51 protein-coding genes and 2 tRNA genes (1 of these 53 cut by a window edge) are annotated in these 57046 nt (G+C 63.3%); 23 read left to right on the plus strand and 30 right to left on the minus strand.

Features of this window, described 5'->3' with window-relative positions; translation table 11 throughout:
- The 3 genes from PCJ21_RS20535 to PCJ21_RS20545 all read right to left on the minus strand — a co-directional run.
- A partial coding sequence (locus PCJ21_RS20535) for a formate--tetrahydrofolate ligase (protein WP_269933304.1) occupies nucleotides 1-191 on the minus strand: 191 nt, incomplete at its 3' end.
- Between the two features lie 54 nt (nucleotides 192-245).
- On the minus strand, nucleotides 246-1139 hold the full coding sequence (locus PCJ21_RS20540; protein WP_269933305.1) for a bifunctional methylenetetrahydrofolate dehydrogenase/methenyltetrahydrofolate cyclohydrolase: 894 nt from the start codon (nucleotides 1137-1139) through the stop codon (nucleotides 246-248).
- Between the two features lie 273 nt (nucleotides 1140-1412).
- Complete coding sequence (locus tag PCJ21_RS20545; RefSeq protein WP_269933306.1) at nucleotides 1413-3122, minus strand: APC family permease; 1710 nt, start codon at nucleotides 3120-3122, stop codon at nucleotides 1413-1415.
- Nucleotides 3123-3612: 490 nt separating this feature from the next.
- Here PCJ21_RS20545 and PCJ21_RS20550 point away from each other — a divergent pair, with 490 nt between their 5' ends.
- Nucleotides 3613-4266 (plus strand): response regulator transcription factor, encoded by a 654-nt coding sequence (locus tag PCJ21_RS20550; protein ID WP_269933307.1) that lies wholly within the window; start codon nucleotides 3613-3615, stop codon nucleotides 4264-4266.
- 417 nt (nucleotides 4267-4683) lie between these two features.
- On the opposite strand, the gene PCJ21_RS20555 is transcribed toward PCJ21_RS20550, so the two are convergent.
- Nucleotides 4684-6045, minus strand: a complete 1362-nt coding sequence (locus PCJ21_RS20555; protein ID WP_269933308.1) for an NAD(P)-binding domain-containing protein — start codon at nucleotides 6043-6045, stop codon at nucleotides 4684-4686.
- Between the two features lie 161 nt (nucleotides 6046-6206).
- Here PCJ21_RS20555 and PCJ21_RS20560 point away from each other — a divergent pair, with 161 nt between their 5' ends.
- Nucleotides 6207-7520: an ABC transporter substrate-binding protein gene (locus PCJ21_RS20560; RefSeq protein ID WP_269933309.1), complete on the plus strand. Its 1314-nt coding sequence runs from the start codon at nucleotides 6207-6209 to the stop codon at nucleotides 7518-7520.
- Here the strand turns inward: PCJ21_RS20560 and PCJ21_RS20565 are convergent.
- Nucleotides 7503-8228, minus strand: a complete 726-nt coding sequence (locus PCJ21_RS20565) for a FadR/GntR family transcriptional regulator (protein WP_269933310.1) — start codon at nucleotides 8226-8228, stop codon at nucleotides 7503-7505. The genes PCJ21_RS20560 and PCJ21_RS20565 overlap by 18 nt on opposite strands.
- A 302-nt stretch (nucleotides 8229-8530) precedes the next feature.
- Here PCJ21_RS20565 and PCJ21_RS20570 point away from each other — a divergent pair, with 302 nt between their 5' ends.
- Both PCJ21_RS20570 and PCJ21_RS20575 read left to right on the plus strand, forming a co-directional pair.
- The gene (locus PCJ21_RS20570) at nucleotides 8531-10897 is read left to right on the plus strand and encodes a DUF1989 domain-containing protein (protein ID WP_269933311.1); all 2367 of its coding nucleotides are present in this window, start codon (nucleotides 8531-8533) and stop codon (nucleotides 10895-10897) included.
- A gap of 117 nt (nucleotides 10898-11014) precedes the next feature.
- A complete protein-coding gene (locus PCJ21_RS20575) occupies nucleotides 11015-11758 on the plus strand; it encodes a bestrophin-like domain (protein ID WP_269933312.1) in 744 nt (247 codons plus the stop codon).
- 70 nt (nucleotides 11759-11828) lie between these two features.
- On the opposite strand, the gene PCJ21_RS20580 is transcribed toward PCJ21_RS20575, so the two are convergent.
- From PCJ21_RS20580 to PCJ21_RS20635, 12 genes are all read right to left on the minus strand, one after another.
- Entirely contained in the window at nucleotides 11829-11978 is a 150-nt protein-coding gene (locus tag PCJ21_RS20580) for a hypothetical protein (protein ID WP_269933313.1), read from the minus strand.
- 163 nt (nucleotides 11979-12141) lie between these two features.
- Nucleotides 12142-13170 (minus strand): glycosyl transferase family 90, encoded by a 1029-nt coding sequence (locus PCJ21_RS20585; RefSeq protein WP_269933314.1) that lies wholly within the window; start codon nucleotides 13168-13170, stop codon nucleotides 12142-12144.
- A gap of 193 nt (nucleotides 13171-13363) precedes the next feature.
- A tRNA-Phe gene (locus PCJ21_RS20590) sits at nucleotides 13364-13439 on the minus strand.
- Nucleotides 13440-13604: 165 nt separating this feature from the next.
- Entirely contained in the window at nucleotides 13605-13817 is a 213-nt protein-coding gene (yacG, locus tag PCJ21_RS20595) for a DNA gyrase inhibitor YacG (protein ID WP_269933315.1), read from the minus strand.
- Nucleotides 13814-14443: a Maf-like protein gene (locus PCJ21_RS20600; RefSeq protein ID WP_269933316.1), complete on the minus strand. Its 630-nt coding sequence runs from the start codon at nucleotides 14441-14443 to the stop codon at nucleotides 13814-13816. Before PCJ21_RS20600 ends, yacG begins: the two co-directional genes overlap by 4 nt.
- Before the next feature lie 51 nt (nucleotides 14444-14494).
- Nucleotides 14495-14713 (minus strand): translation initiation factor IF-1, encoded by a 219-nt coding sequence (gene infA, locus PCJ21_RS20605; protein ID WP_006200926.1) that lies wholly within the window; start codon nucleotides 14711-14713, stop codon nucleotides 14495-14497.
- 114 nt (nucleotides 14714-14827) lie between these two features.
- The gene (locus PCJ21_RS20610; RefSeq protein WP_269933377.1) at nucleotides 14828-15232 is read right to left on the minus strand and encodes an arsenate-mycothiol transferase ArsC; all 405 of its coding nucleotides are present in this window, start codon (nucleotides 15230-15232) and stop codon (nucleotides 14828-14830) included.
- A gap of 42 nt (nucleotides 15233-15274) precedes the next feature.
- On the minus strand, nucleotides 15275-15760 hold the full coding sequence (locus tag PCJ21_RS20615; protein ID WP_269933317.1) for a UPF0262 family protein: 486 nt from the start codon (nucleotides 15758-15760) through the stop codon (nucleotides 15275-15277).
- A gap of 6 nt (nucleotides 15761-15766) precedes the next feature.
- On the minus strand, nucleotides 15767-17059 hold the full coding sequence (hisD, locus tag PCJ21_RS20620) for a histidinol dehydrogenase (RefSeq protein WP_269933318.1): 1293 nt from the start codon (nucleotides 17057-17059) through the stop codon (nucleotides 15767-15769).
- Nucleotides 17060-17072: 13 nt separating this feature from the next.
- Nucleotides 17073-17507, minus strand: coding sequence for a DUF2948 family protein (locus PCJ21_RS20625; protein ID WP_269933319.1), 435 nt, complete (start codon nucleotides 17505-17507; stop codon nucleotides 17073-17075).
- Between the two features lie 149 nt (nucleotides 17508-17656).
- Complete coding sequence (gene murA, locus PCJ21_RS20630; RefSeq protein ID WP_269933320.1) at nucleotides 17657-18946, minus strand: UDP-N-acetylglucosamine 1-carboxyvinyltransferase; 1290 nt, start codon at nucleotides 18944-18946, stop codon at nucleotides 17657-17659.
- Nucleotides 18947-19075: 129 nt separating this feature from the next.
- Complete coding sequence (locus tag PCJ21_RS20635; protein WP_269933321.1) at nucleotides 19076-19264, minus strand: hypothetical protein; 189 nt, start codon at nucleotides 19262-19264, stop codon at nucleotides 19076-19078.
- 158 nt (nucleotides 19265-19422) lie between these two features.
- On the opposite strand from PCJ21_RS20635, the gene PCJ21_RS20640 reads away from it, so the two are divergent.
- Nucleotides 19423-19497 (plus strand) — tRNA-Thr (locus PCJ21_RS20640).
- 643 nt (nucleotides 19498-20140) lie between these two features.
- On the opposite strand, the gene PCJ21_RS20645 is transcribed toward PCJ21_RS20640, so the two are convergent.
- From PCJ21_RS20645 to PCJ21_RS20655, 3 genes are all read right to left on the minus strand, one after another.
- Nucleotides 20141-23464, minus strand: coding sequence for an autotransporter family protein (locus PCJ21_RS20645; RefSeq protein WP_269933322.1), 3324 nt, complete (start codon nucleotides 23462-23464; stop codon nucleotides 20141-20143).
- A gap of 342 nt (nucleotides 23465-23806) precedes the next feature.
- Nucleotides 23807-25720, minus strand: coding sequence for an AI-2E family transporter (locus PCJ21_RS20650; protein ID WP_269933323.1), 1914 nt, complete (start codon nucleotides 25718-25720; stop codon nucleotides 23807-23809).
- Nucleotides 25721-25903: 183 nt separating this feature from the next.
- The gene (locus PCJ21_RS20655; RefSeq protein WP_269933324.1) at nucleotides 25904-27451 is read right to left on the minus strand and encodes a phospholipase D family protein; all 1548 of its coding nucleotides are present in this window, start codon (nucleotides 27449-27451) and stop codon (nucleotides 25904-25906) included.
- A 168-nt stretch (nucleotides 27452-27619) separates the two neighbouring features.
- Between PCJ21_RS20655 and PCJ21_RS20660 the strand changes: the two genes are divergently transcribed.
- Entirely contained in the window at nucleotides 27620-28459 is an 840-nt protein-coding gene (locus PCJ21_RS20660; RefSeq protein ID WP_269933325.1) for an endonuclease/exonuclease/phosphatase family protein, read from the plus strand.
- 127 nt (nucleotides 28460-28586) lie between these two features.
- Nucleotides 28587-30101, plus strand: a complete 1515-nt coding sequence (locus tag PCJ21_RS20665) for an acetyl-CoA hydrolase/transferase family protein (RefSeq protein WP_269933326.1) — start codon at nucleotides 28587-28589, stop codon at nucleotides 30099-30101.
- Here the strand turns inward: PCJ21_RS20665 and PCJ21_RS20670 are convergent, their stop codons facing one another.
- Entirely contained in the window at nucleotides 30102-30875 is a 774-nt protein-coding gene (locus PCJ21_RS20670; protein ID WP_269933327.1) for an IclR family transcriptional regulator domain-containing protein, read from the minus strand.
- Nucleotides 30876-31017: 142 nt separating this feature from the next.
- Between PCJ21_RS20670 and PCJ21_RS20675 the strand changes: the two genes are divergently transcribed.
- The 3 genes from PCJ21_RS20675 to pcaF are packed head-to-tail and all read left to right on the plus strand — an operon-like array spanning nucleotide 31018 to nucleotide 33879.
- Nucleotides 31018-31875: a CoA transferase subunit A gene (locus PCJ21_RS20675; protein ID WP_269933328.1), complete on the plus strand. Its 858-nt coding sequence runs from the start codon at nucleotides 31018-31020 to the stop codon at nucleotides 31873-31875.
- Nucleotides 31872-32681 (plus strand): CoA-transferase subunit beta, encoded by an 810-nt coding sequence (locus PCJ21_RS20680; RefSeq protein ID WP_269933329.1) that lies wholly within the window; start codon nucleotides 31872-31874, stop codon nucleotides 32679-32681. The genes PCJ21_RS20675 and PCJ21_RS20680 overlap by 4 nt, the downstream gene beginning before the upstream one ends.
- Nucleotides 32674-33879 (plus strand): 3-oxoadipyl-CoA thiolase, encoded by a 1206-nt coding sequence (pcaF, locus tag PCJ21_RS20685; RefSeq protein WP_269933330.1) that lies wholly within the window; start codon nucleotides 32674-32676, stop codon nucleotides 33877-33879. The genes PCJ21_RS20680 and pcaF overlap by 8 nt, the downstream gene beginning before the upstream one ends.
- 69 nt (nucleotides 33880-33948) lie before the next feature.
- Here the strand turns inward: pcaF and PCJ21_RS20690 are convergent, their stop codons facing one another.
- On the minus strand, nucleotides 33949-34803 hold the full coding sequence (locus PCJ21_RS20690; RefSeq protein ID WP_269933378.1) for a sulfite exporter TauE/SafE family protein: 855 nt from the start codon (nucleotides 34801-34803) through the stop codon (nucleotides 33949-33951).
- A gap of 268 nt (nucleotides 34804-35071) precedes the next feature.
- Here PCJ21_RS20690 and modA point away from each other — a divergent pair, with 268 nt between their 5' ends.
- The 4 genes from modA (at nucleotide 35072) to PCJ21_RS20710 (ending at nucleotide 38126) form a co-directional block, all read left to right on the plus strand.
- Entirely contained in the window at nucleotides 35072-35878 is an 807-nt protein-coding gene (gene modA, locus PCJ21_RS20695) for a molybdate ABC transporter substrate-binding protein (protein WP_269933331.1), read from the plus strand.
- 80 nt (nucleotides 35879-35958) lie between these two features.
- Nucleotides 35959-36660, plus strand: a complete 702-nt coding sequence (gene modB, locus PCJ21_RS20700) for a molybdate ABC transporter permease subunit (protein WP_269933332.1) — start codon at nucleotides 35959-35961, stop codon at nucleotides 36658-36660.
- Nucleotides 36657-37769, plus strand: coding sequence for a molybdenum ABC transporter ATP-binding protein (modC, locus tag PCJ21_RS20705; RefSeq protein WP_269933333.1), 1113 nt, complete (start codon nucleotides 36657-36659; stop codon nucleotides 37767-37769). The genes modB and modC overlap by 4 nt, the downstream gene beginning before the upstream one ends.
- A 15-nt stretch (nucleotides 37770-37784) precedes the next feature.
- Complete coding sequence (locus PCJ21_RS20710) at nucleotides 37785-38126, plus strand: winged helix-turn-helix domain-containing protein (protein WP_269933334.1); 342 nt, start codon at nucleotides 37785-37787, stop codon at nucleotides 38124-38126.
- Here PCJ21_RS20710 and proC read toward each other — a convergent pair whose 3' ends face one another.
- The 4 genes from proC to PCJ21_RS20730 all read right to left on the minus strand — a co-directional run bounded on the left by proC (nucleotide 38127) and on the right by PCJ21_RS20730 (nucleotide 42455).
- On the minus strand, nucleotides 38127-38942 hold the full coding sequence (gene proC, locus PCJ21_RS20715; RefSeq protein ID WP_269933335.1) for a pyrroline-5-carboxylate reductase: 816 nt from the start codon (nucleotides 38940-38942) through the stop codon (nucleotides 38127-38129). It lies immediately after the preceding gene.
- Nucleotides 38943-39003: 61 nt separating this feature from the next.
- Complete coding sequence (locus tag PCJ21_RS20720) at nucleotides 39004-40128, minus strand: metallophosphoesterase (protein WP_269933336.1); 1125 nt, start codon at nucleotides 40126-40128, stop codon at nucleotides 39004-39006.
- Between the two features lie 31 nt (nucleotides 40129-40159).
- Entirely contained in the window at nucleotides 40160-41494 is a 1335-nt protein-coding gene (locus tag PCJ21_RS20725; protein WP_269933337.1) for an O-antigen ligase family protein, read from the minus strand.
- The gene (locus PCJ21_RS20730) at nucleotides 41463-42455 is read right to left on the minus strand and encodes a glycosyltransferase family 2 protein (protein WP_269933379.1); all 993 of its coding nucleotides are present in this window, start codon (nucleotides 42453-42455) and stop codon (nucleotides 41463-41465) included. The genes PCJ21_RS20725 and PCJ21_RS20730 overlap by 32 nt, the downstream gene beginning before the upstream one ends.
- A 173-nt stretch (nucleotides 42456-42628) precedes the next feature.
- Between PCJ21_RS20730 and PCJ21_RS20735 the strand changes: the two genes are divergently transcribed.
- From PCJ21_RS20735 to PCJ21_RS20745, 3 genes are read left to right on the plus strand one after another with little or no spacing between them, the layout of a single operon-like run.
- Nucleotides 42629-43804 carry a glycosyltransferase gene (locus PCJ21_RS20735; protein ID WP_269933338.1) on the plus strand — a complete coding sequence of 392 codons (1176 nt, stop codon included), beginning with the start codon at nucleotides 42629-42631 and terminating at the stop codon, nucleotides 43802-43804.
- Between the two features lie 2 nt (nucleotides 43805-43806).
- Nucleotides 43807-44589, plus strand: a complete 783-nt coding sequence (locus tag PCJ21_RS20740; protein ID WP_269933380.1) for a WecB/TagA/CpsF family glycosyltransferase — start codon at nucleotides 43807-43809, stop codon at nucleotides 44587-44589.
- Nucleotides 44586-45476: a DUF6492 family protein gene (locus PCJ21_RS20745; protein WP_269933339.1), complete on the plus strand. Its 891-nt coding sequence runs from the start codon at nucleotides 44586-44588 to the stop codon at nucleotides 45474-45476. The genes PCJ21_RS20740 and PCJ21_RS20745 overlap by 4 nt, the downstream gene beginning before the upstream one ends.
- Here the strand turns inward: PCJ21_RS20745 and PCJ21_RS20750 are convergent.
- On the minus strand, nucleotides 45473-46768 hold the full coding sequence (locus PCJ21_RS20750) for a lipopolysaccharide biosynthesis protein (protein WP_269933340.1): 1296 nt from the start codon (nucleotides 46766-46768) through the stop codon (nucleotides 45473-45475). The two genes, PCJ21_RS20745 and PCJ21_RS20750, sit on opposite strands and share 4 nt — an antisense overlap.
- Before the next feature lie 165 nt (nucleotides 46769-46933).
- Between PCJ21_RS20750 and PCJ21_RS20755 the strand changes: the two genes are divergently transcribed.
- The 6 genes from PCJ21_RS20755 (at nucleotide 46934) to PCJ21_RS20780 (ending at nucleotide 55188) form a co-directional block, all read left to right on the plus strand.
- A complete protein-coding gene (locus PCJ21_RS20755; RefSeq protein WP_269933341.1) occupies nucleotides 46934-49153 on the plus strand; it encodes a GumC family protein in 2220 nt (739 codons plus the stop codon).
- Between the two features lie 124 nt (nucleotides 49154-49277).
- Nucleotides 49278-50174 carry a bifunctional methylenetetrahydrofolate dehydrogenase/methenyltetrahydrofolate cyclohydrolase FolD gene (gene folD, locus PCJ21_RS20760; protein WP_269933342.1) on the plus strand — a complete coding sequence of 299 codons (897 nt, stop codon included), beginning with the start codon at nucleotides 49278-49280 and terminating at the stop codon, nucleotides 50172-50174.
- 71 nt (nucleotides 50175-50245) lie between these two features.
- Nucleotides 50246-51208: a GlxA family transcriptional regulator gene (locus tag PCJ21_RS20765; protein ID WP_269933343.1), complete on the plus strand. Its 963-nt coding sequence runs from the start codon at nucleotides 50246-50248 to the stop codon at nucleotides 51206-51208.
- 75 nt (nucleotides 51209-51283) lie between these two features.
- Nucleotides 51284-52933, plus strand: a complete 1650-nt coding sequence (locus tag PCJ21_RS20770; RefSeq protein WP_269933344.1) for a vWA domain-containing protein — start codon at nucleotides 51284-51286, stop codon at nucleotides 52931-52933.
- Nucleotides 52934-53227: 294 nt separating this feature from the next.
- Nucleotides 53228-54757 (plus strand): ABC-F family ATP-binding cassette domain-containing protein, encoded by a 1530-nt coding sequence (locus PCJ21_RS20775; protein WP_269933345.1) that lies wholly within the window; start codon nucleotides 53228-53230, stop codon nucleotides 54755-54757.
- 80 nt (nucleotides 54758-54837) lie between these two features.
- The gene (locus tag PCJ21_RS20780; RefSeq protein ID WP_269933346.1) at nucleotides 54838-55188 is read left to right on the plus strand and encodes an MliC family protein; all 351 of its coding nucleotides are present in this window, start codon (nucleotides 54838-54840) and stop codon (nucleotides 55186-55188) included.
- 27 nt (nucleotides 55189-55215) lie between these two features.
- Here PCJ21_RS20780 and PCJ21_RS20785 read toward each other — a convergent pair whose 3' ends face one another.
- The 3 genes in view from PCJ21_RS20785 to edd are tightly spaced (at most 54 nt apart) and all read right to left on the minus strand, a layout consistent with a single transcriptional unit that may run on beyond the window.
- Nucleotides 55216-55623, minus strand: coding sequence for a type II toxin-antitoxin system VapC family toxin (locus tag PCJ21_RS20785; RefSeq protein WP_269933347.1), 408 nt, complete (start codon nucleotides 55621-55623; stop codon nucleotides 55216-55218).
- The gene (locus PCJ21_RS20790) at nucleotides 55620-55874 is read right to left on the minus strand and encodes an AbrB/MazE/SpoVT family DNA-binding domain-containing protein (protein ID WP_269933348.1); all 255 of its coding nucleotides are present in this window, start codon (nucleotides 55872-55874) and stop codon (nucleotides 55620-55622) included. The genes PCJ21_RS20785 and PCJ21_RS20790 overlap by 4 nt, the downstream gene beginning before the upstream one ends.
- A gap of 54 nt (nucleotides 55875-55928) precedes the next feature.
- A protein-coding gene (edd, locus tag PCJ21_RS20795) for a phosphogluconate dehydratase (RefSeq protein WP_269933349.1) crosses the window boundary here: on the minus strand, nucleotides 55929-57046 show its 3' portion. The gene runs 706 nt beyond the window's last position; only the last 1118 of its 1824 coding nucleotides appear in the window; its start codon lies beyond the right edge, outside the window; it ends in the stop codon at nucleotides 55929-55931.

Raw genomic sequence — 57046 nt, forward strand, 5'->3', positions numbered from 1 at the left:
GCGGTGACCAGGATCAGCTTGCCGTCCTTGTTCTTGCGCGCATTGGCGATGAACTCGGCCGAGACCTTCGCCTTGTCGTGGCCGTAGGGCAAAAGATGCTCGGTCGGAATGCCGATCTTGGCCCCGACCTCCTGGATCGGCTTCTTTTTCGCTCCACGCGCGATTTCGATGTCAGTCTTGAATTCGGCCATGACTCTCTTCCCTTGAGTTTGGTTCGATTTCCGCGAAGCCCGAAAGCTTCCAGATTAGAAGCGTGGCGCTGCCTGGCCGGCAGCGCGGCAGGCAGACACCACCGTATTGGCCATCAGAAGCGCGATCGTCATCGGACCGACGCCGCCAGGCACCGGGGTGATGGCGCCGGCCTGTTCGGCGGCACTTGCGTAGTCGACGTCGCCGACAAGCTTCGCCTTGCCGCCGGCCGTTCCGTCCAGGCGATTGATGCCGACGTCGATCACGGTGGCGCCGGGCTTGACCCAGTCGCCCTTGATCATTTCCGGGCGTCCGACCGCGGCGACCAGGATGTCGGCGCTGCGGCACAGGGCCGGCAGGTCCTTGGTGCGGCTGTGAGCGACAGTGACGGTGGCGTTGGCGTTAAGCAGGAGGTTGGCCATCGGCTTGCCGACGATGTTGGAGCGGCCGACGACGACAGCATTGAGGCCCGACAGGTCGCGGCCGAGCGAGCGTTCGATCAGCAGCATCGAGCCGGCCGGGGTGCACGGCACGAAGGCGGTGTCGAGTTCGCCGGTGCCGAGCTTGCCGACATTGGTGAAATGGAAGCCGTCGACATCCTTGTCGGCCGAGATCGTCTGGATGATCTTGCCGGCGTCGATATGGTCGGGCAGGGGCAACTGGACGAGGATGCCGTGAATCTTGGGGTCGGCGTTGAGCTTCTGTACCAGCGCGACCAGATCGGCTTCCGAGGTATCGGCCGACAGCGCGTGCTCGACCGAATGAAAGCCGCATTCCTTGGCCTTCTTGCCCTTGGAAGAGACATAAACCTGGCTTGCCGGGTCGTGGCCAACGATGACCACCGCTATGCCGGGAACGACACCGGTCTCGGCGATCAGCTTTTCGGCTGCTATCCGAACCTTTGTCACCACATCGGCGGCAACTGCCTTGCCATCGATTACCGTCGTCATGCTCTGCCATTCCTCCCAGGCGTGCGCGTGCGATCCTATGGCATAAGCCATCGGTTCCAGCCCCGGATGCACCATCCGGACAGCTTTTTGCGCTGAATTTTCCCGTCTGAATCTATAGCAGCAGATGGGAGCGAAAGTCAACCTTAATGCAAGAATCTTTCATGGAAAGAAATATTGGCCCAGCACTTCTTTCCGTGGGCGTACATCGCCTTGGGGCAGACAAGAAAAGGCCGGCTTGCGCCGGCCTTGACCCTGGGTTGTGGGTTCAGCGTGTCAGAGCACGAAGAACCAGTTGGCGAGCAGAACCACGGCGAGACCCGCAACCAGCGTGAGGTAGGGCAGGATTCCAGCCTTCTTCACCTTCAGGTCGCTTTGTGTCAGGCCAAGGTCCTCGAGCATGTGCTCGGGGAACTTGCCGCCGTCCTGGATGTAGTGGCGGAAGCAGAACACCGGGATGATCAGGGCCGCGGTGAACAGGCCGGCCCACAGGGCCATCGGGTTCCACACCTTGGCGCCGGCGCCCATGAAGATGGCGTTGACGTAGGCAAACAGGGCGCCGACCGTGATCAGCCAGGTCGGAGCGCGCCACGGCCGGTTGATGTGGCCGTTGTCCATGCGGTGGATCCAGCCGGAGTTCAGGTTGAGGAAGTTGAAGATGATGTAGCCGCAGTTCGACACGGCGAGGATGAAGAAGAAGCTCGTCGCATCCGTCGAGGCGATGGCCAGGACGAAGAGGTTGGCGATCAGGTCGGTCCACATGGCGCGGGTCGGGGCGCCATGCTCGTTGACGTGGCTGAGGTAGCGCGGCAGCCAGCCGTCGACCGAACCCTGGTAAAGCGTCCGCGACGAACCCGCCATTGCCGTCATGATCGCCAGCAGCAGTGCCAGGATCATCAGCATGACAAGCAGGCTCTTGACCAGCCCGCCACCGCCGACCATGCCGGCCAGCGCGTCGGCAACACCGGAACCGTCGACGATCGGGGTTGCCAGCATGCCGTTGAGGCCGAGCACGCCCTGGAAGGTGAAGGGCACGATCATGAACAGCAGCATGCAGAGCAGGCCGGAGTAGAAGATGGCCTTGAAGGTGTCGGTAGCCGGGTTCTTGAATTCGCGGGTGTAGCAGACCGCGGTTTCAAAGCCGTAGGTCGACCACGCCGCGATGAACATGCCACCCAGAACCAGCGTCCAGCCGGCGACGTTCCACGCGCCGGGTTCGGGCGCGTAGGCGGCAGCCAGCGGCACGAAGGGCGAATAATTGTCCCAGTTGATCTGGCCGGTAAGGATCGGCACCACGCCGACGATCAGCAGCGGCACGATGACCAGCAGGCCGACGACTTTCTGCACGCTTGCCGTGCCGAGAATGCCGCGATGCTGGATGGCGAAGGTAATCAGCATCAGCACCGCGCCGATCCAGAAGGTGGCGTTGAGCGAGAAGCCGACCGGGCCAAGCGAGTGGCTGTACAGCGTCCAGGTGCGGATGCCTGGCGTTGCCGCTGCGGTCACCGCAGCAACTGCATCGGCCGCACTGGTGCCGACATTGGCCGCCAGATACTGCAACACCTCAGGCGAGGTTTCGGTGAAGCCCGGGATCGGCGCAAGCGCATTGAGGATGTATGCGGCGGCAATCGAACAGCCGAGCGACAGCACCGGCGACCAGGCGAACCAGTTGCACCACACCGAAAGCGGCGCGACGAACTTGGAATAGCGCAGCCATGCGGTCGCGCCGTAGACCGAGGCACCGCCCGACTTGTTCGGGAACAGGCCGGCGATCTCGGCATAGGTGAAGGACTGGATGAACCCCATCAGCATGGAGAAGATCCAGATTGCGAAGGCGATGTTGCCGGCAGTGCCGGCAATGCCGCCGATGGAGAACAGGACAAGAGGCGGCACGCCGCTGGCGACCCAGAAGGCACCGCGCCAGTCGATTGTCCTGTGTAGTTGGCCGGCGGTATCCGCCGGACTGATGTCCGTAACAGCGCTCATTGGCTCAGTTCCCCATTGATTGAGAATGCCCGTCGCCCAGGCCCGGCATTTCCGGTTGTCATGGCACGGCGGCAGTTTCCGCTTAGGCTTCTTTTTTTCCTCAAGGTGAAGTTTGTCCGAATTCGAAGCGCCGTCAAGCTATTTTGTCGCAGCACTGGACCAATTTTCGCCACTGGTACCCTCGATTGGAAAATTGGGCACGCGAAGATGTCTCTCCGGACAGCGACGACCTACCCGAATGGGTGGGAAGGCAAGCCTTGTCGCCATTTGCCGGCTTGGTGGCTCATTTCGGCAGCAAAAATGCCGCATCCACTGGAATGAAAAAATCATTCATGATATGAATTGCTTTCAAGGGGTCGGTCTCGGTCAGGACCGGAGGAGGACCGACCCAGCGCAGGAGACGTCGGCAAGAGGTGCGTGCACGAACATAGGCGGGAGGAACATGAACGCCGAGTGGAAAGGTCAGCGCCGGGGCATCGGGATCGAGGTGATGCCAACGGCCACGGAAAACAGGTTCAAGGTCTTGATTGCCGAGCGCAACCCGTTGGTGGTCGCCGCACTTGGCGACATGATCTCGCGGGACAGCCGCTTCGAACTGGTTGAGCGCGTGCAGACCGGCAAGGCCTTTCTCGATGCCGCTGCCGCGCAGCAGCCGTCATTCGATCTCGCCGTACTGGGCTGGAAGCTGTCGGACATGGACAGTGGCGAGGTGCTGGGCGAAATGCAGCGGCGCTCGCTCCACGCGCGCGTCGTGATCTTCTCCAACGACCACGACATTTCCATCCTCAAGCAATGTGTGCGGCTCGGGGTCCAGGGCTTCTGCTATCAGTTCGACGACCCGGCGATCCTGTTCGACACGCTTGTTGCCGTCGCACATGGACGCATCTGCATTCCCTATGTCGATGTTTCAAAGATCAACGACACGCCGTTGTCGCGGCTGACCACGCGCGAGCGCGAGCTGCTGGCCGTGCTCGCCGATGGTTGGACCAACTTGCAGATCGCCGCGCGCACCGGCATTTCCGAGAACACGGTGAAGTACCACCTCAAGAATCTCTACGACAAACTCGACGTGCGCAACCGGGCGATGGCGGTGGCGCTCTATGCCAGCGAGAAGAGCCGCGGCCCGCATCTGAGTTCGCAGTAGGCGCGTTCCCCGCAAAGAGCCAGTCCGCCGAGGGGCGGGCGCCGGGTCGATGGACACGCTGGGCGGCCCCCTGCGGGCGTGAGACAGCTTGAAGCTGGCGACTCCCCACGTTCGGTCACCGCCTCGCCACCGCTCGTGGGGGGAGCAACCCCGGTTCGGCGAGGTCGGACAACACGGCTGGCATTTTCTTTCCCTCACGACGTGCGGGTGAGGTGGTTCGCGCAGCGATCCGGTGAGGGCATTGAACCCGCGACGTCCGGTCAGCCGATCTCACCTTGAGCTACTAACCCGGCAGCCCTCCCGCACAACCCTTCGTCGCCGCTTTGGTCGCCGTGTCGGCGTCAAAAAACAAACGCCGCCCCGGTCGGGGCGGCGTTTCATGCCACGAAAGTTGGACGGTCTACGTGGTCCGCAATTTCACTCCGCCGCTTCGGCGGTGCTGAGGTAGGATTCGAGCGAGTCGTCGAGCGCATCCTTCCACGGCGTGTGGTGCGCAGGCGCCATCGTGCCTGTGATGACCGACCGGTAGGAGTGATTGCGGAACTCCATGATGCCTTTCTTCTTGTGTTCCTTCCACTCGAAGAAAGCCTCGTTGGCGCCATCGACGTCAAAGCTCGGATAGTCGGTCTCGGCGATCAGTTCCTTGACGTATTCGCCCTGGTATTCGATCGCGTCATGGGAGTCCTTGCCGGCATCCTCGCGGACAACGCGGTCCTCGACATCGGCGAGCATCTCCTGCTTGCTGGCTGGAAGCTTGATGCGGTCGAGGATGACGTCGCGCGCCCACCAGGCCTGCGCGTCGAACATGTTGAAGGTGAACCACTGGTCCTGCATGCCGAGATAAAACAGCGCCGGATTGTGGACGTAGGCGACGCCCTTGTAGAGGTCGGCGGTCGCCAGCCGGTTGGCGGTCCTGAGACGCAGGTCGTCGGGCAGGAACGGGAAGTGGTGCTTGTAGCCGGTGCACAGGATGATCGCGTCGATACGCTTGGTCGATCCGTCCTTGAAGGTTGCGGTATTGATCTCGACCTTCTCCAGCAGCGGCCGCTCTTCCCAGTTTTGAGGCCATTTGAAGCCCATCGGCGCGGTGCGGTAGCAGTTGGTGATCGACTTGGCGCCGTACTTCCAGCACTGCGAGCCGATGTCCTCGGCCGAATAGCTGGTGCCGACGATCAGGATGTCCTTCCCGGCGAATTCGCGGGCGTCGCGGAAGTCGTGGGCGTGCAGGATGCGGCCGTTGAAACGGTCGAATCCGGGGAATTCCGGCACGTTCGGGGTCGAGAAATGGCCCGAGGCGACGATGACGTTGTCGAATTCCTCGGAGTAGCAGTGATCCTTCGGCAGGTCCTGCACGGTGACGGTGAATTTCCTGGTCTCTTCGTTCCAGGTCACCATGCGCACGGCGGTCTCAAAGCGGATCCACTTGCGCACGCCGGCCTTGTTCACGCGGCCTTCGATGTAATCGAAGAGAACCGCGCGCGGCGGATATGAGGCGATCTGCTTGCCGAAATGCTCTTCAAAGGAATAGTCCGCGAACTCGAGACCTTCCTTGGGGCCGTTCGACCAGAGGTAGCGGTACATCGAACCATGTACCGGCTCGCCATATTGGTCGAGGCCGGTGCGCCAGGTGTAGTTCCACAGGCCGCCCCAGTTGGCCTGCTTTTCGAAGCAGACAATTTCCGGGATATCCGCGCCCTTCGCCGCGGCCGACTGGAATGCCCTCAACTGCGCCAGACCCGACGGTCCGGCACCGATCACGGCGACACGCTTGGCTGTCATGGTTTCCTCCTTTTGGTATAGACCAAATTTCTTTATTGGTTCCTCTGGTTCACTTATGTTGCCTGCCATTATACCAATTTGTCAACGATGTGTTTCCTGTGAGGAAGGAAAATTTCGCACTGTTGAGATGAAGCACCCTGTTTTTGGTGGTAATCACGGATATGCCGAATTCCAGCTTTGCCCATCGACTCGCGGTTTCCAGCCTCCTGCCCCGGCTGTCTGTCGGCATGCCGGATGCCGTGAACATTGGATTCCTCGGACCGCTCAGCGGTCAAGTGGAGTCTTGGGGTCTGCCCGGTTTGCATGGCTGCCGCATCTGGGAGGACTGGCTGAACAGGACCGGCGGGTTGCTGATCAGCGGGCGCCGCTATCCCATCAGGATCGTCGAGTTCGATTGCGGCTACGATGCCGGGCGGGCCGCGGAGGGTGCGCGTCATCTCATCGAACGGCATGACGTCAAGCTGCTGATGATGCTGGGCGGCGATACGATGGCTGAGATCAGGGATTATCTGAGCCAACGCAAGGTCCTGACATCGACCCTGCTGCCAAGCGACCTGTCGCCTGATACCCCATACCTGATCGCGCCAAGTGAACTGCACCCGATCTTCAATGTGACAGGGGTGGAGTGGTTGGCGCAAGCAAGGCCGGAACTGCGCACCGTCGCGATCTGCAGCCAGACCGATGCGCTTGGCCTTCCCTCGCTTGCGACCTATCGCGCGGCCTTCAAGGCGGCGAAACTGGGGGTCGCCAAGGAGATCCAGTACGACCCCGACACGACCGATGCGGCCGCAATCGTGCAGCCGATGCTGGAGTCGGGTGCCGACATCCTGTGCTGGTGCACCAGCTGCACGCCAATGGTCCATGCGATGACCGAGTATGCTCATGCCCAGGGCTTCAAGGGCCAGATCATGTCCTGCACACTGGATTACTACGACCAGCTCGTCGCGCGAACATCTGTCGAATTCATGGAAGGCTTCGTCTTCCAGTTTCCGGATTTCGACGACGAGAGGCTGAACGACAAGACATTCTTCTTCAATCAGCCGAAGGGCTTCTTCGACGAGTACAACAGCCGTTTCCCCGGCACCTGGACGGCGGTGAGCTGGGAATATGTCGCCATCCTCGACATCTGGCATGCGGCGGTCGAAAAATCGAACAGCGTCAATCCCGCATCCGTGTTGGCTGCAATGAAGCAGCTTGGTCACGTCACCCATGCGTTCGGCCCGGCGCATTGGTGGGGTGAGAGTATGTTCGGGATCGACAATGCGCTGGTCGGCGACTGGCCGGTGGTGACACTGAAAAACGGCAAGGCGAAGATTGCCGCTTTCGGCTCGATTCCCCGCTGGCTGAAACGCCATGGCGGCTTGCTCAAGCGGGAGATGTCGGATCTGGGGCAGCTTTGGGAGCAGCGCCTGCGGGCGAGCGGGAGCGGTACCGCCCTGCAGGCACGAACGCCGGAATCAATCCTGCAGAAGTAGCTTCTGCTCCTCGACCAGATGCAGCTTGATGAACTCGACAGCGCGCTCGACGTCGCGAGAGGCAATCGCATTGAACAGCGCGTTGTAGCGCTGCTGGTATTCGAGGATCCGCCTCGGCGACAGGTGCCGGCGCAGCTGCGTGGTGCGGAAGCTCACCCGGCAAGCCTCGATCGCCAGATTGTAGCACGATGCCAGCAAGGGATTGTGCGTTCCCTCGGCAATCTTGCGGTAGATTTCCTCTTCGCATTTGACGAAGGCGGCAACGTCGGTATGCACGCTTTCGATCTTGGACATCAGCTGTTCGAGTTCCCAGACCTCGCGCGGGGTCATGTTGACGACCGCGAGGCGAACCATTTCGGGCTCGAGGATGCCGCGCACGACGAGATGGTCCAGTGGGCTGGTCTCCAGTGCGACCGAGCTCTCCGCCCGTTCCGGCGCTTCTTCCGAACGGTAGGTGACGAAACTGCCGCTGCCGGGACGTCGCTTGATGACCTTGCGGTCCTCCAGCACGTCCAGCGCCTCACGCACGGTATTGCGGGCGACCCCCATCTCCGAGGCCAGCGCCCGTTCCGAAGGAAGACGCGTGTCCAGCGGGTATTCCTCCGACCTTATCTTGGCGAACAGCCGGTCGAGCACGGTCTGCACCGTCGCTCCCACCGAATAGGAGGCGATGATCTGCGATGTGAGTTGGCCGGTTTCAACCTTCATTGCGCGACCTTGCATATCAGTCCTGCCTCATGGCCACGACGCCGGACGAATCCTAGCGCAGTGCAGCCCAAGTTTGAAATATTTATCGAATCTGGTCCAGTACACGGTCGAACGGGTCGGGACAATCGCTTGGCGGGCAGCTGATTTACGGTCGCTGGCCGCGCCGGGAAGCTGTCTGCCGGACGGTCAGCTCGCCTCATTTTCCGGCAATGCGACGAAACGAAGCCTTGCAGCGGCGGCAAAATGGGGTATTCTTCACACTGAAATAACTTTACACACAGGCAAATTTAGACGAGGTGGCGATGACGATTTCAGTCTATCCCGAAATTGCGGCCGGCCCACCGCGTCCGAGCCTGATCCTGCAGCCTGGTCTGCTGGTGCCTGGCACGGAGCGGTATCACGTACCGGGCGCCGGTGCTGTGCTGATCGACATCGAGGCCGGCGACCGGGTGACTGTGCGCAATCTCGAAGGCGGGCAGGCGTGCGAGCTCGTCGCGTTTGATACCGCCGGCAAAGCCGATCCGGGCATTCTGGGTGCGCGCTCGAACAGCGATGCATCGGGGCTGAAGGCGCTGCTTGTCGATGGCGACGACAGCCTGCAGAAGTTCCGTGCCGGGTTGGCGCGCCGCAAGCTCGAGCTTGGCCGGGTCGAAGCGGTGCGCTTCTTCGATGGCACGACCGCTGCCGGTGTCGAGGAGAGTTTTGTCGTTGCGCGCGCCGGCTCGCTCGTTGTTGCCGCTCCTGCTGCGCCGATGGCAGTCGACAGTCAAGACACGGCAACACCGCTGGTCGTCATGGTCAAGCGGGCCAAGGTCCGCACTGCGCCTGGCGGCTTCGATCTGCCAGACCCGCTCGCCGACCCGGTGCTCGATCTCAGGGTCAAGTCGAAGACAGCGGAGAGCTACTTCGTCAAGGCCGGCGACTACATCCAGATCATCGATGTCGACGGCCGCCAGTGCACCGACTTCCAGTGCTTCTCTGCCCGCAAGCTCGACAAGGGCAGGGACCTCGCGCTCGACGTCACAGCTACCCGTTCGCTGATGGGCCATGCCTATCCGATGCCGGGCCTGCATGCGAAATATTTCGACCAGGATTTCGAGCCTTTGGTCGAGGTCGTGCAGGACACCTGCGGCCGCCATGACGCGTTTGCGCTTGCTTGTTACGCCAAATATTACGACGACATCGGTTATCCCGGCCACATCAACTGCTCGGAGAACTTCAACGGCGCGCTGACACCGCATGGGGTGAATGCCCGCGCCGGCTGGATGGCGGTCAACTTCTTCTTCAACACCGGCATCGACGCCCATGGCGTGATGTTCTCCGACGAACCCTGGTCGCGGCCGGGCGACTATGTGCTGTTGCGGGCGCTGACCGACATCGTCTGCGTCTCCTCGGCCTGCCCTGACGATACCACTCCGGCCAATGGCTGGAACCTCACCGACATCCACGTCCGGACCTATTCCGGGCAGAACAAGTTCCAGCGCGCGATCGCCCGACGCACGACCCCGGAGGCCGAACCCAAGATGACCCGCGAGACCGCCTTCCATTCAAGCTTCGCCAAGCACACCCGAAACTTCATCGAATACAAGGGCTTCTGGCTGCCGCAGGAATTCGCCAAGGAGGGGCCGATCGAGGAATATTGGGCTTGCCGCCAGAAGGCGGTGGTCATGGATCTCTCTGCCCTGCGCAAGTTCGAGGTCACCGGCCCGGATTCCGAAGCGCTGCTGCAGTACACGCTTACCCGCGACGTCAAGAAGCTCGGCGTCGGCCAGGTCGTCTACACCGCGATGTGTTACGAGCATGGCGGCATGATCGACGATGGCACGCTGCTGCGCCTCGGCAAGGACAATTTCCGCTGGATCTGCGGTGACGACTATTCCGGCGTGTGGTTGCGCGAGGTGGCGGAAAAGCTCGGCCTCAAGGTGCTGGTGCGTTCTTCGACCGACCAGATGCACAACATCGCCGTCCAGGGTCCCAACAGCCGCGACATCCTCAAGGAGATCGTCTGGACGCCGCCGCACCAGCCGGCGCTGTCGGAGCTCGAATGGTTCCGCTTCACCATCGGCCGCATCGGCGACTCCACAGGCGTGCCGATCGTCGTTTCCCGTACCGGCTACACCGGCGAGCTCGGCTACGAGGTCTGGTGCCATCCGCGCGATGCCGAAAAGGTCTTCGACGCGGTCTGGGAGGCCGGTCAGCCGCGTGGGCTGAAGCCGATGGGCTTTGCTGCGCTCGACATGGTGCGCATCGAGGCAGGCCTGATCTTCGCCAATTATGAGTTCTCCGACCAGACCGATCCGTTCGAGGCAGGCATCGGCTTCACCGTGCCGCTGAAGACCAAGACCGACGACTTCATCGGCCGCGAGGCACTGATAAGGCGCAAGGACAACCCGATCCACAAGCTTGTCGGCCTCGACATCGACGCCAATGTCGCCGTCGGCCATGGCGACTGCGTCCATATCGGCCGCGCCCAGATCGGTGTCGTCACCTCTTCGATGCGCTCGCCGGTGTTGGGCAAGAACATCGCGCTCGCCCGTGTCGACGCAACGCATGCCAATATCGGCACCGAGGTCGAGGTCGGCAAGCTCGACGGCCAGCAGAAGCGCCTGCCGGCCAAGATCGTTGCCTTCGCTCACTACGATCCGAAGAAGGAACGCCCGAGGTCGTAAATCGCCGGCCCGTTCAACCTGTCGCACAAGCCCCCGGTTTCCGGGGGCTTTTTGTTTGATGATTGCCGGAATTGGATTATCTACTAGCGCTGTTGCAGCCGCCAAACAGGTATCGCCGTGGACATATTCTCGTGGTCGCCCATTCTGTTGACGCTGCCCTTCATCCTGATCGGTGTGGCGGTCTATTTCCTCGGGGTCTTCTGCCTGTCGATCTTCGCCAGGCAGGCCAAGCGCAATCCGCTGTCGATACCTGTCGCGACCTTTGTCGGCACCATCACGACGGCCTGGGCCCTGTCGCTCGGCTTCACGGCAGCTGACGTCTGGTCGGTCAATGCGCGCGCCACCCAAGTGGCCGCCGAAGAGCGCTCTTCGATGATGCGGCTGGCCGGAATGGTGAAACCGGAGGCGCTCGATTCGGCAGAGCTTGTCACCGGCCTCAAGGCCTACAAGGACGCCAGCGCGGCCGACGAGTGGCACAACGCCAACCTGTCGCCCGCCCGCTCAGTCGAGCAGGCGCTCCAGCACATTCGCCTCGGGCTGATCGGGCTGTCGAAGGCCGATGTCGCCGACCCGATCATCGGCCAAATGGCTCAGGACTTCGATGAACTGCAGGACGCCCGCAACTCGCGCCTGGCGATCGGGGCGGGGTCGGTCAATCAGCTGAAATGGTACCTGGTGCTGTTCTTGACCATGCTGTCGGCGGTGGTCATCGGTGCGGTCCACGCCGACAAGCCGAAGGCCGGCAGGAAGGCCATCGCCATGTTCGCGGTGACGGCCTGTGTGAGCCTGTGGATACTCGCCTTGCATACCAACCCGTATGTCGGCGTGGCCCAGGTCACACTGGGCGACGCGCGGATCTGACGGCAGGTCTCGGCAAAGCCGCTTTGACGATTCGGTTCGCAGGCCCGGCCGGCATTTTTTGTCCTGATGGTTATCTCTTCGTGCGCTGGGGGCAGGGCGCTGACGTCAGGCAGGCATAGGCCAGCACAATGGCAAAGAATCCAAAGGCGGCGACAACGCCTGCAACGGTAATGATGGATTCGGTCGGCATATGTTTTCTCCGCTCTGCAATGATGAACATGCTCATCCCCGGATGAATGCAGCGCTTTGACCTGGATCAAGCGATGAAGAAGATTGCTTGAGATGCGCGGAGGACATCGCCTGCATTCCGGTGATGGCCCGCAGACAGGCGTTTGGCGTAGCTGGCGGACTTGGTACTCCCGGCATTGGAAGTGCGGTGCCTGTCAGGTAGCCAGACTGTCGAGGTGGTCCCAGTGCTGCTCGATGAGCTCGGCCGCGCGGCGCGTCTGCGACGAGAACGTCAGCGTCCGTGCCAGCGCCTGGCCACGCGCGGCGATGGCCTCTGCCTCGGTGCCGTGGCTGCGAACCCATTCGATTTTTTCGGCGAAATCCGCCATGTCGGCCGCTACCGGAACGTAATGCTCAAACGGCTTGAGCTCGTCATAATACCATTGCCGGAAGCCGAACTGGGAATCGACCTTCAGGACACAGCAGCCGTAGAGCATGCGGACCAGCAGATTCGACCAGGTGTTGGTGTAGCCGTCGATATCGATGGCGAACTTGCGCCCCAGCCAGCTCGGCGCAGCAATCGGAGCCTCGAGCAGGCCTTGCCGCTGCGCCAGAGGGCGGAAGGCGGCAGCGCTTGGATGAATGCCGGAGAAACGGACGTCCGTCCCGGGGATTTCCTTGAGCCGCATCACCATCCGCAGCCTTTGCAGCACAGCGGCATCGTCCTGGTCTTCAGGACAAAGGCTGATCCAGCCGTTGCCGTTCATGCCGCCGCGCCAGACGATTTCATCCGAACGGTCCCGCCAGCGTGGGGCGGACCTGCCGCTCTGCATTTCGGTGCCGAAGCCGTGGCTCTGGAAGAAATGCGGATCGGGCAGTCCTATGTGCCGGGGGAAGCGTACCGAAGGCGCAAAGCGCGCATTGGAGGTCGTCTCGCCATCAGACGCGTTGACTGTCATGTGCTTCACTTGGGGCGCGCACTGGCTGAGCCAGAATGCGTTTGCGCTTGCCACCAGCCGCATCGAGCGGGTGAAGCGTCCGATGCCTTCGTCTTCCAGCACGAGCGTCAACCGGTCGCCGGTGCGCTCGATCCGCAGATCGTACGGTGGATTGCCTGCTTTGACATAGCGTACCCGCACCTTGGGTGGCTTTTCCCCGGCCCGGACGAACTCGCGTCTGATGTAGCGAGCCACCTTGAGGGCATTGAAGAAACGAGATGAGGCGAGGCTGATCGACTGGGGCATGCGGTGCTTTGGCTTTTCGGCGGGAGCGCAGGATACTCAGAATCCGGGATGGCTTCCACGTGGCGCGCAGTTGGTTTCGGTCCCTGCTACGCAGTGCCGCGGCATCAGTGGTCGAAATTGGAAACCCGCCGGCTACCCCGTCGGAAAACGAACAAAAATGAAATCGGAGGGGCAGTCTTTCTGGAGAAGAAAGTGGTGCCCGGAGGCGGATTCGAACCACCGACACGCGGATTTTCAATCCGCTGCTCTACCAACTGAGCTATCCGGGCAACCTTCCGGGATCAGGCCATCTGGCTTCGATCCGGAGCTTCTGGCGGTGCGCTGCACCCCCTGAATGCGGCTGGGTTATAACACGAGATTTTGGCCTGTCCAGCGCCTTGGGATGCTTTTCTCGAAAGAAATCACAGGCCGTAGCGGAAGGTCGAAAACGTGCCTCAACGTTCTTCGCCGGCTGGCGGGCGGCCGTCGGAATCGTCTTCCTCGTCGTCGCGTACCGGAATGGCGTAGCTGCCGGAAAGCCAGCGGTTGAGATCGATGGCCTTGCAGCGCGGCGAGCAGAACGGATAGGATTCGCGCGCCGAAGGCTTGCCGCATTCGGGGCACGAAATCTTCGCCCGCAACGGCGTCACCTTGTCGTTGCCGGTCATGCGTGAATGCCGCTCTGCCAGTTGAGCTGGACATTGTAGCCTTCGCCCGAGAGCAGCGACGTTGTCTCGTAGAGCGGCAGGCCAACGACGTTGGAATAGGAGCCGACGAGCTTGACCACGAAGGTGCCGGCGAGGCCCTGGATGCCATAGCCGCCGGCCTTGCCGCGCCACTCGCCCGAACCGAGATAGCTGTCCATGTCCTGGCGCGACAGGCGCTTGAAGCGCACGCGCGTTTCCACCAGCCGCTGGCGCAGCTTGCCGGCAGGGGTGATCAGCGCAATTCCGGTGTAGACGCGGTGCGAGCGGCCAGACAGCAGCTGCAGGCAGTGGACCGCGTCGTCGGCGGTCTCGGCCTTCGGCAGAATGCGGCGGCCGACGGCCACCACGGTGTCGGCGGCGAGAATGAAGCCGGAAGCCGGCTCCGGTTCGCGGCCGAGAATCTCATGCGCCCGCTGCACCTTGGTGACAGACAGCCGCTTGGCGAGCGAGCGAGGGTGCTCGGCACGCATCGGCCGTTCGTCGACATCGGCCGGAAACAGCCGGTCAGGCTCGATGCCCGCCTGCTGCAACAACTCCACGCGGCGCGGCGAACCCGAGGCAAGCACAAGCTTTTGCAGATCGCTCAATCCAGGATCCTGTCGGTAAAGACGCTCGACACGCTTGGGGGCGGGGCGGTCTTACTTGAAACGGTAGGTGATGCGGCCCTTGGTCAGGTCGTAGGGCGTCATTTCGACGAGGACCTTGTCGCCGGTCAGAACGCGAATGCGGTTCTTGCGCATGCGGCCGGCGGTATGGGCGATGATTTCGTGTTCATTTTCGAGCTTGACCCGGAACATCGCGTTCGGCAACAATTCCGTCACAACGCCCGGAAACTCGAGGACTTCTTCCTTCGGCATTCGGTACCTTCGGTTTGGGTGGTTTTCCCGGCGCCTGGCCGGAATTTTCGCGGAACCTATATGATATTCCGCACTTTGTGAACACGCTTAATCGGCGTCGTTTCAGGTGCCGTATTATGTCGCCCCTGCGCCAAATCTCTCGGCGATCCTCACCTTCAGCCTCTCACGCACGTCGCGATAGGCCGTCATGATCTGATCGCGCGTCCCTGTCGCGGCCGTGGGGTCGGCAGTCGGCCAGTACTCGACGTCGATGGCCATCGAGCGGGTGAACTCGAGCGCCGCATGATGGGCTTCCGGCGCCAGGGTCACGATCAGGTCGAAATATCCGTCTTCGAGGTCGTCGACGGTGCGTGGCTGGTGTTCGACGAGCGTCATGCCCTCTTCGGCCAGCACTGCGTCGACGAAGGGATCGCGTTCGCCGGCGCGCACGCCTGCCGAAGCCACGAAGATCGAGGGCGCAAGCCTATGCCGGGCAATGGCTTCGGCCATCGGTGAGCGAACCGAATTCATTCGGCACATGAACAGGATAGAGCGCGGCGACCTTTCGTTTCCCGCCATATGTCATCCGCGCCAGTGCAGGACGCAGATCAGCGTGAACAGCCGTCTGGCGGTGTCGAAGTCGATCTCGATCTTGCCGGCGAGGCGGTCTAGCAGGGTTTGCGAGCCCTCGTTGTGCAGGCCGCGCCGGCCCATGTCGATCGCCTCGATCTGGCTCGGGGTCGATGAGCGGATCGCCTCGTAGTAGCTCTCGCAGATCATGAAATAGTCCTTCACGATGCGGCGGAAGGGCGTCAGCGACAGGATGTGGGTGACGACCGCGCCGCCATGTTCGCGCGAAATGGCGAACACCAGCCGCGAATCGACCAGCGACAGCTTGAGCCTGTAGGGGCCGTGGCCGTCGTCGTTGATGGGATGGAAGCTGTTTTCCTCGATCAGGTCGAAGATGGCGACGGCACGCTCATGCTCGACGTCGGGCGTCGAACGGCCGATCGATTCGTCGAGTTCGACGTCGACCAGGCGGGAGCGTGCGTGACCTTTGTCGGACATCGCCGCCTACATGTTCAATCTGATGGCGACGGAGCGCGCATGGGCCTCGAGCCCTTCCGCCCTGGCAAGCGCGATCGCTGCCGGCGCGAGCGCCCGCAACTGGTCCGGGCCGAGCTTGAGCAGCGATGTGCGCTTGACGAAGTCGAGCACCGACAGCCCCGAAGAGAAGCGCGCCGAACGCGCGGTCGGCAGGACGTGATTCGACCCGCCGACATAGTCGCCGATGACTTCAGGCGTATGGCGGCCGATGAAGATCGCACCTGCATTGCGCACGCGGTCCAGGAGAGCCTCGGGGTTGGCCACCGCAAGTTCGAGGTGTTCGGCGGCGATTCGGTTGACCAGCGGGATGGCGGCGTCGAAATCGTCGACCAGGATCACCGCGCCGAAATCGCGCCAGCTCGCGGCGGCCGTCTCGCCGCGCGGCAGATGCCTGATCTGGCGTTCGACCGCCGCTTGCACGGCCTTGCCGAAATCGGCGTCGTTGGTGATCAGGATCGATTGCGCCGAGACGTCGTGTTCGGCCTGGGCGAGCAGGTCGGCGGCGATCCAGTCGGGATCGTTGTCCTTGTCGGCGACAACCAGCACTTCCGACGGTCCCGCGATCATGTCGATGCCTACGGTCCCGAAAACCTGGCGCTTGGCAGCCGCCACATAGGCGTTGCCCGGGCCGACGATCTTGGCCACCGGGGCGATCGTCGCCGTGCCATAGGCGAGCGCTGCAACCGCCTGCGCGCCGCCGACGCGGTAGATTTCGGAGACGCCGGCGATGTCTGCGGCGACCAGCACCAGCGGATTTATGACGCCGCCGGAAGCCGGCACCACGATGACGATGCGCTCCACGCCGGCGACCTGGGCGGGAATCGCGTTCATCAGCACCGAGCTCGGATAGCTGGCCGTGCCGCCGGGCACATAGAGACCGACGGCCTCGACCGCCGTCCAGCGCGAGCCCAGTTCGACGCCGATCGGGTCGACATAGCGGTCGTCCTTCGGCAACTGGCGTTCATGGTGCGAGCGGATGCGGTCGCGGGCGAAACGCAGGGCCTCGACGGTTTCCGGATCGGCTTCCTTGTAGGCCTGGTCGAGGTCGGCGCGGGTGACGGCGATGCCGAGCGCGGCAAGGTCGGCGCGGTCGAACTTCAAGGTGTAGTCGACAAGCGCGTCGTCGCCGCGGCTGCGCACGTCGTCGATGATGGTGCGCACCGTCGCCTCGACATCGGGCGACACCTCGCGCTTGGTCGTCAGGAAGGCCGAAAAACGCTTCTCGAAGTCGGCGTCTGATTGGCGAAGGGTGATGGCCATGGTCGAAAAATGCTCAAGTCTTGTGGATGGGACGGGACGAGGCCTGCCACGATGCGCCGGTGTCGGTCAGGCGCGCCTCGATGCACTCGACTTCGAGGCGGATGGCGGCGTCGCCTGAAAACAGAAGCTCGATCTCGCCGGCCGGATCCTCGCCCTGGGCAAAGCCGATCGCCAGCAGTTCGAGGACGTCTTCGGTCTTGGCGCGCGAAATGCCGGACAGCTTGACCGACAGAACCCGGTCGAAATGCAGGATCGACCTGCGGCGCTCATACTTTGGCCGGAAGAAACCCTTCTTGGTTTCCCAGGCGAAGCGGTTCATCGCCAGCGCAAAACGCTTCGCCGGCGCATCAAATGCGATGTCGCCGACCTTGATCACCGCATCCTGCACATGCGCCGAGATGATCTCCAGGTCCTCTTCGTCGAGGGCGACTAGCTTCAGCTGGTTCATGTCAGTTCGGCTGCCTGCGTGGAGACGTTGCGTTTCCAGTCTTGTTAGGCGGTCTTGGTGCCAAAGGGAAGGCAGTAAGGGAGTAGGGCACCAGGGCAGTAGCGAAACCAACATGCTGCCTTACTGCCCTATTCCCTCATTGCCCTAACTCAGCCGCTGATGCGTTCGATCACCGCGCCGCAGCGCGACAGCTTCTCTTCGAGGCGCTCGAAGCCGCGGTCGAGATGGTAGACGCGGTTGACCACCGTCTCGCCTTCGGCGGCCAGGCCGGCGATGACCAGCGACACCGAGGCGCGCAGGTCGGTCGCCATGACGGGCGCGCCCTTGAGCTTGGAAACGCCCTCGACGATCGCCGTCTGGCCCGACAGCGTGATATGGGCACCGAGGCGGGCGAGTTCCTGCACATGCATGAAGCGGTTCTCGAAGATCGTCTCGGTGATCTTCGCCTTGCCCTTGGACATGGTCATCAGGCCCATGAACTGCGCCTGCAGGTCGGTGGGGAAGCCGGGGAAGGGCTCGGTGACGACGTCGACCGGCGAGATGCCCGAGCCGTTGCGGGTGACGCGGATGCCGGAATTGGTCTGGATGATCTCCGCGCCCGTCTGCGACACCACGTCGAGCGCGCCCTGCAGCAGGTCGGCGCGCGCGCCTTCGAGCAGGACGTCGCCGCCGGTCATTGCCACCGCCATGGCGTAGGTTCCGGTCTCGATCCGGTCGGGAATGACGCGATGGCGTGCCCCCGACAGCGAATCGACGCCTTCGATGGTGATGGTCGAAGTGCCTTGGCCCGTGATCCTTGCGCCCATGGCGTTGAGGCATTCGGCGAGGTTGACGACTTCAGGCTCGCGGGCGGCGTTTTCGAGCACGGTCTCGCCGCGCGCGAGCGTCGCCGCCATCATCAGCACATGGGTGGCGCCGACGGAAATCTTCGGGAAGACGTAGCGGTTGCCGGTGAGGCGGTTCTTCGCCGAAGCCAGGATATAGCCGTTCTCGACTTCGATCTTGGCGCCCAGGGCCTGCAGGCCGTCGATGAACAGGTCGACAGGCCGCGTGCCGATGGCGCAGCCACCCGGCAGCGACACCTTGGCTTCGCCCATGCGGGCGAGCAGCGGGCCGATGACCCAGAAGCTGGCGCGCATCTTGGAGACCAGCTCGTATGGGGCGGTCGTGTCGACGATGTTGCGCGCGGTGAAAGAGATGGTGCGCGAATAACCTTCGCCCTGCCGCTCGCGGCGCCCCGAAACGGCGTAGTCGACGCCATGGTTGCCGAGGATGCGGATCAGCTGTTCGACGTCGGCCAGGTGCGGCACGTTCTCGAGCGTCAGCGTGTCGTCGGTCAGCAGCGAGGCGATCATCAGGGGCAGGGCGGCGTTTTTCGCGCCCGAGATCGGGATGATTCCGGTCAGCTCGTTGCCGCCGACAATTCTGATGCGATCCATTGGTCGTCGTTTCTCCGGGGAATTCCCGGTTCTGGCGAGAAATTTTCTTGCCGCCGTCTAGACTATCGCGTCACCCGGTTCAAGAATCAGGCGTTGCAGTCATGTGCGCCAAGCGCCTGCCGTCGCCGGTCAGGCTTTCTCGGGGTTGTCCTTGTCGTCCCCGGCGGCTGCGAGGCCTTCCGGCCGGCTGTCTGCCTCGCCTGTGCGCCGCGAGCGCGCCTGCGCTTTGCGTTTCATCAGGTTGGCGCGCAGCTCGGCCGCGAGGCGCGCCTTGCGCCGATCGGCCTCGCTCGAGGGCGTATTTGGCTTCGACGACATGTGGTGGTCCCCGCTTGTCTGTCGTTCATAGCGGCTTGGCAATGGAAATGGCCAGTATTGTGGCGCAAACGGGCCTGTGGAAAATCTTGCGCGATTTGGTTCAACTCTCAACTTGCGCTTCCGGGAATCATGTGGCACAAGCCGCCCCGTTCACGGTCGCTGCCGTAGCTCAGTGGTAGAGCACTCCCTTGGTAAGGGAGAGGTCGAGAGTTCAATCCTCTCTGGCAGCACCATTCTCCCCTTTAATAACAAGGGGATCATTTCTGACTACTCCCCGTTCCCCATAGATCAAACCCTGAACATTCCTCGACTTTCCCCCAATTATCTGGGGGCAATCCGGGGAAATGGTTCATGTATCGTTCGCGTCGGTCGAGGAAGGGACGTCCAGAAACTAGTCGCGGACAGCGTCGCAAGCACGTCCTTTGCCCATGATGGATACGTGTGGGCAGCGCATTCTCAAGAATCGTATTGCAGCAAGCTCGGGGTTTCCCGAGCGACCCTACGGCGCTGGATCGGAAGAAGCCATTCGTGCGGGCTCGTGCAAAGGTCGAAGGAAAGATCACGACGCTACTCCGGCAGGGGGCTCCAGGTCCCCAGACGAAAAAGCACGCGCAGAACATCCTTGCTGCGATCTGGCGAAAGAAGATCGGCAGGGGCATATCCCCAAAGGGTTACGGCCTTCCGTGTCCTTTACGCGCAGCGTCTGGATAGTGGCGACCGCGACGCGGCAGTTCGAGCGCAGATCATGCGGCAGCACCTGCGTGAAATCGCCGATGTCGAACACTCGCACGCGACCGGTGAAGGTTCAATATTCTTGTGCCTGCGGATTAGGCAGCTGTTGAAGGCGTAATATACGCCATCAACAGCTGCTTGATCTTACCACTTTATGCGCAGGCCAAGCTGAGCCTTGAGCACGTAGCTGTCGCCAAAATTGTTCAGGCTCGTGTTGAAGAGACCTTCGCCAAAGAGCGAATATTTATCGTCGTCCCAGTTGTATGAGCCACCGAGGCCGACTCCTCCCCACAAACGGTCATTCCTGCTGGCAAAACTTACGCCATCCACGTCGATCCTGGTTCCATCAAGGAACTCATAGTAGAGATTGGCGATCCCGTAGACATGGGTCCGGTTCAACAGGCCCTTGTCGTTCTGCCAGGATTTCTCGCGATCGAGCGTCACGCCGAGGCGGCCCTGCAGGCTCGATCCGCGATCGAGGCTGACCGGGGCGCCGAAGACATCGGCAAAATCATCGAACCTCACGTCCGAATAGACCAGTTGGGCCTGCGGGGTGATCGACCATTCGGGATCAATGGCAATGCGCTTGCCGCTCTCAAGCGACAGGGCATAGCCGAAGCCGCTGTTGCCGTCTGTCAGCTTGCCTCCCGTCAGCTTTGAACTCAGATCGCTGTCATACCAGGTCACCTGACCCTGGCCGTCAAGGTAGAAGCCGTTGTCGCCATACCAGGTAAGGGTTCCGCCAAAGCCATAACCATCGGTGCTGATCTCGCCATCGCCATGGACGGAACTCGTCCTGGTCTGGCCGTGCGTGTAGTGAACCGTAATCCCTCCGATCAGCACGCCGTTTTCATTCTCGGAAAGCAACCCGTCAACGCCGGCTTGCAGCTTGAGAATGTTTTGCCTGTAGTCGGTGCCGGAGGTTGAGAGACGCGGCTCCATCCGGTTGTGCGCGCCTTCGATGCGGCCCCATATGCCGTTGCTGTCAACGGTTGGTCCGGCCCCTTCCAGGGCCGGTGCGGCCATGCCCACAATGTCCGCTCCTTGTCCGATAACGCCATTGCCATTGCCGGCCCAGAAGCGATTGCCTATACGCTGCTGCAAGGTGGGCAGGCCGTTCAGGCCAAGCAGGGCTTGCGGATAGGCTTCATAACTCGGAACGCCGGTCTGATAGAGGGGTTCGTCCGGTATCAATTCGGAACGCAGATACCAGTTCTTGGTTTCCGATCCCGTCCTGTTGCCCTTGTAAAGCTGATAGGCGTAGGCACCACCGACAACAGCCGGCTTGCCGTTCAAATCATAGGACCCCACAAGCTCGAAATTGCCGTTCGACAAATCGGCCACGGTGATGATCTCGATACCCTCATCGGTCTGGGCGCCGCCACCGCCCGCATTTGTAACGCTGACAAAGGATGAGCCGTCCGTATTGCCGGCAATGTTCACCTTGTCTGTCACTGAAGCGTCGTCGCCGAGGACCGTATCGAGTTCGATCGTCCCGCCATCGCCTGTGTAATTTCTTTCGATGTTGATGACATCTCCGGCATGCCCGTCCCGGGACGAGATCAGCCCGGCATTGGTGACGAACCCGCTGATGGAATAGACGCCGGTTCCGCCTCCCCTGGCAATGAAAGATGAACTTGCGTCAATGTCGAGATTGCCGTCGAGCGCGAGGCTGCCCATGCCGTTGAGCGTAGAGCCATTGGTGAGGAATACGCCCGTGCTCGGCTCGTTGGATTTGCCGACCTTCCACGCTCCATCGTCTATGATCAGGGTTGCGCCGTCGAGGGTGACGATCTCCCAGTTGACGATCTTGCTGCCATTGGATGTCGCATTGGTGCCCTTGAAGGTCAGTTGGTCGATCATGTGATCGACACCGGAAGTGTCATCGCCGCCGTCGAGAATTTGCGAGCCGTCATAGGTGGCGGCGCTTATCAGCGCCGTATCGGACCCGTCCTGACCATAGAGGCCACCAGCAAGCGTTCCGCCGGACCAGTTGAACGTGTCGTCGCCTTCGTGGTTGACCAGGCCATCATCGCTTTGCGGATCGTCGCGGTCGTCGCCATAGATGTTGCCGGTGTAGCTTCCGCCGGTCAGGTTGAACGTATCGTCGCCGAGGCCGAGAATGGCATCGCCGGTGACCGTGCCCGCGCTGTTGACGATCGCATTGCCGCCGAAACCATCCGTCGCTTCATCGGCAAAAGCGCCATCCCTGATCGCTGTGCCGGAACCGGAGCTGACAATGGCCGTTGCGCCGATATTGATGGTGGCGCCATTGGCGGCGGTCGTGTGCAGCGCGGCGCCCGTCGCGCTGGTGACCGTGCCGTTGACCGTCATCATTGTCGTGCCGGTGCCGAAATTCACCGCATGGATGGCGTCGAACCCGGCATTGATCGTGCCGCCCGATTGCGTCACCGAGACATTCTGGGTGGCCAACCCGTTGTTATAGGCCTGCACGCCATAGGCGCCAGCCGCCGTGGCCGTGACGGCACCGGCAAGCGACACCGTCGTCGAGCCTGTGCCGTTGTTCTGGGCCGAGATGCCCGTTCCTGCGCTGGTAACGCTGCCTGCCTTCTGGGTGACACTGAGATCGGTGGTCGTGGCAGAAAAATTGACTGCAAATATGCCGGTGCTGCCGACATCGTTGGAGATAACGGTTCCCGACGTCGTCACCGACGTGGAGCCGGTGCCCTGGTTTTGAACATTGATGCCTGTGACGCCGCCGGTAATCGTGCCGGCCGACTGGGTCAGGGTTATATTGGTGGGTGTCGAACCTATATTGCCGATATAGACGCCGTTGTCGTTTCGGCCGGTTATGTCGCCGGCAACCGTGGCGATAACGTCGCCGATTCCGAGATTCTGGATGAAAAGTCCGCCCAACCCGCCGTCGATCACGCCAGCGGTCTGATTGAACACGACGCCGGCGGAGGCAAAGCCGCTATTGATCCGCAGTCCCTCTTGTTCCGATCCGCCGTGGAGAACCGTGCGGATTTCCCCTGCCGTCGTTACGGTCGTCAGGCCGATGCCATCATTGTTGACGATGGCGCCATTTTCGCCGCTGATCGAACTTCCAGATTGCTGGTTGAATATCAGGTTGGTGCCACCCGGCGAAACCTGTAGGTTCAATCCGGCACCGCCGGGAGTTGTATTGTCGACGGTGTAAGTACTGTCTGCGGTTACGTCGAGGGAGGGACCGACGATTGTCTCGGGTGTTGATGGGGCGGAGCAAAGATAGGAACCGCCACCCAGTGGAGCGCACCCCGCCCATGCGGCATCGGCAATTCCCGTCAATTTTGCCGGGACGAATGCCGGAGCGGCGACCATACCAAGGATAAGAGCCAGGATAGAGGCGGAATTCCTCGACGTACGAAACGACTTCATTGTGGCAGAGGATGATGCTACCCTCGCCGCGATGTGTTTCACCTCACGGCCATCGCGATGGCGCCCGAGAATACTTCCGCGAACTGCCATCCCTCAAATGTCTCCATCTTGAGCCGGCTAATGAAGCGAACCTATCAACAAGTAGTCTCTGAATATTCCAGATATAAGCTATCATAATTGACGTAAGGTCAATGGCCAAGACGCTCAGTGAAATGGAGACCGGCAGCTTCTCCCGATGCTGTATGGGCAGAACGTGCAGAACTGCTCGAATGGGATTTCGGAGTTGCTTTTGACAACATAGCCAAGCCTACGGAGCGAGGCAGATCGCCTCGCCGAACGGTGCCTTAGACGCTAGCACATCAACGCGATCGCCACGGCCATAGGCCGCCCAGATCACCGGCGCAGCTCGCGCCTGGCCGAAGTCGTGCACCTCTAGGTCGGTGAACTGGCAGCCTTGCGCTTTGCCGCGCTCGGGCGGCGAACCATGCGCTTGGTCGCCTTCAGTGGCACGGCGGGTGTGTCGGCCAAAGCCGCGGTTGCAGCGCCGGCCAGGTCGAAGGCGACGAAATCGGCGTTCAGCTCCTGGGCCAGGCTTTCGCCGCCGCGCGTGGGGAGAGCGTCGCTCCACAGCACGATTCCCACCCGCAGCGCGGGCTTGGCACGCTTCAGGCGGCGCACCAGGAAACGGCCGTGGTTGAGCGAATCGGCATTGAGGAACCCGACAACGGCCGTATCGATCTTGCCGAGCGGCAAATCGCGGATTCTGCCCGGCTCGACGTCGAGATGCCCCGCCGTCGATGCTTCGGCGCCCTGCACCGTCAGCACCTGGGCGAGCATGCTGGCGGCGGCGTTGTCGAGTTCGCCGCGGCCGCCGATGCACAAAACCGAACGCCCGGTGCCATCGGGCAGGTCGATGCCGTCGTCAAGGTCGCTGGTGGCGCCGGTGGGGTCGTCGTCTTCGTCCTCTTCTTCGGCTTCCTCGTCGGCGATTTCCTGGAGATTGGAGACGAGCGTCGCCACGCTCGTCGCCATGCGCTGCTTCTGGTCCTCCGTCATCGCGCCGCGGGCCCGGTCGTGTTCGCCGAGCAGCAGCGCCGGGATCGCGACCTTCGAATAGAAATCGGCGAGGTAGATGGTTTCCAGCATCTCTTCGGCCTGATCGGTCGGCTCGTCGGCGTCTCCTGACAGCAGCCGCTGGTAGAGCCGTTCCTTGGGATCGAGCACCGGCTCGTTGCCGAACAGCACCTCGAGGAATTCGAACTGCGGCACATGCTTGCCCAGCACGACCAGGCAGACGGTCAGCGGCGTCGACAGGACCAGGCCGACGGGCCCCCACAGCCACGTCCAGAAGATGGCCGCGACGATGATCGCCAGCGGCGACAGGCCGGTCTTGGAGCCGTACAGCCACGGCTCGACGACGTTGTTGATGACCAGTTCCATCACCAGGAACAGGGCTGCCGCCCACAGCACCAGAGACCAGCCGGGCGATACCGCCAAGGCCAGGAACAGCGGCAGGATCATCGCGATCGCCGGGCCGATATAGGGTACGAACCGCAGCACGATCGCCAGCAGGCCCCACAGCATGGCGTTGGGAATGCCCAGCACCCAAAGGCCGATGGCGATCGGCACGCCATAGGTGACATTCACCACCAGTTGCATCAGCAGATACTGGCCGACGCGCTCGCCGGCATCCTGCAGCGCCTGGGTCGTGCGGTTGAGGTCGCCATAGCCGACCAGCCGGATGAAGCGGTCGCGCAGGTTCTCCCGCTCGAGAAGCATGAAGATCACCACCACGACGACCAGGCCTGCGGTGGCGAGCGGCCCGATCAACGGCGTGATCAGGTTCTTGAGCAGTTCTATCGGCTTCTCTGACGAGACGATCTCGACCGGCATCGGCTCGGGCCGGGAAGGCTTGGCTTCCGGCGATGTCGTGCTCGGGACGATTGGCCTGGTTTCGGGACGTTCGATTTCCTGTCCGATGCGTTCGATGGTGGCGCTGATCCGGTCGACGATACCGTTGCCATCGCCCGCATCCTTCAGCGAGCGGACCTTTTCCAGGAGATTGGCCTGATAGGTCGGTACATTCTGCGCGACCTGGCCGATCTGCGTGGCGACGATGAAGCTGAACATGGCAAGTACCGCGAAGGCCGACAGCACGCAGGCGATTACGGCGGCGAGCCTGGGAACGCCCAGGCGCCGCAGCGTCGCCACGAGTGGCGCAAGCGCAAAAGTCAGCAGCACGGCGATCGCCAGCGGCAGCAGGATGTCGCGTGCGAAGTAAAGGATGGCGACAACGGCCGCCGTTGCGGCGAAATTCGGCAATGCCGTGCGCTGGCTTGGCTGCAAGGGAAGCCGCCCCGCCAAATCCGGCTCCTGACCCTTGGGGCTAACCGCAACCACATGTCACCTCTTGATTTCCCGCAATGCTGCCTGGGCTAAAGCAAGTGTTGGCCTTTTCGTTCCCGCGGCCCGTCAGATACGCCATGAGCCGGTCCGGACAAGCCGGCGTACGAAGCATCGCAGTCAGGCTCAAAGCTGCGATTCTATCGGCAGGTAGCTGATCAGTCTGGCGATGAAACGGCGCCTCAGGCTGGCGTTCGGCTCATGCGTGAGCTGACGGGGGGCGCCGGCGACGGTGTCGTTCCAGTGCAGTTTGCCGTCCACCAGGTCGAGCTTGTAGCTCGCATGCGGCGACGTCTGCGCGGCGATGACCGCCTCGACTTCGCGGGCCAGCTCTTCGTGCCGGAACAGCACGCCCATTTCCGTGTTGAGCGATGCCGAGCGCGGGTCGAAATTGAACGATCCGACGAAGCCGGCCGCATTGTCGGCAACAAACGCCTTGGTGTGGAGGCTGGCGCCCTTCGAGCCGAACAGTGACATGTCGGTGCGGTCGTCGTCGGGTTTGAGCTCGAATATCTCGATGCCTTCGGCCAGCAGCAGCTTGCGGTAGCGGACATAGGCGCCGTGGACGGCGGCGACATCGGTGGCGGCCAGCGAATTGGTGAGTACGGAAACGTCGACGCCCTTTTCGGCAAGCGTCTTGAGAAGGCGCGTGCCGCTGTCGCCCGGAATGAAGTAGGGCGAAACGATCGTCAGCGCCGACGTTGCCGATTTGAGCAGCGGCTCGATGCTGGTGATCAGCCAGCCGTCCTCGCCAATGCCCATCGCCTTTTCCGGCGGGTCGGAAACGACGTTTGCCTCGCTGGTCCAGCGCAACTGCCCAAGCGACGTCTCCTGGCGGCTCTCTTCGGTGACCCGCTGGACGTAGGGCGCCGCGCGGCCGGTGGTTGCGGTGTGTTCGATGCGCTGGCGCAATGCCGGAAGGTTGCCCCGTCTGCGCCCCAGGATCTTGCGGATCGGCAACACGGCTTCGCTGTTCCAGAACAGGTCGAAAACCAGCTCTGCCTGCTCCACCGCAGGGCCGACCAGCAGCAAGTCCATGTCGCGGAAGTTGGCTTCCTCCTCGGCGGCGTCGAAATAGGCGTCGCCGACATTCCTGCCGCCGACGATCGCCAGGCGCCCGTCGGCGATCCAGGCCTTGTTGTGCATGCGCCGCGTGGTGCGGACGGCGCGCAGAAGCAATTCCAGTCCGCGCTGCAGGCCGAAGGCGCGCGCCCAGCTCGGGTTGAACAACCGGATCTCGATGTTGGGATGGCTGTCGAGAGCGAGGTTGTGCTTGTCGTTGCCACGGCTGTTGATGTCGTCGAGCATCATCCGCACGCGCACGCCCCGGTCGGCGGCGGCGAGGATTTCGCGCGCCAGCAGCCGCCCGGTCAGGTCGTCGCGCCAGTAGTAATATTGCAGGTCGAGGCTACGCTCGGCGTAGCGGGCGGCATAGGCGCGCACGGCAAAGGCCTGAAGATTGCCCGAGCATAGTGCAAGCCCGCTTTCGCCCGGATGCCGGGCCAGCAGCGGCTCGACAAGCGCGTCGAAGCGCGTTGGCGGCCCATCCTTCGGCAGGGCATGCGACGGCGCGCCACGTGCGCGCTTGGCGAAGCGGCCATAGGCGTAGACCGCGACCACCGAGGCCAGCACCAGTGTTCCGACGGCAGCGATGACGATGACGAGCAAGGTCATGCGCACCGCCAGTCGTCGCAAGCCGGCAATGCGCCATATTGACGACACCAATACGGTGGACGGCTATCGGGACGGATGTGGAAAATCTCGAACACCTCGACCATATAGGCTACTGTGACAACGCCTACCGCAAGTGAACACGAATTTCCCAGAGATTCCAGACGAGTGATGGCTGACAAACAGGACTTGGACGTTTCCGCAGATGCAGGCAACCGCGCCGTCGCCGAGGCCCGCAGGGCAGGGCAGGCGGCGGAGCACCCAAGGCACAGCGAGATCGTCGTTGCGTCCTACAACGTCCACAAGTGTGTCGGTATCGACCGTCGCTTCGATCCGGGCCGGATCATGGAGGTCATTTCCGAGATCGGCGCCGACGTCATCGCCCTGCAGGAGGCCGACCAGCGCTTTGGTGACCGCGCCGGCCTGCTCGATCTCCATGCCATCGAACGCGAGACCGGCCTGGTGCCGGTCCAGCTTGCCGGGCGCAGCAAGAGCCATGGCTGGCATGGCAACGTCGTGCTGTTCCGCAAGGGCACCGTCACTTCGGCCAGGCAACTGGTGCTGCCGGGTGCGGAGCCGCGCGGCGCGGTCATCGTCGACCTCGATCTCGAGGCCGGCCCGATGCGGCTCATCGCTGCGCATTTCGGCCTTCTCAAGCATTCGCGCAAGCTGCAGGCCGGAACGCTGCTGTCGGCCGCCGAGTTGCACAGCGACAAGCCGACGGTGCTGGTCGGCGACCTCAACGAGTGGCGGCTGGGCAAGCGTTCATCGTTGCGTAGCCTGACGCCGGCCTTCGGCCCGGCGCATGCGCTGGTGCCAAGCTTCCCGTCGCGCTTCCCGGTGCTGGCGCTCGACCGCGTCATGGTTCGTCCGCCGAGCCTGCTCACCGATATCGAGGCTCACGACACCGAGCTTGCGCGCGTCGCATCGGATCACCTTCCGATCAAGGCGATCATTCGCCTGCGTTCGTCACTCAACGGGGCGGACGCCGGCAGATCGGCCGCAGCGTAACCCTGCCGCGTCACCTTCTCCTCTTGCAAGTTGGGCCCGATACCGTATCTGGTGGCCCAATGGGATGGAGCCAGGCATTTGACGCCTGTGCCGGGGGAAAGACGAGACGCATAGAGCGAGGCAAGCGATGGTCGAAACCCGAATTGGCTGCGAAAGCCTGCGATCCAAGGTGATGAGCGCAGAGGACGCGGCGTCGCTGATCGGTTCCGGCACCACGGTCGGGATGAGCGGCTTTACCGGTTCCGGCTATCCCAAGACCGTTCCGCTGGCGCTTGCAGCCCGAATCGAAGCCGAGCACGCCAAGGGCAATCCGTTCGGCTTGCGCGTGTGGACCGGAGCCTCGACCGGACCCGAACTCGACGGTGCGCTGGCCAAGGCCGACGGCATCGAATTCCGTCTTCCCTACAATTCCGATCCAATCGCGCGCGACAAGATCAATCGTGGCGAGATGGAATATTTCGACATGCATCTGAGCCAGGTGGCGCCGGTTGCCTGGCAGGGGTTTCTCGGCCCGCTCGACACCGCTGTCGTCGAGGTTTCGGGCATCCTGCCCGATGGTTCGCTGATCCCGTCGTCGTCGGTCGGCAACAACAAGACCTGGCTGGACCGCGCCGATCAGGTGATCCTCGAGGTCAACAGCTGGCAGAATCTCGAACTGCACGGCATGCACGACATCTATTACGGCACCGCGCTGCCGCCGCACCGTATCCCCATCCCGCTGGTGCGGCCGGATGACCGCATCGGCGAAACGGTGTTCCGCTGCCACCCCGACAAGATCGCGGCCATCGTCGAGACCGACGTGCCCGATCGCAACCTGCCGTTCGCCAAGCCCGATCACGTCGCCCACGCGATTGCCGGACACCTGCTCGAATTCTTCAGCCACGAAGTCGCCAAGGGGCGGCTTCCCGCCTCGCTGCTGCCGCTGCAGTCCGGCGTCGGCAACATTGCCAACGCGGTGCTGACCGGACTGGTCGACGGCCCGTTCGACAACATGACCGCCTATACCGAGGTGATCCAGGACGGCATGCTTGACCTGATCGACTCCGGCAAGCTGCGCATGGCCTCGGCAACCGCGTTCTCGCTCAGCCCCGACGCGGCGGCAACACTCAACGCCAACATGGGCCACTATCGCGAGAAGATGATCTTGCGCCCGCAGGAGATTTCCAATCACCCGGAGCTGATCCGCAGGCTCGGCTGCGTTGCCATGAACGGGCTGATCGAGGCCGACATCTACGGCAACGTCAATTCGACCCACATCATGGGATCGCGCATCCAGAACGGCATCGGCGGTTCCGGCGACTTCGCCCGCAACGCCTATGTCTCGATCTTCATGACGCCGTCGACAGCCAAGGGCGGCGCGATCTCGGCCATCGTGCCCCAGGCGAGCCATGTCGACCACATCAACCAGGATGTGCAAGTGCTGGTCACCGAGCAGGGGCTGGCCGATCTCCGGGGCTTGTCGCCCAAGCAGCGTGCCCGCGTCATCATCGACAATTGCGCGCACCCCGATTACCGGCCCGCGCTGTCAGGCTATTTCGACCGTGCGATGAAGCATTCCTATGGTTTGCAGACCCCGTCGCTGCTCAACGAGGCGCTGTCCTGGCATCAGCGCTATGTCGAAACAGGTTCGATGCACCAGTAGCTACTGGACGACGAAGAAGTCGCTGATCCGCTCGGCCGTTTGCCTGAGGATCGGCAGGATTTCCGTCTCCATCTCCGCCGGCGAATGACGTGTCGACTGTGTCGACACGTTGATCGCCGCAGCGATCGTGCCGGAGCGGTCGCGCAACGGCACGGCGATCGAGCGCAAGCCGATTTCCAGCTCTTCGTCGACGATCGCGTAGCCATTGGCACGGACGGTCCTGACGATCTCGACGAGTTCGGCCCTTCCGGTAATTGTCTTCGGCGTGCGCTGGACGATTCTCGCCCGCGACATGAACGCTTGCAAATCCGCATCCGTCAGTCCGGAAAGCAGCACGCGGCCCATCGCCGTGCAATGCGCCGGCAGGTGCGCGCCGACCTGCAGGTCGACTGCGATTATGCGCGGTCCCGGCACGCGCGCGACATAGACCATGTCTTCGCCAGAAAGCGTCGCGGCCGAACAGGACTCGTGCAGCCGGGCGGCCGTGTCGCGCATAAAGGGCTCGGCGAAAGTCCACAGCGGCACGCCGTGCAGCCAGATGCGAGCCTGCGCCAAAAGCCTGGGTGACAACGAAAAATTCCGCCCTGTCTGGACCGCGTAACCGGTCGCAACAAGCGTCAGCAGAAATCGGCGCGCGCCGGCGCGGGTCAGGCCTGCCTTTTCCGCGGTTTCGGTCAGGGTCAGGCCCGCAGGATTGGCCGCCAGTATCTCCAGCACGCAAAGGCCGCGCTCCAGCGACGTGACGTGATCGCGGCCGGTGTCTTGGTCACTCATGGCACTGTTCCGACTTCCAAGGCCCAGCCGAGCCAAATCATTTGACTCTTGAAGCGTCCTGTATCAGAAATGTATCGCATATAATACAAATGTTCGCAATACGAACTTCCAGGCGGACTTTGGCCAACCGGGACGAAACGCGATGACCAAATTTCTCCCCCTGTCGCAGGCGGTCGCCGAAAATCTCAACAACGGCGACACCGTGGCCTTCGAGGGGTTCACGCACCTCATTCCAACCGCCGCCGCGCATGAGGCGATCCGACAGGGCTTCAAGGACCTGACGCTGGTCCGCATGACGCCCGACCTGGTCTACGACCAGATGATCGGCATGGGCATGGCCAGGAAGGCGATCTTCTCCTACGCCGGCAATCCGGGCGTCGGCCTGCTGCGCCGCCTGCGCGACGCGGTCGAGAACGGTTTCCCGCATACGCTGGAGATCGAGGAACACAGCCACGCCGCCATGGCCAACGCTTATGAGGCGGGTGCCGCCGGGCTACCTTGCGCTGTCTTCCGCGGCTATCGTGGCGCCGAGCTCGCCAGGGTCAATCCGAATATCAAGTCGGTAACCTGCCCGTTCACTGGCGAGGTGCTGGCCGCTGTTCCATCGGTTCGTCCCGATGTCACCTTCATTCACGCCCAGAAGGCCAACAGGCGCGGCGACGTGCTTGTAGAAGGCATCATCGGCATCCAGAAGGAAGCAGCCCTTGCCGCCAAGCGTGCCGTCGTCACGGTCGAGGAGGTGGTTGACAATTTCGACGACCTGCACCCCAACCTGACCGTGCTGCCGAACTGGTCGGTGACGGCGATTTCAGTCGTTCCCGGCGGGGCGCACCCATCCTACGCCCATGGCTACTATGTCAGAGACAACGCGGCCTATCTCGAGTGGGATGAGATCGCCGCCGACCGCGACCGCTTCCGCGAGTGGATGCAGAAGAACGTGCTTGAGAAGACCGCTGACGATTTCGCGTCCCGCGTCGAACACCTGAGGAACGTGGCATGAGCGAACTCGGCTTTACCCCCAACGAAATGATGACGATCGCCGCCTCGCGCGCCCTCAAGGGCGACGACGTCTGCTTCGTCGGCATCGGCGCGCCGTCGGCTGCCTGCAACGTGGCGCGGCTGACCCATGCGCCCGACATCACGCTGATCTACGAATCCGGCACCATCGGCACCGCACCCGACGTGCTGCCGCTGTCGATCGGCGACGGCGAACTGTGCGACACTGCCGTCACCACCGTCTCTGTGCCGGAGATGTTCCGCTACTGGCTGCAGGGCGGCCGTATTTCCATCGGCTTCCTCGGCGCTGCCCAGCTCGACAAGTTCGGCAATATCAACACGACCGTCATCGGCGACTACGACCATCCCAAGACCCGCTTGCCCGGCGGCGGTGGCGCACCCGAGATCGCGACGTCGTCGAAGGAAATCTACATCACCATGGCGCAGACCAAGCGCGGCATGGTCGAAAAGATCGATTTCTACACTTCGTTCGGCCACGGCGAGGGCGGCGACCATCGCCAGCGCCTCGGCATCGACACCAAGGGGCCGACCCTTCTGATCACCGATCTGGCGATCTGGAAGCCGGATCCTGTCACCAAGGAATTCACGGTGGTTTCGCTGCACCCCGGCGTCACCCGCGACAAGGTCCAGGAGACCTGTGGCTGGGCGGTGAAATTCGCCGACATCTTGGACGAAACTCCTGCGCCAACCGAGTTGGAATTGCAGACGCTGCGTGATCTAAAGGCGCGCACCGACGCTGCCCACAAGGGCGAGGCGGTCTCCGCGAAAAGAGGATCGAAGGATGGCTGAGGCCTATATCTGCGACTACATCCGCACCCCCATTGGCCGATTTGGCGGTTCGCTGTCGTCGGTCAGGGCCGATGACCTCGGCGCAGTCCCGCTCAAGGCCTTGATGGAACGCAACGCTTCGCTCGACTGGGCCGCGGTCGACGACGTCATCTATGGCTGCGCCAACCAGGCCGGGGAAGACAACCGAAACGTCGCGCGCATGTCGCTGCTGCTGGCTGGCCTGCCGGAGCAGGTGTCCGGCACGACGATCAATCGTCTTTGCGGCTCCGGCATGGATGCCCTGATCGCCGCTGCCCGCGCTATCAAGGCCGGCGAAGCCGAACTGATGATCGCAGGCGGCGTCGAGAGCATGAGCCGTGCGCCCTTCGTCATGCCCAAGGCGGATGCGGCATTCTCGCGTCATGCCGAAATCCATGACACCACCATCGGCTGGCGCTTCGTCAATCCGCTGATGAAGAAACAGTACGGCATCGATTCGATGCCCGAGACCGGTGAGAACGTCGCCGAAGACTTCTCCGTCTCGCGCGCCGATCAGGACGCCTTTGCCGTGCGCAGCCAGAACAAGGCGGTCGCAGCGCAGGAAAATGGCCGTCTCGGCAAGGAGATCACGCCGGTGACGATCCCGCAGCGCAAGGGCGATCCGATCGTTGTTGCCAAGGACGAACATCCGCGTGCCGGCACGACCATCGAAACCCTGGCCAAGCTGCCGACGCCGTTCCGCCAGGGCGGCACGGTGACCGCCGGCAACGCCTCGGGCGTCAATGACGGGGCGGCTGCGCTGATCGTCGCCTCGGAATCTGCGGTGAAGAAATACGGCCTGACGCCGATCGCGCGTGTGGTCGGCGGCGCTGCCGCCGGTGTTGCGCCGCGCATCATGGGCATCGGTCCCGCGCCGGCGACCAGGAAGCTGTGCGCCCGTCTTGGCATTTCGCCTGCAGACTTCGACGTCATCGAACTGAATGAAGCCTTCGCCTCCCAAGGCATTGCCGTGCTCCGTGACCTTGGCATCGCCGAGGACGCGGAGCACGTGAACCCGAATGGCGGGGCCATTGCACTGGGCCATCCGCTTGGCATGTCGGGCGCCCGCATCGCCGGTACCGCGGCGCTGGAGCTCGGCCTGCGCGGTGGCAAGCTGGCGCTTGCCACCATGTGCATCGGCGTCGGGCAGGGCATCGCGGTCGCGCTCGGGCGCGCCTGATCCCTTCTCGACCTCGAAAATGAAACGCCCGGCACTGCCGGGCGTTTTGGTTTGATGCGTCAGGTTTGCTCAGTCGAACAGGCTGAACAGGAAGCGTACGCTGATCAAAAGCAGGAAGATGCCGAAGGCGATTTCCAGCTTCCGCTTGGACAGCGCGTGCGCGAGCCGCGCGCCCAGCGGTGCGGTCAGCACGCTCGTCGGCACGAACAGGATCAGGCCGACCAGCGAGACATAACCCAGCGACAGCGGAAACTGCAGCGCGGGTACGTCGGGATACTCGGCGGCGCGCGGCCAGCCGGCATAGATGTAGCCGAGCGCGCCGGGGATCGAGATCAACACGCCGAGACCTGACGAGGTTGCCACCGCCTGATGGATCGGGCGACCGTAGAATGTCATGAACAGGTTGGAGAGCTGGCCGCCGCCGATGCCCATCAGGCTGGAGAGCACACCGATGATCCAGCCGTAGATGTTCATGACCAGCTTGCCCGGCATATCGAGGCCGAGGCGCCATGAATCCCTGCCGAACAGGAGACGGATTGCCGAGACGCCGGCAACGACCACGAACACGGCCTTGAACAGGTCCGCCGGGGCATAGCGGGCAATGACACTGCCCATGACGACGCCTGCGACGACCGGTACGGCCCACTGCTTCAGGATCGCCATGTCTACCGCCCCTTTGGCGCGGTGGGCGTTGAACGAGCGTATCGAGGTCGGAATGATGATGGCGAGCGAGGTGCCGACGCATAGCGGCATGCGCACTTGCTCCGGAACGCCGACGGCTTGGAACAGCTCGTAGAGTACCGGCACGATGACGGCGCCGCCGCCGACGCCGAAGACGCCGGCCAGCAGGCCGGTAATCGCGCCAGCGCCCAAAAGGGCGATCGCGAGCCAGATGATTTCGTAGGTGGATATGCCGGACATCAGGAGAAACTCTTGCAGTGTGATGGCGAAGTTGGTCCGGGCAGGCACGCACAATGCTCTGACCATTCCCCAAAGGTTTACGGCGCGACATATGCCACGAAGCGACGGCACAGTCTCCCCCGGATTGCAGGGCCAGAAGTCCGTCCGATTTTCAATGATGGCGGGTTGAAAACCGCCTGGGAGGGAGTTGCCTGTGGATTGTTATATTCGTATGAATATAACGAATCGTGAGCCTGACGAGAGGCTCGCGCAGTGGTGGAGGAATTCGCAGATGTTCACGCGCAGGGGCTTTGGAGTGCGGCTTGCCGCAATGGCTTGTGGCGTCGCCGCCGTCATGGCGCTTGGCTTACCGTCGGCGCGCGCCGATGGTGAAGTTGTCGTATTTGCTGCCGCCAGCCTCAAGAACGCGCTCGATGCCGTCGATGCTGCCTGGCAGGCCGAAAGTGGCAAGCAGGTGAAAGCTTCCTATGCCGCCAGCTCGGCGCTCGCCAAGCAGATCGAGGAGGGCGCTCCGGCCGACGTCTTCATTTCCGCCGACCTCGACTGGATGAAGTACCTGTCCGACAAGAGGCTGACCAACGCCGACAGCGAGGTCAAGCTGCTTGGCAACCGCATCGTGCTCGTCGCGCCGGAGGACTCGGCTGCCACCGCCGACATCGCGCCGAACTTCGACCTCGCCAAGCTGCTCGGCGACGGACGTCTGGCCATGGGCGACGTCAAGGCCGTTCCGGCCGGCAAGTACGGCAAGGCAGCGCTCGAGAAGCTCGGCGTCTGGGCCTCGGTCGAAGGCAAGATCGCCCAGGCCGAGAACGTCCGCGCGGCGCTCAAGCTGGTTTCGACCGGCGAAGCGCCGCTCGGCATCGTCTATCAGACCGACGCCACGGCCGAGCCTGGCGTCAAGATCGTTGGAACCTTCCCGGAAGAGACGCATCCTCCCATCGTCTATCCGGTCGCCGTGACGGCGGGCTCGAAGAATGCGGACGCAGCCGCGTACGTCAAATATCTTCAGTCCGCCAAGGCGAAGGAGCTTTTCGAAGCGCAAGGTTTCACTATGCTTGCGCCGGCGGCATCGAACTGACGCAAGCAACATGAAGTGCTGGAGCGTCGTTCCTGTGCCTGAACAGATGAACGGCGCTCTGGCGGAAATGCGATTCGGAAATGAGCTGGCTGGACCTCAGTCCTGACGAATGGAATGCGGTCCACCTGTCCATAAAGGTCGGGCTGTGGGCGATGGCCGGCAGCCTGCCTTTCGGCATTCTTGTGGCGCTGCTTCTGGCGCGCACCGAGTTCTGGGGCAAGTCGCTGGTCAACGGCGTTGTCCACCTGCCGTTGGTGCTGCCGCCGGTGGTCACCGGCTATCTCCTGTTGCTGAGTTTCGGCCGGCGCGGTCCGATCGGCTCCTTCCTCGACGAGTATTTCGGCATTGTCTTTTCCTTCCGTTGGACCGGTGCCGCGCTCGCCTGCGCTGTCATGGGCTTCCCGCTCCTGGTCCGTGCCATCAGGCTCTCCATCGAGGCGGTCGACCGCAGGCTTGAATCCGCCGCCGGCACGCTCGGCGCGAGCCCGCTGTGGGTCTTCTTCACCGTTACGCTGCCGCTGATCCTGCCCGGCATCGTCGCCGGCATGATCCTGTGCTTTGCCAAGGCAATGGGCGAGTTCGGCGCCACCATCACCTTCGTCTCCAATATTCCCGGCGAAACCCAGACGCTGCCGTCGGCAATCTACACCTTCACCCAGGTGCCCGGCGGCGATGCCGGTGCGATGCGGCTGACGCTGATTTCGATCGCCATATCGATGGCCGCGCTCGTTGTTTCCGAAGCATTTGCCCGCCGCATCGACCGGCGCATGGTTGTCGAATGACCCTGGAGATCGATATCCGTCACCGCCTTGGCGCGCTGCAACTCGAGGCCAGCTTCGCGAGCCGCGGGCGTCTCACGGCGCTGTTCGGACCATCGGGCTCAGGCAAGACCTCGGTCATCAACATCATCGCCGGGCTGATCCGTCCGGATGCCGGGCGCATCGTTGCCGGCGACCGTGTCCTGGTCGACATCGGCGCGGGAAAGTACCTGCCGGCCCACAAACGCCGGATCGGCTTTGTCTTTCAGGATGCGCGCCTGTTTCCGCATCTCAGCGTGCGCTCCAACCTGGTCTATGGCCGCTGGTTCACGCCGCGTGGGGAGCGTTACGCCAATTTCGATCGGGTCGTGGAGATGCTCGGCATCGGCCATCTGCTCGACCGCAGGCCGAACCTGTTGTCGGGTGGCGAAAGGCAACGCGTCGCCATCGGTCGGGCCTTGCTCGCCAGTCCCAGGCTTTTGCTGATGGACGAGCCTCTGGCGTCGCTCGACGACGCCCGCAAGTCGGAAATCATGCCTTATCTCGAGCGGTTGCGCGACGAAACGAAGATACCGATCGTCTATGTCAGCCACTCGATCGCCGAAGTCGCCCGCCTTGCCACTGACATCGTTGTCATGGCCAACGGCAAGATTACCGCCGCTGGTCCGACCACGGACATCATGCAGCGCCTGGAACTGCTGCCGCCGGAAGAGGTGGGCGAAGGCGGCGCCGTGCTCGACATGACGGTGACCGGCCACGATGCGGCATACGCGATGTCCGTGTTGGGTGCCGCCGCTGGCGAGATCCGCGTTCCCGACACTGCTCTTGCCATCGGCGCGAAGGTTCGCGTCCGTATCCGCGCCCGCGATGTCATGATCGCCACCGAAAGGCCAACGGGTTTGAGTGCGCTCAACATCCTGCCCGGGCGGATCGCCGAGATTGTCGAGGTCAATGCGGCGCAAGTGGATATTCGCCTGGACTGCCATGGCGACAAGCTGGTGTCGCGCATCACGCGCCAGTCGTTCGAGGCGCTGCACCTTGCCCTGGGGCGCGAAGTCTTTGCCGTCATCAAGACCGTTGCATTCGATCGCGCAAATCTTTCTCCGGGGGCTTCGCTTGTGCTAACCAGCTGATGACTGGAGTAGCCGATGCCATCCCTGACCTTGCGCTTGTATCTCGATCCGAAGGGTCGTCTTGGCCCGGGCAAGATCGAGCTGCTCGAACAGATCGCCGCCACCGGCTCGATTTCGGCTGCGGCGCGCGCGATGGAAATGTCCTACAAACGCGCCTGGGATCTGGTCGAAGAGCTCAAGGACATGTTCGGCAAGCCGCTTGTGGCTGCAAAAACCGGCGGCAAGCATGGCGGAGGTGCCGAGCTGACGACGGTCGGCGAAGAGGTCATCCGCCAGTTCCGCGACATGGAGCGCGCCGTCTACGAGGCGGCAGCGCCCCACATCAAGGCGCTGCAGGGCGAGGCCGATAGGCGCTAGTTACTTTCCGAGTTCGATTGAACGTACCCGTGCGGCTTCGACTGCTTCGGTGACAAGGGTCTGCAGCCGGTTCTCGCCCATCAGCACATTGAGGGCGGCGGCGGTCGTTCCGTTCGGGCTGGTCACCTGCTTGCGCAGCACGGCCGGGTCTTCGCGGCTTTCCGCAGCCAGGCTGGCGGCGCCGTAGACGGTCTGCATGGCAAGCAGCGATGCCGTCTTGGGCGGCAGGCCGGCATGTTCGGCAGCTGCTGTCAGGCATTCGATGAAATGGAAGATGTAGGCCGGTCCCGAGCCGGAAACGGCTGTCACCGCGTCCATCAGGCCCTCGTCGGCAATGGTTGCGACCTCGCCGCTGGCCGAGAGCAGGTCGCCGACCAGGTTGCGCGCCCTTTCGCTGACGTGCTCGTTGGCATAGACCACCATCATGCCCTTGCCGATGGCGGCGGGCGTGTTGGGCATGCAACGCATGATCGGCGTTTGCGATCCGAGGATTTCGGCGAATGTGCCGACCGCCGTGCCGGCGGCGACGCTGACGAAGGTCGTCCGGCCATTGCCGAAGCGACGATAGTCGGCGGTGACTTCGCGGATGACTTGTGGCTTGACCGCAATGACGACGATCTCGGGCGAGGCATCCGCCGGGATGCCGCCGCTTTCGGAGGCCACCCGGCTGCCCAGTTCAGCGGCGCGGGCGCGCAACTCGGCGTTCGGCTCGACCACGAAAGTCTCCGATGGAGCAAGCTTGCCCGAATTCAGCCAGCCCCTGAGCATTGCGTAGCCCATGTTGCCGCAACCGGCGAGGATAAGTCTGATCGTCATGAAATGCCTCCGAACCTGTCTGACATAGACCGTCTTGCGGTCGTACGGAAGTGGCCGAAAATCACCTTCTGGGTGTGCCGGCCAATCTTTTGGAAAAGGCCTTGGTGAAGGTGATTGCGCCCAGCCTATCGGTCTCGGCCAACACCACATCCATGAACTGGTCGGTGACGCGGACGATGGCGAAGCCGCCCTTGAACGCGGCCATCGGCTTGAAGAGGTCCAATCCGTTGCTGTTGTAGATCATCGGCGTATCGTGTTCATGGCCGTGGAAGACGCCGATCACGTTGTAGCCCGATATGGCCGCAAGCAGTGCGGCCCGCTCGTCGTCGCTCCACCAGTGGGCCTGGCCGATGCCGCGGTCGTCGAAATGGCGCACTGCCGGATCCCAGGTTTCGAGGGAAAACGGGTCCCAGCCGTAGTGCTGGAACAGGATCACCGGCCGTCCGTCGCTTGCGTAGGTTCTGAGATCGCGCTTCAGCCAGGCGAGACCGCTGATGGCGCCCTTGGCGGTGTCGCCGGCGAAGCGATGCGTCTGGATCAGGTGCAGGCCGCCCCAGTCCCATGAATAGCAATCCGACGCTTCGTCATAGCTGGTCGCCGGGACCGGCGGCTTGAAGAAAACGCTCGGCTTGTGGCTGATCTCGACATAGTCGCGCATCTCGCGTCGGTACCAGTCGACGTCGGGCGGGGCGCCGTCCTGGTCGAGGTCGTGATTGCCGAGGCCGACATAGACGGGCATGTGAACGCGGTCCGGACCGCTGCCTTGTTGGTAGCGCTGGCTGAACTGCAGCAGTTGCGTGCCTTCTTGCGGCTTCGTGACCTGCCCGCCGCCATCGTCGGTCATGTCGCCGCCAATGACCAGGCCGAGCAAGGCGCCGATCGGGCGTCCGGCGCCTGCCAGGCCGCTGGCCTGGCCGGAAACGGTGCCCGGCCAAATCTGCTGGTCGACAGTGTTCAGCGCCGTGATGTGCCGACGCAGGTTTTCGTCCGTCTTGCCCTGGGCTATGCATTGCGCGTTGAAACCGCTCGCCATGCGGCAGGCATGGATGTCGGCCGCGAACAGGAAGGTTGCGTCGACCGCTGGCCAGGAGGGGCCGGCGCGGGAGGTGTCGGTTCCCAGCAACGAGACGATGCCAAGTGCTGCCGTGTTGGCGATCAGCTGCCGCCGCGATGGTCGATACTCCATGACAGCAGAATGGAGCGCGCGTCAGCGACGATCAAGCCTTGCCCAGCGGGTGGCCCTTGGCGATGACCACGCGCGAGACGAGCCTCAAGCCGAGCACGCCGAAGACGAAGAACATCCACACCGGATCGGCGCGCCGGAAGAAGAAGCTTTCAAGGAAGGCGTTGAGCGTGGTGAAGAACAGGATCATCATGAAGAAATCGCCGAGGAATACGTTTTCCTTGAGCAGCGGTATCCTCATGTAGTCGCGCATCGGCGCAAGCAGAAACACGTAGAGCGCCACGACGAGCGCCGGCAGCCCCATGGTCACGGCGAGATCGATGTAGCCATTGTGGCCGTGCACGATGCCGGTGATGTCCCAGTCCTGGTCGAAGGCCTTGTCGGTATTCGTCACCACCGGCATGCCCCAGAAGCTTTCGTAGCCATAGCCGAGCCATGGCCGCCCTCCGATCATCTCCCCGGCAAAGGCCCAGATCGTGGTGCGGCCGGTGTAGGTGAGATCTGGGAAGAGCTGTGCCGCAAGTTGCTTCAGCGGGTCGATGAAGACGATGCCCAGCGTGGCGAGTCCGGTTCCGACGATGGCGATCGCAAACAACAGCGGGGTCAACAGCCGCATTCCGATCAATCCGGGCAGGACGACGAAGACGATCGACAACGGCACCAGTCCGGCGGTGGTCTTGGATCCGGTATGGGCGACGAAAACCATGGTGGCGAAAAACAGGATGACGCCCGAACGTCGCCAGCCGCGGCGGAACAGATAGATGCCGGCAAAGCTGAAGCAGGCCATGACAGGCCCGGCGATGTTCTTGTGGGTGAACGCGCCGCGCCAGAGCCCGGCGTGTTCGGGTTCGAAACCGCCGGCGTCATGGATCGCCACGCTGGGATAGAGCAGCACGCCGGCGTAGGACAGGCCGACGACAGCCAGGCCGGCGAATGCGAGCACCCGCGAAAAGCTCTCGCCGTCGCGCGGCAACGCCAGAACGCTGGCCATGGCGATCACGCCGATCAGGGTGAAGGAGGCGGCGCGGAACGCCGCGGCCGGGTCAGCTGCCGTTACCACCGACAGCATGAAAAAACCCATCAACAGCGCCCAGGCGGGGCTTGCCAGCGCCCTGATTTTCGCCGGCTCGGCAAGCGTCAGCAGCGCAAAGGCCGACAATCCCCCCAGCGTGCCGAAACCGAGCTGATTGACGATGTCGCCGCCGTTTGCGGCCGCGTTTTCAGCACCCGCCGGCTGGAACGGCCGGAACGAGACGATGACGACCGAAAGCAGCACCGTCGCAATCGCCATGGCGACACCCGCCGGCGTGAACGCCGACGAAAGCTGCGCCGCCGCGTCAGTTCTTCTCAGGCTGCCGGTATTGCTCATTGGCGTAACCGAATTCGGCGAGCACGCGGCCCAGCGCGACGTGAATGGGATAGACGGCGACCGATGGCGAGCCGGTGGCGATCAGCCGCTTCAGCGCCCGCAGCGGCGAGGCGCCAAGCAGCGCCAGGCTTTTCAGGAACACGCGTGTGTTGGCGAAGGGCGTGCCGGCGTATTTCTTCTTTGCGACGAGTGTCGAGATGACGCCGTTGCGCAGGCCGCGCGCGCGAACCCAGTCAGCTTCGGTGCGACGCGCGGGAACAGTCTCGTAGAGCTTGGCCTCGGCGCACCAGCCGAGCGTGAAGCCCTTTTGCCTGGAGCGGCTGAGAAAATCCGAATCGCCGCCACCCATGAAGTTGAAGCGCAGGTCGAGAAAGGGTGGCCCCATTTCCAGAAGGACGTTGCGGCCGAGCAGGAGATTACCAGATGAATAGAGTGCGGGCACAAGTCCCGAGACGGAGTAGGGCGGCGCGAAGACCGGGTGGGTGGCCCAGACCTGATGTGCCGGTTCGGCAAAGACCGGCACCTGCGGGCCGCCAACGATGTCGGCGCCAAGCGATTCGGCGGCGCGGCACATGGTCTCCAGCCACAATGGGTCGGCGATCTCGTCGTCGTCGATCACCAGCAGTCGCGAAAAGTTCGGGAACTCCAGCAAGGCCGTATGCCATCCGGCATTGTAGGCGCTGCAGTTGCCACGCTCATGCGCGACGATGACAAGGCCTGCCATCCTGCCGTTCTCAAACAGCGGTAGGGCCGCGCGAACGCCCTCGCCGCCCTCGGCGTCGTTTTCCATGACGATGACGGCGAATCGACGGGCGGTTTCTTGCCTGGCAAGTGATTCGAGCGTCGTCATCACCTGCTGCGGCCGCCTGAACGTCGGCAAGGTCACCACGACTTCCACGCTCTCGGCAACGAGCGCGGGCGAGCGGCCGGCGATGGTCACGGTTTGGGGAAGCGGGATCACATTCATCCAGGGAAAGCCGGTTTTTCGAACCTGTCCCCTATCAAAGCGGCGATAACGGGGGGTTAAGCCAGGCCCTTCATGGCGTAACCATGGTCCGCGTGACCCAACTGCGCTGCAAGTTGCTTAATGAAGACTTCACTCCACCCTGCTAGGCCATGGGCAGGATCTTTGTAATGCATCTGCTTTTCGCAACTTCCATCGTGCCGGACGGCGCTTTGTCATCAGGCTACGAGATCGCCAACCAGGCGATCATCGATGCGTTGCGCCGTAACGGCGTGCGAGTGACGGTGCTGGGCTTCGCTTGGCCCGGCAAGGCGCCATCGGATCCAGGCAACACCATCGTGCTTGGCTCCGTCGATGTGCGAACCGACACGGCGCCCCTTCCGCGCAAGCTCGCCTGGCTTGCAAGCGCCATGGCGTCCGGCATGACATTCGCCTCGGCAAAGTTGCGGGTCGTCTCCGACGGCGACGTCCGCAAGGCGATTTCCAGTGCCGGCCCGATCGACGGCTACATTCTCAATTCGGTGCAGATGGCGGCCGCTTTCGAGGGCGTGTTCAAGGACCAGCCTTCGATTTTTGTCGCGCACAATGTCGAGCACCGGTCGGCCGCGGAGAATGCCCACGCCGCCAATGGTGCGTTCCAGCGCGCGCTGTTCCGCCGCGAAGCGCGGCTCTTGGAGGGTGTCGAAAAACGGCTTTGCGGCAATGCGCGCTTTGTCTTCACGCTGGCCGAGGAAGACCGTGCCGAGTTGGGCGTCGCGTCGAATTCGCGTTCCGTCGCCCTGCCGCTGGTCACGCGTTCACAGCTTCCGCCGGCAGGTGGTGAACGCCGTGTCGGATGCGACGCGGCGTTGATCGGCACATGGACATGGGAGCCGAACCGCATCGGCCTTGACTGGTTCCTCAGCAGGGTCGTGCCGCACCTGCGCCAGGATTTCCGCATCGACATCGCCGGCAGTGTGCCTTCGGGCGTCGCTTCTGCCCATCCCGGCGTGCGTTTCCTCGGACGCGTGCCCGACGCGCAGGCCTTTGTGCGCGGCGGCGCAGTGGTTCCGCTGGTCAGCACATCGGGCAGTGGCGTGCAGCTGAAGACCATCGAGACATTCGAGCTCGGGTTGCCGTCCGTGGCGACGGCGCATTCCCTGCGCGGCATTGCCTACAAGCCGCCCAACTGCACAATGACAGACGACCCCGTCGAATTCGCGCGCGCACTTGAACGAACGGTCGACCAGAAGGTATCAGACGTCGACGGCAGCGATTTCCACCGCAGGCAGATTGCCGCGCTGGACAAGGCAGTGGCGGTCGGGCTTGGCAAGCTCACCGGGCCTGCGCGCGAGGTGGCGGCGTGAACATGGTCAAGGCCGTCGGGCCGTTTCGGAAAATCAGCTTTCGCCGTATTCTCGGCATCGACGTTGCGAGCGCATCCCGCCAGCAGGCGCTGGCCCTGCTCTCCGGGCTGATTGCCAGCAAGACCTTCGCCAAGGTCAGCTTTCTCAATGCCCACAACGCCAACATCGCATGTTCCGACAGCGAGTTTGCCGCCGCGCTATCGCACTTTCTCGTGCTGGCCGATGGCATCGGCGTCGATATCGCATCGCGCCTCCTGTATGGCGCGCCGTTCCCCGACAATCTCAATGGCACGGATTTCGTGCCGGCCTTGCTGCGCAGCTCCGACCAGCCGCTGACCGTAGCGTTGCTGGGCGCCAAGCAGGCTCACGCCGATCACGCCGCCGACCGCTTGGCCGAACTTGCGCCGCAGCATCGTTACATTGTCGTTCATGACGGCTATTTCACCGCCGAGGAAGAGCCTGCGATCGTCGCCGAGATCGGGTCGCTCAGGCCAGACATTTTGCTCGTCGCGATGGGCGTGCCGCGCCAGGAACTGTGGATCGAGCGCAACATCCGCGCCGAACATTGCACGTTGCCGATCGCGGTTGGCGCACTTCTCGATTTCCTCAGCGGGTCGGTGCCGCGCGCGCCGCTTTGGATGCGCCGCCTGCGTCTCGAATGGCTGTTCCGGCTGATGTTGGAGCCCGGTCGTTTGTGGCGACGTTACGTTGTCGGCAATCCGCTGTTTCTCTTGCGCGTGCTACGCCAGAAATTTGCGGCGCGTAGCGGGGAGGGGCGGCCTTGAACGCCAGCAACGCAGGGGGCGTACCCGACGCAGCCCTTCTGACGGCAAGCTACGCCGCCGACTTCGAGCGTTGCCGGCTGCTGTGCGAGACGGTCGATCGCCATGTCAGCGGCGCTTCGCATCACTATTTGCTCGTCGAGCATCGCGATGTAGCGATGTTTCGCGAACTCGAGGGTCCGGGCCGGACAGTCGTCGACGAACGCGACATCCTGCCGTCCTGGCTGCGCGACATTCCGGACCCGGCGAGCCTGTTTCGACGCCGCATCTGGCTGAGTCTGAAGGCGCCGCCCCTGCGCGGTTGGCACGTGCAGCAATTGCGGCGCATGGCGATAGCTCGACACATCCATCAGGAGACGCTCGTCTACGTCGATTCCGACGTCGCCTTCCTCAAGCACTTCGATTGTGCGCGGTTCTGGCGTGGCGGCAAGCTCCGGCTTTTCCGTCGCGATGACGTGCTGCTCTCCCCCGGCCATGACGAACATCTGGTTTGGTCGCAGAACGCGGCCAAGGTGCTTGGCATCAAGTCTCCCGGGGTGGCGTCACACGACTACATCTCGACGCTGATCGCATGGCGCCGCTCAAGCGTGCTCGAAATGCTCGAGCGCATCGAGGAGGCAAGCGGACGCTATTGGGCCGAGGCCGTGTGCGCGCGACGCAAGTTTTCCGAGTGCATGATCTACGGCCGCTACGTTGACGAGGTCGTTGGCGGTGCAGGTCACTACCACGGCTCGGAGGAGTTCTGCCGGGTGCATTGGACCGGCACGCCGATGTCTGATGCCCAGTTCGAGGCGTTCGTGGCCACGATGGCGAAAGATCAGGTCGCCATAGGCATGCAGTCGTTCATCGGCACCGATCTCGGTCGCATCCGCAGGCTTGTCGCCGCCTAGATCGCTTTCGCTGGTCGCCGCAACGACGCGTACGTGACCGCCGCCGAAGCCAGGTAGATCAGCGCGAACATGCCGTTCAGCGACCAGATCAGCATTGCGGTGTCATGGGCCGCGATCAGCAGCAGCGACAGGAGTCCCGCCTTGATGCCGGCCAGCAACGCCAGGTTGGCGGCGCGGATCAGCGTCTGGCCACGCGCGAACAGCAACTCGGCGTGATACTCGACAAGATTGCGCAAGGCCGGGACCAGCAGTGCGAGCCCTACCAGGGGCGCTGCCTCGGCGACATTCCGGCCCAGTATGTTCGGGAAGAAGTGCAGCACCACCGCCAGGAACAGCAAGGCGCTGGTCGAGACGATGAAGATGCCGGCTTCGATACCGACCTTGATCTTCAGGCGCGACAGCATCTGCGGCGCCCGCATCATTTTCTGCACGAGCATCATCGAGAAAGTACGGATCGGGATGGCGGTGAGATCCACCAGTCGCATGACGATGGCGTAAATGCCGGCAAGGTGCGGTCCTCCCATGGCCAGCACCAGCAGCTTGTCGAACTCCATCTGCAGATAAAACAGCACTTCGGCGCCGGCGACGTAGATCGAATCGGACAATCGCCGCCAGTACAGATCTGGCGTCAGCCGCAATCGCTGGCGCGGATAGAACAGCCCGAAAGCGACAGCGAGCGAGACGAGGTTGCACCCGACGTAGAAGGCGGCCCATGCCTCGATCGTCGAGTTTGGCCACAGCACGAACAGCGCGGCGGCGGCCGCCTTGATCGCCGAGGTCAGGATGGCCAGCATGGCCGCGCGTCCAAAGCGCCCGAGGCCGTTATTGACGATCATCGCCACTTCCACCGGCCGCCACAGCAGCGCTTCGGCGAAGATCACCGTGGCGAAGATCGCCGGCGACAGCGTGCCGGAGAAGAACAGGAACCATGTCAGCGCCGATGCGGCTGCCAGGAGGGGCAGCGACAACAGCCCCAGCATCAGGAACCCGGCGGTATAGCTGCCGATCAGTCGCGGACGGATCGTCGCCGTGCGGTAAAGCGCCGAGATGAAACCGAAGGCGAGCGTTCGCGACAGCATGACGCCTGCCGCCGATGCTGTGGCGAACAGGCCGAAATCGGCGATCGACAAGGTGTTCGCCAGCGCGACGAAATAGACCAGCGAAAAGACCAGTCGGCCGGCCGAACCGCTGACCGCCGAAAAATAGGCGCGCAGAAGCACGCGCTGTTCAGACAGGAAACTGCCGATCCTGCCGCGCAGCGATATGCGCGGTATGTCGTTGGCCTGGGTCATGATCCAGGTGAAGGATAGGGAGCAAAGCTTAATGCTGGGTTCCGAAAGGCATCGTGCAGCCAGAGCTTGCCTGGGGCATTAACCTTTTGTTTTCCATGCTTGCTTAGCTTGCGTTAACGACCGGACGCTTGATCCGTCAACGTGCATTGGAAGAAACCCAGAACCATGGCCGAATCTGGAAACCGCGACGACTGGAGGCGCAAGCGCTCGCTGCTCGCGCTGGCCCGGGATGATGCGGCCGCGAAACGGCGGGGCGGTTCGTTGCTGTCCATGGCCGACGAAAACGAACAGGACGCGCCGCGACCGGCTGTCGAGGATGCTGCTGCCCGTCACAGGCAGGCGCGCTACCGCCGCGAGGCCGAGCGTGCCGAGCAGGAAGCCCGTGAGGCGCAGCCCGTCGCCGCCGGCGAGGCTTTGCAGACTGCTGCTGCCGAGCCGGGCCGGAAAACATCGCAGCGCGGCTCGATCTTCGATCGCTGGCGCCGCGGCAGGGAGGAACCTGAACAGGCAGCTGCCGCGGCCATGCCCTTGCCTTCGCCTGATGTTGGCGACCCCCGTGCAATACCCGAAGATGCCCGGTGGAAGCCTCTGATCGACCCGATGAAGATCATTGGCGGCATAACCCGTTCGAAGCTGCTGATAGCTTCGACCACGCTTGCCGGGGCGCTGATCGGCGTGGCCATCGCGCTGTCGACGCCAAAAATGTACCAGGCGTGGACCGAGATGATCGTCGATCCGCGCAATCTCAAGCTGACCGATCGCGAACTGACGGAAGGCGGGCTGCCGTCGGATGCGACCCTGGCGATTGTCGAAAACCAGATGCGCGTACTGACCTCTGGCACGGTGCTGACCAAGGTCGTCGACAAATTGCATCTCTATGACGATCCCGAATTCAACGGAACGGCAGGCGGAGGCTTCAGCCTGCGCGAAGCCATCCGTTCGCTGTTTTCGCGCAACGATGCTGCCGGCGGCGACGCTGCAGCGCGCCGGCACACGCTTGCCACCAGTCATCTCTACGACGCGTTGAGTATCGAACGCGGCGGCAAGACCTTTGTCGTGTCGATCGGCGCCAAGACGGAGGACGCCGACAAGTCGGCGCTCATCGCCAACACCATGACCGAAGTGTTCATGCAGACCTATGGCGAACTGCAGTCGGGGTCCGCGGGGCGGGCGACCGACGAACTCAGCGGGCGCCTGGACGAAATGCGCAAGGCGGTGGAAGCGGCCGAACGCAAGGTCGAGACCTTCAAGGCAGAAAATGAACTGATCGACCCGCAAGGCCGCCTGATCACCGACGACGAGATCCAGCGCGTCAACGATCAGCTGACGGCGGCGCGGGCGCGCACGCTCGAACTCAACGCGCGCGCGGCATCAACCCGCAACGTCGGCGTCGACGCGGTCCTGTCAGGTGCCTTGCCCGAAGCGATCAACTCGCCGTCGATCACCGAATTGCGGGCGCAGTATGCGGCGCTGACACAGGAGGCCGACAGGGCTTCGGTGCGTCTTGGCCCGCGCCATCCCGAGCGACTCGCGCTTGACGCGCAGCTTGCCGGCGCGCGCGAACGCATAGCCACCGAACTGCGCCGTGTCGCGGCCTCGATCCAGGTCGAGCTCAAGCGTGCCGTGCAGACCGAACAGGAGCTGTCATCGCGGCTTGCCCAGCTCAAGGTGCGTCAGGGCTCCGTCGCCAGCGAACTGGTCACCCTGCGCGAACTCGAACGCGACGTCACCGCCAAGCGCGCCGTTTACGAGCAATATCTGCTTCGCGCCCGCGAGACCGGCGAACAGCGCGACATCAATTCCGCCAATGTCAGCATCATTTCGGTGGCGACGCCGCCGCTCGAATCGACCGGTCCGTCGCGTTCGATGATCGTGCTTGTCGGGGCATTCCTGGGCTTTGCGGCCGGTATCGGCATCGGCGGCCTTCGCGGCGCACTCGAAAGCCTGCGCGACACGCAGCGACTGCGCGGCAAGCCGTCGCCGCGTCGGGTGGAGCCGGCTTCCGCGCCGCTGACAGTCGGGCCCGACCGGAAGTTGGACCCAAGCCACGCTGCCGCGCCGGCACCGGCTCGCGGGCCTGCATCACAGTCCGAACAGCCGCCTTCGGCAGCTGCGCCCTATCCACCCTATCCGCATCCCGGCTATGGACTTGCACTGTCCCCTGCCAGCTACGGTGCGCCGCACCCCTATCCGCCCGCATATCCGCAGCAGGCACCGGCGGCAGCGTACTATCCATGGCCGCCAGTGCCGCCGCAGGTTTCCCAGCCGGTGCAGCCGGAGCGTCTGGCCCCGCAAAACCAGATCGATGAAATCAGCGAAAGCCTGCGCGAGGTGCGCAACGAACTCAACCAGCTGCGCGAGCGGCGCACCCGTCGCTACTTCTGAAAAATCGTCGCTGCAGTTTCGAGTTTACGGCACCGGACGCCGCAATGGCGAGGTTGCGGATTGAAAATTTGATGACAATGCCGCACCTGGGACCGCATATGAGCGCCTGCAGACGGAGTGTACCATGGCCGAAATCATCGACGGAAAACGTGTCGCGGCCGAGGTCGTCGAAGGCGTCAAGCAGTCAGCCGCGTCGCTGGCCGCGCATGGCGTGAAACCCGGTCTGGCGGTCGTCATCGTCGGCGAGGATCCGGCCAGCCAGGTCTATGTCGCCAACAAGTCGCGGACGGCCAAGGAATGCGGCTTCCATTCGGTGCAGCACACGTTGCCTGCCGAAACGCCTGAAACCGAACTCGTGGCCCTGGTCGAAAAGCTCAATGGCGATCCCGCCATTCACGGCATCCTGGTGCAGCTGCCGCTGCCTGCTCACATCGACGCCAGCAAGATCATCCAGACGATTGCGCCCGACAAGGACGTCGACGGTTTCCATTTCACCAATGTCGGCAAGCTTGGAACCGGCGAACTCGACAGCGCCCTGGTGCCATGCACCCCGTTCGGCTCGATGCTTTTGATCGAGCGCCGCCACGGCAAGGACCTGTCGGGTCTTAGCGCCGTGGTCGTTGGCCGTTCAAACATTGTCGGCAAGCCGATGGCCAATCTGCTGCTCTCAGCCAATGCCACTGTGACGATCGCCCATAGCCGCACCAGGGACCTGCCGGCGCTATGCCGGACCGCCGACATTCTTGTCGCCGCCGTCGGCCGCCCGGAAATGGTCAAGGGCGACTGGGTCAAACCAGGCGCCACCGTCATCGACGTCGGCATCAACCGCATTCCCGCACCGGAAAAGGGCGAGGGCAAGTCGCGCCTCGTCGGCGACGTCGAGTTCGCCTCGGCCGAAAAGAATGCCGGCGCCATCACCCCGGTTCCCGGCGGGGTTGGGCCGATGACCATCGCCATGCTGATGGCCAATACGCTGGTGTCGGCCTATCGCCACGCCGGCCTCGAACACAAGGGGTTTTGAGTGCAAGCGGCGTTGTCTGGACCAGCGCCGCTTCCTTGCCCGCCTCGGCGCTTTCTGTAGATTTGGCCCCCATGTCGGATCCCAACGCCACCGGTCGCCAGCTCGCCTTCCTGCTGGTCGACAAGTTCTCGATGTTCTCGCTTGTCGCCGCCATCGACACCTGTCGGTCGGCCAACCGCCTGCTGGGGCGCGACGTTTACACCTGGACCACGGTCTCGCCCGACGGCGAGGCGGTGATCGCGTCGAACGGCTTGCCGCTCAAGGTCGACTACAGCGTCGCCGACGTGCCGCCGGTCGACATCCTGTTTGTCTGCGTCGGCGTTGCCACCGAATTCCCGGGCAAGAGCAAGGTCCTGGCGGCACTGCGCGCCTGGGGTCGGCGCGGTGGCGCCCTCGGCGCGCTTTCGGTGGGGTCGTACCTCCTGGCCGAAGCCGGCCAGCTCGACGGATATCGCTGCACCATCCATTGGGAAAACCGGGCGGGGTTCATCGAGAAGTTCCCCGACATCGAGTGCACCAACAACGTCTTCGAGATCGACCGCAAGCGCTACACCTGCGCCGGCGTGACGACGTCGATCGACCTGATGCTCGAGATCATCAGGCGCGATTTCGGCGCCAATCTTGCCAACGAGGTCGCCAACCAGTTCCAGCACGAGCGTATCCGCTCGGCCGGCGACCGCCAGCGCGTCGGCCCCGAACGCGACCTCACCGGCAAGTCCGACAAGCTCAAGCGCATCGTCGAGCTGATGGCCGACCACCTCGACGAGCCGCTGTCGGCGGTTCAACTCGCCAAGGCGGCCGGGCTTTCGGTACGCCAGGTCGAGCGCCTGTTCCTGCGCCATCTCAACGTCACCCCGGGGCGCTACTACATGCGGCTCAGGCTCGAACGCGCGCGCGAGCTCTTGCGCCAGACCAACATGCCGATCCTCGACGTCGCGATCGCCACCGGCTTCACGTCGCATTCCTATTTCGCGCAGAGCTATCGCCTGCAGTTCGGCCGTCCGCCGAGCGAGGAGCGACGGACGACCTATTGATCGGCCGAAGGGTTGTCAGCGGCAGGTCCCAAGTCTAGCCTCGCGGCATCCAGATCTGAATCGGCGAGGGGCAGCATGAAGGCGTTTTCACGAACCATCCTGGCGTCCTTGCTGATGCTTTCGGCGGCAGGCGCGGCAAGTGCTGCCGACCGCACCATCATCGTGCTCGACGCGTCCGGCTCGATGTGGGGCCAGATCGAGGGCAAGCCGAAGCTGGAGATTGCGCGCCAGGCCCTGCGCACGGTGCTGACGACCGTGCCTGCCGATGCCGAGCTTGGCCTGATGGCCTACGGTCATCGCGAGAAGGGCAGCTGCAGCGACATCCAGTTGGTGGTGCCTCCGGCGGCCGGTTCGGCGAGCGCCATCACCGCCGCCGCCGACAGCATGAAGTTCCTCGGCAAGACGCCGCTGTCCGCGGCGGTCAAGCAGGCCGCCGAAGATTTGAAATACACCGAAGACAAGGCCACCGTCATTCTCATCACCGACGGCCTCGAGACCTGCAACGCCGACCCGTGCGCGCTCGGCAAGGAGCTCGAACAGGCGGGCGTCGATTTCACAGCGCATGTCGTCGGCTTCGGTCTCACCGCGGAAGAGGGCAAGCAGGTCGCCTGCCTGGCGGAGAATACAGGCGGCAAATACATGCAGGCGTCAGACGCCAAGGGGCTGGAGCAAGCGCTGGCGCAGACCGTCGCCGCACCTGCGCCGGCTCCCACGCCGACGCCAGCGGCCGAGCCGGCGAAGCCCGAATTCAACTTTGTCCCCGAATTGACGATGGCTCAGGGCAGCGATCCGCTCAAGGACGCCGGCAACGCCTGGGAAATCTACAAGGCCAACGCGGACGGCGCCAAGGGCGAGCGCATCGCCACCGAATACAACAACTACAAGGGATCGCTTGAGCCGGGCGCCTACGTCATCCGCGCCACGCTTGGCGAGGCAGAGGTCGAGCAGCCGCTCAAGGTCGAGGCCGGCAAGGTCTACAAGCCGACCTTCGTGCTCAACGCCGGCACGCTGGTCATCCGCCCGCGCCCGAGCGAGGGCGGCGACATCAACACGGGTGCTGCGGTGGTGTTCGACTTCCCCGGCGCCGACCATCCGGCGACCTACTATGGCGAGACCAAGCTGGTGCTACCAGCCGGCGAGCAGAAGGTGAAGATCACCATCGGCCAGGGTGAAGCCAACGAGACCATTCAGCTGGCTGCCGGCCAGACCATCGAAAAGGATATCGTCGCCGGCGTCGGCCGGGTGGTGGTCAACGCACTGTACGCGCCCGGCGGCGACAAGGTCGATGCCGGCGGCCTTGACGTCAAGATCTACAAGGCCAAGAAGAAGATCGACGGCACGCGCGACCAGGTGACCTACGGCTTCGGCCCGGACAACAGGTTCGACCTGCCGGCGGGTGACTACGTCGCCGTGGTGCGCATGGACCAGGCTGAAATCGAACAGCCCTTCAACACGCGTGTCGGCGAAGCAAGTGACGTGACCGCCGTGCTCGGCGCCGGCGTCCTGGCGATCGATGCGCCGGGCGCCAAGGAGATCCGGGTCTATGGAGCCAAGAAGGACATCCAGGGCAATCGCAAGGATTTCGGCTACGGCTACGACCAGAAGCACCAGACGACACTTCCGGCAGGCGACTATGTCGTCGAAGTCGATCGCGGCGAAGGCGGCAAGAAGGAAGGCGCGGCAACCGTCAAGGCGGGCGAGCGCGTGGAGCTGATCGTACAGTAAGATTGCCTCGAACCGCCGTTGCGGTTATGAAAGCAGCGCAACTCGAACTTGAAAGGAGGGCTGCGTGTACACGTTTTTTCGTCATCATCGTCAGCGCGGCCCCGTCCACGCCCTGCAAATGCGTTTGCAGGGCTGACCACAGACGAAGCGCCTGGCGCATTTATCTCTCGGTCTGCCCCCGTGGCGATGCGGTGCTGAGCATATAGCTCGCCCGCATCCGGATAATTCTTCGGGCCTGCCCTCCATATTTCCGTTGAAACGGCGAGGCGGCTCCGGACAGACCAGAGAACGAAAATGGCTTTGATCAATCTGCGGTCGCTGGGCGTCACCATCGGTGCGCCACTTTTCTCCAACCTCAACCTTTCCATCGAGTCGGGCGATCGCCTCGGCATCGTCGCCGCCAATGGCCGTGGCAAGTCCACGCTGCTGCGCTCGATATCAGGTGCTTTCGAGCCGACGACGGGCGACGTCACGCGGTCGCGGGGTTTGCGCGTCGGGCATGTCGAGCAGGACGTGCCGGCGAGCCTTTCCGACGTTCCATTTTTCGACGCCGTTCTCCAGGCGCTGCCGGCCGACCAGGCGGACAGCGAAAGCTGGCGCGTCGACATCGTGCTCGATGATCTGGATGTGCCTGAGGAACTGCGGCAGCGGCCCCTGTCGAAATTGAGCGGCGGCTGGCAGCGGCTGGCCATGCTCGCTCGCGTCTGGGTAACCGAGCCTGACATGCTGCTGCTCGACGAGCCGACCAACCACCTCGACCTTGCCAAGATTGCCCAGCTCGAAACCTGGCTCAATGCGTTGCAGCGCGATGTGCCGGTGGTGATCTGCAGCCATGACCGCGCCTTTCTCGACGCTGTCACCAACCGGACGCTGTTCCTGCGTCCGGAGAACTCGCAGGTGTTTTCGCTGCCCTACTCGCGGGCGCGCGAAGCCCTGGACGACATCGACGCGTCGGAGGCGCGGCGCTTCGAGAAGGACATGAAGACCGCCCAGCAGCTGCGCCGCCAGGCGGCCAAGCTGAACAACATCGGCATCAACTCCGGCAGCGACCTCCTGGTGGTGAAGACCAAGCAGCTGAAGGAGCGCGCCGAGCGCATCGAAGACAGCGCGCGACCGGCTCATCTTGAGCGCTCTGCTGGCACAATCAGGCTCGCCAACCGCGGCACCCACGCCAAGGTGCTGCTCACGCTCGACGACGCGCCGGTCACCACGCCAGACGGCAAACTGCTGTTCAGGACCGGCAAGCTGTGGCTCGGCCAGGGCGACCGTGTCGTGCTGCTCGGTCGCAACGGCGCCGGCAAGACGCGCCTGGTCAACATGGTGCGTCAGGCCATCGCTGCCCCCGACACGGTGGTCAACTCGGTGAAAGCGACGCCGTCACTGGTGCTCGGCTATGGCGACCAGAGCCTGTCCGATCTCAAGGATGGCGACGCGCCGCTTGGCGTGCTGACACGGCGCTTCGCGCTCGGCGAACAACGCGCCCGCACCTTGCTGGCCGGTGCCGGCATGACTGTCGACATGCAAGCCAACCCGATCGGCCGCCTGTCGGGCGGCCAGAAGGCGCGCCTCGGCATGCTGGTGCTCCGGCTGACCAATCCGAACTTCTACTTGCTCGACGAGCCGACCAACCATCTCGACATCGACGGCCAGGAGGCACTGGAGGACGAATTGTTGCAGCACGAGGCGAGTTGCCTGCTGGTGTCGCACGACCGCAGCTTCGTCCGCGCTGTCGGCAACCGCTTCTGGCAGATCGAGAAGAAACGCCTGGTGGAAGTTGAAAGCCCCGAGGCCTTCTTCGCTGACGCGGCAAGGGCTGGCGTGTAGGGTCTCTACGGACATGCCTGCCGCAGCTTCGGCAGGCATGTCCGGCGTGCTATCGTTCACGCCTATCAATGGAGATTGTCATGCGCTCGATCTTTTCCGCATTCATGCTCATGGCTGCCACTGGCGTTGCAACGGCGTCGACGGTGACCCTGGAGCTACCGGGAAACGCTCCGGTCGAGCGCAATGCGGTCAGCTACCAGTGCGGCGACAGGGCCGTGAAGGCGGAATACATCAATACGGACGGCAACTCGCTCGCGGTTCTGACGCTTGGCGACGAGACGGTGGTTTTCGTCAGCGTCCTGAGCGCCAGCGGCGCGAAATATGCCGGCCAGCAATTTGTCTGGTGGACCAAGGGCGACAACACCGATCTCTATGACCTGACCAAGGGCGAGGACGCGCCGCCGGTGCTGTCGTGCGAGGCGGTGAAGTAGCGACGGCCGGTTCCCGGAGGTTGGTGACTAATCGGTTCGGCCCTTGAGCAGGGTCACCGGCCTTCCTTCCGCGGCCAGAAGCCGGGCAGCATTCTTGTCGAATGTCGTGAACTGTTCTGCGCCAGCCCTGTAGCCCTCGTCTGCCATGGCCGCGTCAGCGAAGTCGCCACCAGCCCGCAAGTGAGCAAGGCCGGCTGCCACGGCCGCATGATCGGCGGCGACTTGGCGTGAACTCAACAAGCCCTCGATTCCTTGGGCGATCTCCGAGCGCTCTATTCGCAGGCTTCCCAGAACCCAGACAAGCTCGCAGAAGGTGACCAGGGGAATGACGATCAGTTCGGCATCGGCCAACAGAGCCTGTGCAACCCGGGTCTGGCCGGGATCGTCAGCGAGCATGGCGCGGGCGAGCACATTGGTATCGACCGCGACTTTCACCGCTTGGCGGCCCAAGCGTCCGCAATGACCTTGTTCATCTCCTCAATGGTCACAGGTGCTCGGTTGGGATCATGCAGAATACCGAATATGGCCTCGATCCCGTGTCGCTTCTGTGGGGCAGCCTTGAGCACGACGTTGCCGTCCGGCGCAAGATCGAGAAGGATCTTGTCGCCAGGCTTGACGCCGAGGTGCTTCAGCACCTCCTTTTTCACCGTAATCTGGCCCTTCGACGTTACCGTCAGTGTTTGCATGGCACACCTCTGACCCGGAAAGTAAGGCAGAACTGCCTTACTTTCAAGCCGAGATCAGGCCGTGCCAAACGCGCTTGCGCCATGGTCGGCGCGGCCGACCATCTGGCGGAAGCCGGCGAACAGGTCGCGGCCCATTCCGTGCTCGTTCTCTGAAAGGTCGCAGGCCGGGGCAGGGCGCAGCGCCAGGTCGCCGGCCGGCACCAGGACCTCCAGCGTGCCCGCTTCGGCGTCCAGTCGGACAATGTCGCCGTCGTGGACGCGGCCGATCGGCCCACCTTCGAAGGCCTCCGGCGTGACATGGATCGCCGCCGGCACCTTGCCCGAGGCGCCAGACATGCGGCCGTCGGTGACGAGCGCGACCTTGTGGCCGCGGTCCTGCAGGATGCCTAGTACCGTCGTCAGCTTGTGCAGTTCCGGCATGCCGTTGGCCTTGGGGCCCTGGAAGCGGATGACGGCGACGAAGTCGCGGTCGAGCAGGCCGGCCTTGAAGGCATCGTTGAGGCCTTGCTGGCTGTCGAACACCAGCGCCGGCGCCTCGATGATGCGGCGCTCGGGCTTGACCGCCGAGGTCTTGATGATGGCATGGCCGAGATTGCCGCCAAGCACCTTGAGGCCGCCTGTCGGTTGGAACGCCTTGGTGGCGGGCGCCAGCACCTTGTCGTCGCCGCTTTGGCTGGGGGCCGCTTCGCGTACGACGGAGCCGTCGGCGCCGAGCTTGGCTTCAACGGCGTAAGGGCGCAGGCCTTGGCCCCACACTGTCTGCACGTCTTCATGCAGCAGGCCGGCATCGAGCAGTTCGCGGATCAGGAAGCCCATGCCGCCCGCTGCCTGGAAGTGGTTCACGTCGGAAAGCCCGTTCGGATAGACGCGGGCGAGCAGCGGCACGGCATCCGACAGGTCGGAAATATCCTGCCAGGTCAGGCGGATGCCGGCGGCAGCCGCCATGGCGATCAGGTGGATGGTGTGGTTGGTCGATCCGCCGGTAGCGTGCAGGCCGACGACGCCGTTGACCACCGAACGCTCGTCGATCATGCGGCCGGCCGGCGTGTAGGCGTTGCCGAGATGGGTGATGGCAAGCGCCCGCCTGGTCGCCTCGCGGGTCAGGGCGTCGCGCAGCGGCGTGCCCGGATTGACGAAGGAAGCACCCGGCGTGTGCAGGCCCATGATCTCCA

The organism is Aminobacter sp. HY435 (assembly GCF_027568395.1).
In the GTDB taxonomy this organism is placed as follows: domain Bacteria; phylum Pseudomonadota; class Alphaproteobacteria; order Rhizobiales; family Rhizobiaceae; genus Aminobacter.

Bases quoted from the DNA above. Each gene is read 5' to 3' on its own strand.
- PCJ21_RS20540 (WP_269933305.1), bottom strand. From the start codon at position 1,139: ATGACGACGGTAATCGATGGCAAGGCAGTTGCCGCCGATGTGGTGACA.
- PCJ21_RS20545 (WP_269933306.1), bottom strand. From the start codon at position 3,122: ATGAGCGCTGTTACGGACATCAGTCCGGCGGATACCGCCGGCCAACTA.
- PCJ21_RS20550 (WP_269933307.1), top strand. From the start codon at position 3,613: ATGCCAACGGCCACGGAAAACAGGTTCAAGGTCTTGATTGCCGAGCGC.
- PCJ21_RS20555 (WP_269933308.1), bottom strand. From the start codon at position 6,045: ATGACAGCCAAGCGTGTCGCCGTGATCGGTGCCGGACCGTCGGGTCTG.
- PCJ21_RS20560 (WP_269933309.1), top strand. From the start codon at position 6,207: ATGCCGAATTCCAGCTTTGCCCATCGACTCGCGGTTTCCAGCCTCCTG.
- PCJ21_RS20565 (WP_269933310.1), bottom strand. From the start codon at position 8,228: ATGAAGGTTGAAACCGGCCAACTCACATCGCAGATCATCGCCTCCTAT.
- PCJ21_RS20570 (WP_269933311.1), top strand. From the start codon at position 8,531: ATGACGATTTCAGTCTATCCCGAAATTGCGGCCGGCCCACCGCGTCCG.
- PCJ21_RS20580 (WP_269933313.1), bottom strand. From the start codon at position 11,978: ATGTTCATCATTGCAGAGCGGAGAAAACATATGCCGACCGAATCCATC.
- PCJ21_RS20585 (WP_269933314.1), bottom strand. From the start codon at position 13,170: ATGCCCCAGTCGATCAGCCTCGCCTCATCTCGTTTCTTCAATGCCCTC.
- yacG (WP_269933315.1), bottom strand. From the start codon at position 13,817: ATGACCGGCAACGACAAGGTGACGCCGTTGCGGGCGAAGATTTCGTGC.
- infA (WP_006200926.1), bottom strand. From the start codon at position 14,713: ATGCCGAAGGAAGAAGTCCTCGAGTTTCCGGGCGTTGTGACGGAATTG.
- PCJ21_RS20610 (WP_269933377.1), bottom strand. From the start codon at position 15,232: ATGTGCCGAATGAATTCGGTTCGCTCACCGATGGCCGAAGCCATTGCC.
- PCJ21_RS20615 (WP_269933317.1), bottom strand. From the start codon at position 15,760: ATGTCCGACAAAGGTCACGCACGCTCCCGCCTGGTCGACGTCGAACTC.
- hisD (WP_269933318.1), bottom strand. From the start codon at position 17,059: ATGGCCATCACCCTTCGCCAATCAGACGCCGACTTCGAGAAGCGTTTT.
- PCJ21_RS20625 (WP_269933319.1), bottom strand. From the start codon at position 17,507: ATGAACCAGCTGAAGCTAGTCGCCCTCGACGAAGAGGACCTGGAGATC.
- murA (WP_269933320.1), bottom strand. From the start codon at position 18,946: ATGGATCGCATCAGAATTGTCGGCGGCAACGAGCTGACCGGAATCATC.
- PCJ21_RS20635 (WP_269933321.1), bottom strand. From the start codon at position 19,264: ATGTCGTCGAAGCCAAATACGCCCTCGAGCGAGGCCGATCGGCGCAAG.
- PCJ21_RS20645 (WP_269933322.1), bottom strand. From the start codon at position 23,464: ATGGCAGTTCGCGGAAGTATTCTCGGGCGCCATCGCGATGGCCGTGAG.
- PCJ21_RS20655 (WP_269933324.1), bottom strand. From the start codon at position 27,451: ATGACCTTGCTCGTCATCGTCATCGCTGCCGTCGGAACACTGGTGCTG.
- PCJ21_RS20660 (WP_269933325.1), top strand. From the start codon at position 27,620: ATGGCTGACAAACAGGACTTGGACGTTTCCGCAGATGCAGGCAACCGC.
- PCJ21_RS20665 (WP_269933326.1), top strand. From the start codon at position 28,587: ATGGTCGAAACCCGAATTGGCTGCGAAAGCCTGCGATCCAAGGTGATG.
- PCJ21_RS20670 (WP_269933327.1), bottom strand. From the start codon at position 30,875: ATGAGTGACCAAGACACCGGCCGCGATCACGTCACGTCGCTGGAGCGC.
- PCJ21_RS20675 (WP_269933328.1), top strand. From the start codon at position 31,018: ATGACCAAATTTCTCCCCCTGTCGCAGGCGGTCGCCGAAAATCTCAAC.
- PCJ21_RS20680 (WP_269933329.1), top strand. From the start codon at position 31,872: ATGAGCGAACTCGGCTTTACCCCCAACGAAATGATGACGATCGCCGCC.
- pcaF (WP_269933330.1), top strand. From the start codon at position 32,674: ATGGCTGAGGCCTATATCTGCGACTACATCCGCACCCCCATTGGCCGA.
- modA (WP_269933331.1), top strand. From the start codon at position 35,072: ATGTTCACGCGCAGGGGCTTTGGAGTGCGGCTTGCCGCAATGGCTTGT.
- modB (WP_269933332.1), top strand. From the start codon at position 35,959: ATGAGCTGGCTGGACCTCAGTCCTGACGAATGGAATGCGGTCCACCTG.
- modC (WP_269933333.1), top strand. From the start codon at position 36,657: ATGACCCTGGAGATCGATATCCGTCACCGCCTTGGCGCGCTGCAACTC.
- PCJ21_RS20710 (WP_269933334.1), top strand. From the start codon at position 37,785: ATGCCATCCCTGACCTTGCGCTTGTATCTCGATCCGAAGGGTCGTCTT.
- proC (WP_269933335.1), bottom strand. From the start codon at position 38,942: ATGACGATCAGACTTATCCTCGCCGGTTGCGGCAACATGGGCTACGCA.
- PCJ21_RS20720 (WP_269933336.1), bottom strand. From the start codon at position 40,128: ATGGAGTATCGACCATCGCGGCGGCAGCTGATCGCCAACACGGCAGCA.
- PCJ21_RS20725 (WP_269933337.1), bottom strand. From the start codon at position 41,494: ATGAGCAATACCGGCAGCCTGAGAAGAACTGACGCGGCGGCGCAGCTT.
- PCJ21_RS20735 (WP_269933338.1), top strand. From the start codon at position 42,629: ATGCATCTGCTTTTCGCAACTTCCATCGTGCCGGACGGCGCTTTGTCA.
- PCJ21_RS20740 (WP_269933380.1), top strand. From the start codon at position 43,807: ATGGTCAAGGCCGTCGGGCCGTTTCGGAAAATCAGCTTTCGCCGTATT.
- PCJ21_RS20750 (WP_269933340.1), bottom strand. From the start codon at position 46,768: ATGACCCAGGCCAACGACATACCGCGCATATCGCTGCGCGGCAGGATC.
- PCJ21_RS20755 (WP_269933341.1), top strand. From the start codon at position 46,934: ATGGCCGAATCTGGAAACCGCGACGACTGGAGGCGCAAGCGCTCGCTG.
- folD (WP_269933342.1), top strand. From the start codon at position 49,278: ATGGCCGAAATCATCGACGGAAAACGTGTCGCGGCCGAGGTCGTCGAA.
- PCJ21_RS20765 (WP_269933343.1), top strand. From the start codon at position 50,246: ATGTCGGATCCCAACGCCACCGGTCGCCAGCTCGCCTTCCTGCTGGTC.
- PCJ21_RS20770 (WP_269933344.1), top strand. From the start codon at position 51,284: ATGAAGGCGTTTTCACGAACCATCCTGGCGTCCTTGCTGATGCTTTCG.
- PCJ21_RS20775 (WP_269933345.1), top strand. From the start codon at position 53,228: ATGGCTTTGATCAATCTGCGGTCGCTGGGCGTCACCATCGGTGCGCCA.
- PCJ21_RS20780 (WP_269933346.1), top strand. From the start codon at position 54,838: ATGCGCTCGATCTTTTCCGCATTCATGCTCATGGCTGCCACTGGCGTT.
- PCJ21_RS20790 (WP_269933348.1), bottom strand. From the start codon at position 55,874: ATGCAAACACTGACGGTAACGTCGAAGGGCCAGATTACGGTGAAAAAG.